Here is a 57,671-nt window from a genome sequence, read left to right on the forward strand (position 1 = left end):
TTCGTGCTGCGCAAGGCACTGGCGGCGCATCTGCCCGTCATCTTGGTGGTGAACAAGACCGACCGGCCCGATGCGCGCATCGCCGAGGTCGTCTCCGACAGCCACGACCTGTTGCTCGACGTCGCCTCCGACCTGGACGCAGAGGCGCAGACGGCCGCCGAGCACGCGCTCGGATTGCCGACGCTGTACGCGTCCGGGCGCGCGGGCATCGCCAGCACCACCCAACCCGCCAACGGCGAGAACCCCGACGGCGACAACCTCGACGTGCTGTTCGACGTGCTACTCGAGCACATCCCGCCGCCGCAGGGTGACCCCGAGGCGCCGCTGCAGGCGCTGGTGACCAACCTCGACGCCTCGGCCTTCCTCGGCAGACTCGCACTCATCCGCATCTACAAGGGCCGGATCCGCAAGGGTCAGCAGGTGGCCTGGATGCGCGAGGTGGACGGCCATCCGGTCATCACCAACGCCAAGATCACCGAGCTACTCGTCACCGAGGGCGTGGAACGGACATCCACCGACGAGGCGATCGCGGGTGACATCGTCGCCGTCGCAGGCATTCCGGAGATCATGATCGGCGACACGCTGGCCGACACCGAGCATGCGCACGCGCTGCCGCGGATCACGGTCGACGAGCCGGCGATCTCGGTGACGATCGGGACCAACACCTCGCCGTTGGCGGGCAAGGTGTCCGGACACAAGCTGACCGCCCGGATGGTGAAGTCGCGGCTGGACTCCGAACTGGTCGGCAATGTGTCGATCAAGGTCGTCGACATCGACCGGCCCGACGCCTGGGAGGTGCAGGGCCGTGGTGAGCTCGCGCTGGCGGTGCTCGTAGAGCAGATGCGCCGGGAGGGTTTCGAGCTCACTGTCGGCAAGCCGCAGGTGGTCACCAGGACGGTCGACGGCAAGCTGCACGAACCGTTCGAGGCGATGACGATCGACTGCCCCGAAGAATTCGTCGGCGCGATCACCCAGCTGATGGCGGGCCGCAAGGGTCGCATGGAGGAGATGACCAACCACGCCGCGGGCTGGGTCCGGATGGACTTCATCGTGCCCAGCCGCGGATTGATCGGCTTCCGCACCGACTTCCTCACTCTCACCCGCGGCACCGGCATCGCCAACGCCGTGTTCGACGGCTACCGGCCGTGGGCTGGTGAGATCCGGGCCCGCCACACCGGATCGCTGGTGTCCGACCGGACTGGCAAGATCACGCCATTTGCGTTGACCCAACTGGCCGATCGTGGGCAGTTCTTCGTCGAGCCGGGCGACGACACCTACGAGGGCCAGGTCGTCGGGATCAACCCGCGCGCCGAGGACCTCGACATCAATGCGACCCGTGAGAAGAAGCTCACCAATATGCGCTCGTCGACGGCCGACGTCTTCGAGACGCTCGCCCGTCCGCTGGAACTCGGCCTCGAGCAGGCGATGGAATTCTGCGCCGATGATGAATGCGTCGAGGTGACTCCGGAGATCGTCCGGGTCCGCAAGGCGGAGCTGGACGCCACCTCCCGTGCGCGCAGCAAGGCGCGAGCCAAGGCTCGGGGCTAGCTTGTTGTTGCCCTTCGCCCGCAGGATTCGCGCAGCCACCGGGCAGGCGGTCGATACCCTGATGGTCGTGCTGCACCGAGCCCGCCACATTTTGGTGATGGCCGGCGTGCTGCTCGCGGTGGTGGGCCTGACGCTGGCGGCTTGTACGGTGAGCCCGCCGCCGGCGCCGCAAAGCACGGATACGCCGCACAACACGCCGCCGCCGCCGCAGCGGATCACCCAGATCATCATGGGCATCGATTCGATCGGCGCCGGGTTCAACCCGCATCTGCTGTCCGATCTGTCGCCGGTGAACGCCGCGATCAGTGCCCTGGTGTTGCCCAGCGCATTTCGGCCGGTGCCCGACCCCAGCACGCCCACCGGTTCGCGGTGGGAGATGGACCCGACCCTGTTGGTGTCCGCCGAGGTAACCAACCAGAACCCGTTCACGGTGACCTACAAGATCCGGCCCGAGGCGCAGTGGACCGACAACGCCCCGATCGGCGCCGACGACTTCTGGTACCTGTGGCATCAGATGGTCACCCAACCCGGGGTGGTCGATCCGGCCGGTTATGACCTGATCACCGGCGTGCAGTCGCTCGAGGGCGGCAAGCAGGCCGTCGTCAGCTTCGCGCAGCCGTATCCGGCATGGAAGGAACTGTTCAGCGATCTGCTGCCGGCGCACATCGTCAAGGATGTGCCGGGCGGCTTCGCGGCCGGACTGGTCCGGTCGCTGACGGTCACCGGCGGGCAATTCCGGGTGGAGAACATCGACCCGCAGCGCGACGAGATCCTGATCGCCCGCAATGACCGCTATTGGGGACCGCCTGCCAAACCCGCTCTGATCCAGTTCCGACGGGCCGGTTCGCCGGCGGCGCTGGCCGACTCGGTACGCAACGGCGACACTCAGGTGGCCCAGGTGCACGGCGGCTCGGCGTCCTTCGCTCAGCTATCGGCCATCCCGGACGTGCGGACCGCCCGGATCATGACACCGCGCGTCATGCAGCTCACGCTGCGCGCCAACCAGCCCAAGCTGGCCGACGCACAGGTCCGAAAGGCGATTTTGGGATTGCTCGATGTCGACCTGCTCGCCTCCGTGGGCGCCGGCAGCGACAACACGATCTCGCTGGACCAGGCCCAGATCCGGGTACCCAGCGATCCCGGCTACGAACCGACCGCACCACCCGCGATCACCAAACAGGCTGCCCTGGCGTTGTTTTCAGCGGCCGGCTACCAGATCGAGAACGGCGCGACGGCGTCACCGACGCCCGATGCCACGACCACCCCGACGAGTACCGGGCCGCCGGAAGTGATCCGCGGCCGGATCAGCAAGGACGGCAAGCAGCTGTCGCTGGTGATCGGCGTGGCGTCGAACGATCCGACTTCGGTGGCGGTGGCCAACACCGCCGCCGACCAGTTGCGCAACGTCGGCATCGCAGCGTCGGTGTCGGCGCTGGATCCGGTGCTGCTGTATCGCGACGCGCTGAACAACAACCAAGTGGACGCCATTGTCGGCTGGCATCAGGCCGGAGGAAACCTGGCGACGCTGCTGGCATCGCGCTATGGCTGCCCCGCGCTGGAGGCGACGGCGGTACCGACCGCCACTGCGCCGTCCAGCGCTCCGGTTTCGACACCCGCCGGCTCGACCCCGCCGGCCGGGCCGGCCAGCACCTCGATGACGCCCACGCCGACGGCGCCCAGTCGTCCGCCCGAGCCCGGCGCGTTGGTGCAGGCACCGTCGAACCTCTCCGGGATCTGCGATCGCAGCCTCCAGTCCAACATCGATGCCGCCCTCAACGGCACCAAGAGCATCAACGACGTGATCACCGCGGTGGAACCGCGGCTGTGGAACATGTCGACCGTGCTGCCGATCCTGCAGGACACCACGATTGTCGGGGCGGGTCCGAGTGTGCAGAACGTGAGCCTCTCCGGCGCGGTGCCGGTAGGCATCGTCGGCGACGCCGGTCAATGGGTGAAAACCGGACCCTAGACCGGGCCGGCCGCTGTCCCTGAAGCTCGTGGCGGGATCACCGTGTCGACGATCAGGGCCAGTTCCCGCCGATTCGGCGGTTCCCCGGTCAGCAGGAAGTGGTGGTTGATCAACGCCGGTCCGATGCGTGCGGTCAGCGGGGTGATCGTGGCCGCGTCGATGTCGCCGTCGCCGATCGCGGTTTTCAGGATCGAGTCGACGATCTTCAAGCGCGGGGCCACCACGGCGTCGGCGAAGATGATGCGCATCTCGGGTTCGTGCAAGAGCTGATGGATGGTGTCGAGGCCGGGGAACAGGGTCTTGCCGGCCAACACGTCACGGTGCGAGATGAACAGCGTCAGCAGGGCATCCCTGGCCGATCGGCCCGAGCGCGGCTCGGGCACCGCGGGTAGCGCGAAAACCAGAGCGGCATGCACCAGGTCGTGCTTGCTCGCCCAGCGCCGGTACAGTGCCGCCTTGCCGGTCTGGGCGCGTGCCGCGATGCCTTCCATCGTCAGCCCGCCGTATCCGACCTGGGCCAGCTCGGCCAGCGTGGCCTCGTAGAGCGCGCGTTCGAGCACCTCGCCGCGCCGGCGGCTCCGGACGCCATTCGGCGCTGGTTGGGTGGCTTGCGGCATTGGTCGATAGTAGCCGTCGGCGTTCCTATTTGGGGCGCCTTGGTGCGACACAACGACCGAGATTACCCGGTCGGCTGCGGGTAGGGTGCGTCCATGCCTGAGACTCCGCGGCTGTTGTTCGTCCACGCACATCCCGACGACGAGAGCCTCAGCAACGGCGCCACGATCGCGTACTACGCCGCCCGCGGGGCACAGGTGAGTGTCGTGACCTGCACGCTCGGCGAGGAGGGCGAGGTCATCGGGGATCGCTGGGCCGAGCTCGCGGTCGATCGTGCGGACCAACTCGGCGGCTACCGCATCGGCGAACTCACCGCGGCGTTGCAGGCGCTGGGCATCGGCGCACCTCTCTACCTCGGCGGCGCGGGACGCTGGCGCGACTCGGGCATGGTGGGTACCGAGAAGCGGCGCCGTCAGCGATTCGTCGACGCGGACGAACGCGAGGCCGTCGGGGCGTTGGTCGCCATCATTCGCCGGCAGCGCCCGCACGTCGTCGTCACCTACGACCCCAACGGTGGATACGGGCACCCCGACCACATCCAGGCCCATACCGTCACCACCGCCGCGGTCGCGGCAGCCGGCCCTGGACTCGAAGGGGCCGACTATGCCGGCGAGCCGTGGGTGGTGCCGAAGTTTTACTGGACGGTTCTCGCAGTCGATGCGTTCATGGCGGGGTGGCACGCCCTGGATCCCGGCGATCTGCTGCCCGGGTGGACGATCCCCCCGCAAGAGGAATTCGACTTCGGGTATTCCGACGACGCAATCGACGCCGTCGTGCAGGCTCCACCGGAAGCCTTGGCGGCCAAGATTGCGGCGCTCGCGGCCCACGCCACCCAGGTGATCGTCGGCCCGACCGGGCGGACCTGCGCCCTGTCGAACAACATGGCGCTCCCGATACTCGGCGACGAGCATTACGTTCTCGTTGCCGGCTCCGCGGGGGAACGCGATGGGCGGGGCTGGGAAACGGATCTGCTCGCGGGACTCGATCTTGACGGGGTAGCGACGCGGTAGGCTGCGAAAGAGGCAGCCAGGGGAAGGAATTCGCATGGACCCGGACATGGACCCCAACATGCAGCACTGGCAGGACCGACTCGACAGCCTGCAGTGGGTCATCGGCTCGATTCTGTCGAACGTCGACAGCGTCCCGACCTGACCGAAACCAAGCCACGCGCCGCGTCCGTGGAGGACGCGAGCACGACAGACCCTGCCATTCGCGTCGTGGTGTTGGCACTCTTGGCCGTCGACGGGGTCCTATCCGCACTAGCCGGGGCCCTGCTGCTGCCGTTCTACATCGGCACGATTCCGTTTCCGATCAGCGGCTTGATCAGCGGTTTGGTCAACGCGGCCCTGGTCTGGGCCGCCGGCCGATGGACCGGGTCGGCGCGGGTGGCGGCGCTGCCGCTGTGGACGTGGTTGCTGACCGTGGCGGTGATCAGCATGGGAGGTCCCGCCGACGACATCATTTTGGGAGGTAGCGGCGTGATGGCCTACGGCGCTCTGGTGCTGATCGTGCTGGGGGTGACACCGCCGGTCCTGGTGATGTGGCGGCGCGGCCACCACTACGGCTGACGCGTACCGGCCTGGCGCTACTGTTGCGCATATGGCACAGCTATTGCTGCCGAAATTTAGATGTTGGGACGCGCGGATGAAATTCGATCGTGGGGAAGTTACACCAAGGTGCTGCTGACTCCGGGCGACGAGCCCACCGCTCTGCCGAATCCTGTCGTTTCGCCCAAGGCGAGCGCGTCCGCGCTGCGGCGCGTGCTGCGCCGGGCCCGCGACGGTGTCGCCCTCAATGTCGACGAGGCGGCCGTGGCGATGACCGCCCGCGGTACCGACCTGGTCGACTTGTGTTCGAGCGCGGCGCGGGTGCGCGATGCGGGTCTGGAGTCGGCCGAACGCCGGGGCGCGCGCGGACGGTTGGCGATCACCTACTCGCGCAAGGTGTTCATCCCCGTCACTCATCTGTGCCGGGACAGCTGCCATTACTGCACCTTTGTCACCGTGCCGGGCAAGTTGCGCGGCCAGGGCGCAGGCATGTATTTGGAGCCCGACGAGATCCTCGACATCGCCCGGCGTGGCGGCGAATTGGGTTGTAAGGAAGCACTATTCACCCTCGGTGACCGGCCGGAGGATCGCTGGCCCGAGGCGCGCGAATGGCTCGATGAGCGCGGCTACGATTCGACGCTGTCCTATGTGCGCGCGATGGCGATCCGGGTGCTGGAGGAAACCGGGTTGCTGCCGCACCTGAATCCGGGCGTGATGAGCTGGTCGGAGATGTCGCGGCTCAAGCCGGTGGCGCCGTCGATGGGCATGATGCTCGAGACGACGTCGCGACGGCTGTTCGAGACGAAAGGGCTTCCGCACTACGGCAGCCCGGACAAAGACCCGACGGTGCGGCTGCGAGTGCTCACCGACGCGGGGCGGTTGTCGATTCCGTTCACCACCGGTTTGCTGGTCGGGATCGGCGAGACGCTGGCCGAACGCGCGGATACCTTGCATGCGATTCGGAAGTCGCACAAGGAGTTCGGGCACGTCCAAGAAGTGATCGTGCAGAATTTCCGGGCCAAGCAACACACCGCGATGGCCGATGTTCCCGACGCCGGCCTCGAGGAATACCTGGCGACGGTGGCGGTTGCCCGGCTGGTACTCGGCCCCGGCATGCGTATCCAGGCGCCGCCGAATCTGGTGTCCCGCGAGGAGTGCCTGGCGCTGGTCGCCGCGGGAGTCGACGACTGGGGCGGTGTTTCACCGTTGACGCCCGATCACGTCAACCCGGAACGGCCGTGGCCCGCGTTGGACGAGCTGGACGCCGTGACGGCCGAAGCGGGATTCGACTTGGTCCAGCGGTTGACCGCGCAGCCCAAATACGTGCAGGCCGGTGCCGCGTGGATCGACCCACGCGTGCGGGGTCATGTTGTGGCGCTGGCTGATCCGGCGACGGGCCTGGCACGCGATGTCAACCCCACGGGCATGCCCTGGCAGGAACCCGACGACGCGCAGTCAACCGGGCGGGTCGATCTCAATTCCGAGATCGACACCCAGGGCCGCAACAGCGAGGCGCGCAGCGATCTCGACAGTGCTTTCGGCGACTGGGAATCGATCCGTGCGCACGTGCACGAGCTTGCCGCCGCGGCGCCAGAGCGTATCGACACCGACGTGCTCGCCGCGCTGCGTTCGGCCGAGCGCAACCCCGCCGCCTGCACCGACGACGAGTACTTGGCGTTGGCCACGGCAGACGGTCCGGCTCTGGAAGCGGTTGCCGCGCTGGCCGATGCGCTGCGCCGTGACGCGGTCGGTGACGACGTGACCTTCGTGGTGAACCGCAACATCAACTTCACCAATATCTGCTACACCGGATGCCGGTTCTGTGCGTTCGCGCAGCGCAAGGGCGACGCCGACGCGTTTTCGCTGTCCGCGCAGGAGGTCGCCGACCGTGCCTGGGAGGCGTACGTCGAAGGCGCGACCGAGGTGTGCATGCAGGGCGGGATCGACCCCGAGTTGCCGGTCACCGGCTACGCCGACCTGGTGCGCGCCGTCAAAGCCCGGGTTCCGTCGATGCATGTGCACGCGTTTTCCCCGATGGAGATCTCCAACGGCGTGACCAAGAGCGGGTTGAGTGTTCGCGAGTGGCTGATCAGCCTGCGCGAGGCCGGGCTGGGGAGCATCCCGGGCACCGCCGCCGAGATCCTGGACGACGAAGTGCGCTGGGTGCTCACCAAGGGCAAGTTGCCCAGCTCGATGTGGATCGACATCGTCACCACCGCGCACGAGGTGGGCCTGCGCTCGTCGTCGACGATGATGTACGGACACGTCGACAGTCCACGGCATTGGGTCGCCCATCTGAACGTGCTGCGCGAAATCCAGGACCGCACAGGCGGTTTCACCGAGTTCGTGCCGTTGCCGTTCGTGCATCAGAATTCGCCGCTGTATCTGGCCGGCGCGGCGCGTCCCGGGCCTACCCATCGCGACAACCGGGCGGTGCATGCCCTGGCGCGAATCATGTTGCACGGGCGTATCTCTCACATCCAGACCAGCTGGGTCAAGCTCGGCGTAGAGCGCACGCAGGTGATGCTCAACGGCGGCGCCAACGACCTGGGCGGCACGCTGATGGAGGAGACCATCTCGCGGATGGCCGGCTCCGAATACGGGTCGTCGAAGAGTGTGGCCGAGTTGTCCGCGATCGCCGAGGGTATCGGTCGCCCGGCGCGTCAGCGGACCACCACCTACAGCCCGCTGGCCGCGTAGTTGTCAGGGGCCCCGGGTATACCCGAGGCCGTGAAGCGAGTCATCGACACGGATCGATTCCCCGAGTGGCAGCCCTTCGTCGATGCGGTGCAGCAGCGTCGACCCGACACCGGTACCTGGTGTGAAGCCTGGACGGTTCGCGACATCGTCGTTCACCAAGCCGGAAATGCCGAGGAACTCGCCCGGGTACTGGGCGCGCATCTGGAAGGTGAACCCGTCGGCACCCGCGGCTTCGAGGAACGCGAGGGCCCCTTGCGCGACCTCAACGACGCGGACCTGTGGGACGCGCTCAGGGACCGGATGGCCACCCTGAACGACGTGGCCGTCGCGGCCGATGAGGTTCCCGAGGACACCGACGTCGCCTGGACCGGTCGCACCATGAAGGTCCCCTGGTTCGCCGAGCACATGCGCGAAGAGCTGGTTTTGCACGGTTGGGACATCACTGGTGACCCCGGTGTCCCGACGGCATTCCAGGCCGCGTTGGCCGAGCCGTGGATGACGACGCACAGCGTCGTTGCGGTCGGACGACCGCTGCTGGCCAAAGGAGTCAAGCAGCTGCGACCGGGGGAGCGGATCGAGGCGCGATTACGAGTTCCCGGTGCCGACGACGTCCTGATCGACGCCGAGAGCGACCGCACCACGATCGGGCTCGCCGAGCCCGACGGGCCGGCCACATTGGAAACCGATGCCGCCGCGCGGGTGTTGCTGCTGTGGGGTCGCCGGCCCGCCGATCCATCCCGGATCTGCAGCCGCGTCGGGCCCCAAACTCTGGGCCGACTACGGCAACTGCTCAGCGGCTACTGAGCGAGCTGCGCCGCTGGGGCTCAGTAGTTGTTACAGACGACCGCGACGTTCTGGATCGTGTTGAAGTATTTGGCGGCCATCGCGTTGCTCTGCATCTCCGCGGCCATCTGTGCGCGCTTGGGCGGCGGCGCGGCGAGGAATCGCTGGATATAGCTCTGCGCGAATGGCGAACTGTTTAGCTGTGCGGCGGTTGCCGGATCCGTCGCGTTGAGTGCCGCCATGACCTGCCCGTAATTGCAGGTGGTGTTGACGATCGGATCCAGCGGGTCCGCCGATGCCACCCCTGCGGCGGCGCTCAATGCGACTGCAGCACCACCGATCGCGGCTGCCAGTTTGCTTAACGACAGCGTCATCATGCTTGGACACCTTCCCCGATTTCATGCACCGCCCGACGGCGGTTACGTGGTCAGCCCGAGCGGCTGCCGTCTCGGACGAGGCTACCAGCCGCGGTGGGCGTTCTTTTATTTCACGGTTATTCGGAGACAACGCCCCGAATGTAACTATCTGCAGATCAACGTCGGCGTGATGTTCGTCACATGGGTGAAACCGTCAGGGGAATTCCCGCTCGGCGATCGCGGCAACGCGTTCGAATTGTGGGTATGGCGACCTGCGAGGCTGCGAGACTGACCGTATGAAACCGGGCAATCGGCGTGGCGTGCCAGTGGTTGACGTGTATGTGCAACGTCTAGTATCAGTAACCGAAAGCTTTGCTTGTGGCGGCCGGGAATCGCCGCGACGAGGCAAACAGCAGCCCATCACTGAGCATTACATCGAGAAAACGTTGAGGAGACGTCCGTGACGTACACGATCGCCGAACCCTGCGTCGACATCAAAGACAAGGCATGTATCGAGGAATGCCCGGTCGATTGCATTTATGAGGGCGCTCGGATGCTGTTCATCCACCCCGACGAATGCGTGGACTGTGGGGCCTGCGAGCCGGTTTGTCCGGTCGAAGCGATCTACTACGAAGACGATGTGCCTGAACAGTGGAACCAGTACACACAGATCAACGCCGACTTTTTCGTCGAGCTGGGGTCGCCCGGGGGCGCGGCGAAGGTCGGCATGACCGAGAACGACCCGCAAGTGGTCAAGGATCTGCCGCCGCAGGGCGAAGGAGACTGAGGGGGAGCAGTGCTGCAGGAGCCCAGGGGGGGCCGGCCGCCTGTGTCGGCATCCCTGCCGGAGTTTCCCTGGGACACCTTGGCCGACGCGAAGGCGTTGGCCGGGGCTCATCCGGGTGGCCTTGTCGACCTGTCCATCGGCACTCCGGTGGATCCCGTCGCGCCGGTGATCCAAGAGGCGCTGGCCGCCGCTAGTTCCGAGCCGGGGTATCCCGCCACCGCCGGCACTGCCCAGCTGCGTGAATCGGTGGTCGCGGCCCTGGGCCGCCGCTTCGGTATCACCGCGCTCGCCGAGGCCGCCGTGTTGCCCGTGATCGGCACCAAGGAACTCATCGCCTGGCTGCCGACCCTGCTGGGCCTTAGCCAAGCGGATGTGGTCGTCGTTCCCGAGCTGGCCTATCCCACCTATGACGTCGGTGCCCGGCTGGCCGGAGCACAGGTGGTACGCGCGGATTCGCTGACCCAACTCGGGCCGCAGTCCCCGGCACTGGTCTTCCTGAACTCGCCGAGCAATCCGACCGGACGCGTCCTGGGCCCTGAGCATCTGCGCAAGGTCATCGGATGGGCGCGGGAACGCGGCGTCGTGGTGGCTTCCGACGAGTGCTATCTGGGTCTGGGCTGGGAGGCGGAGCCGCTTTCGGTTTTGCATCCCGCTGTCTGCGACGGCGACCACACCGGATTGCTGGCCGTGCATTCGCTGTCGAAGAGTTCGTCGCTGGCGGGGTACCGGGCCGGTTTTGTCGCCGGTGACCCCGGCCTGGTCGCCGAGCTGCTGGCGGTGCGCAAACACGCCGGGATGATCGTGCCGACACCGGTGCAGGCCGCCATGGTGGCGGCTCTGGACGACGACGATCACGAAAAGGTGCAGCGCGAGTGCTACGCGCGGCGCCGGGCCGTCCTGGCGCCGGCACTGCGCGCAGCGGGTTTTACCATCGACGATTCCGAAGCCGGGCTGTACCTGTGGGCCACCCGCGGCGAGCCCTCTCGCGACAGCGTCGAGTGGTTGGCCGGCCGGGGCATCCTGGTGGCGCCCGGTGAGTTCTACGGCCCGCGCGGCGGGCAGCATGTGCGGGTTGCGTTGACCGCCACCGACGAGCGCATCGAAGCCGCGGTGCAGCGGCTCACCGCACCGTCCGCGTCCTGATTGCGGGAAATCCCACATCGGGTCTCCCGCAAATCGGACAACCGGCACAATGCATCGAAGGCATTACCCAATCGCTCCGCACTCGGGTAAGGAATGTTGTCGTGACAACTTCGGCTAGCAAACTGCGCATCCCGCTGTCGATCGAGGACATAGCCAAGCGCATCTTCCTGGGAAAGCCGCTGATTAGCGAGGACCTGGCAGACGAGAAGCTATCGAATCCGGTTGCGCTGGGCGCACTTTCGCCGGATGCGATCTCATCGACCGCCTACGGCACCGAGCAGATCCTGATCGAACTGCTGCCGGCGGCCGGGTTGGCGGCTTTTGCGCTGTTGCTGCCCATCACCGGCGTCATCTTGGTGATTCTGGTGTTGGTGACCGCGTCGTATCGGCAGGTCGTGATGACCTACACCCGCGCCGGCGGGTCCTACATCGTCGCTCGGGAGAACTTCGGGCCCCGGATCGCTCAGATCGCCGCCGCGGCCTTGCTGATCGACTACGTCGTTACGGTGGCGGTGCAGGCGGCTGCGGGAACGGTTGCGGTGGTGTCGGCAATCCCTGCATTGGGTCCGTACAGCCTGACAATCACGGTCGGCGTGGTAATCCTCATCTGTTATGCCAACCTGCGCGGATTGCGGGAAGCAGGGCGGCCATTTGCGGTGCCGACCTACTTCTTCGTCGCCATGATCACCGTAATGATCCTGACAGGTGTCATCCGCGAAATATTCGGGGATTTACCGGTATACGACCCCGCCCACATCGCCGGAGCGGTGCCGGTCCATCAGGGCAACGGCTTGGTGATGGGCGCGACGATCCTGGTGTTGCTCCGTGCGTTCGCCAACGGCGGTTCGTCGCTGACGGGAGTTGAGGCGATCTCCAATACCGTCACCGTTTTCCGGAAGCCGCAGGGCCTCAACGCGCGTCGGGTGCTCACCGCGATGGCGTGCATTCTCGCGTTCCTGCTCGCTGGTGTGGCCTACCTGGCCCATGTCACCCACGCCACCCCTTATGTCGCCGGCTATCCGTCGGTGTTGTCCGATGTGGCGCGTGCGGTCTTCGGCTCTGGGGTAGTGGGCAACGTCTTCTACATTCTCGTCCAGGTATCAACGGCTGCCATCCTTTTCACTGGTGCGAATACCAGTTTTAACGGATTCCCGGCGTTGGCCAGCTTCGTCGCCGAGGATCGCTTCCTGCCGCGGCAATTGATGAAACGCGGTCATCGCCTGGTGTTCTCGAACGGCATCATCGCGCTCACTGCGCTGTCGGTGGCGTTGCTGGTGATCACCGGCGGCTCGGTCAATGCGTTGGTTCCCTTCTACGCGATCGGCGTGTTCACCGGATTCTCGATGGCCGGCTACGGGATGACCAGACACCATCTGACGCGCCGGGAACCCGGCTGGCGGCGCCGACTGGCGATCAACCTGTCCGCGGGAATTCTGTCCACCGTCGTGGTCGGTATCTTCGCGGTCGCGAAGTTCACCGAGGGGGCATGGCTGGTAGTCGTTGTCTTTCCCGTGCTGGTGTTCGGCCTGATACGCCTGAACCGAGAATATCGAGCCGAGGCGGCCATTCTCGAGATGTTTCGTACCGACCGCCCGGATTTGGTGAAGTACGCGCGGCACAAGGTGTTTGTGTTCGTGAACTCGGTTGACCTCGCGGTGATCGAAGCGCTTCGCTACGGCAAAGGACTACGGGCCGACGAAATGATCGCGGTGCATTTCATGGTCGACGCGGCACTCGCGGGGCAAATCCGAAAGCGTTGGGATCACTTCGAACTCGACACCCGGCTGCGAGTCGTGGACTGTCCGGACCGGCGGATCATCCGGGCCGCGCAATTGTTTGTCGCCAAGGCGCGCGACGAACATCGGGATACCAATGTGACGGTGCTGCTGCCACGCCGAACTTTTGCGCCGCTGTTTGGGCGCCTGCTTCACGATCGCACGGCGGACAAGATCGCCCGGGCCGTCAGCATAATTCCGGATGCCGCGGCGACGATCGTTCCTTACGACGTCCAAACGCGAATCGAGGAGGCATACCCGGAACGCTTCGAGCAACGCATCGCGCGCGAACTCGAGAAATTTGGCGAACGGGTTGCCCGAAGCGAGGACGACGATCTGGAAGCCTACGAGCATCCCGACCCGTCGCGTTCGGTGATCACCGTCGCGGGGCTGATTCCGGGAAACCGCGCCACCTTCGAAGGACGGGTCAACGAAGTCGAGGACATCACCAGGGGCAAGCGCACCCTGCGGGCGATCGTCGTCGGCGATCACAGCGGCGAGATCGGCATTACGTTCCGCCCCGGCCACGGCGGCGCCGACATCCAGCCCGGTCAGCTGCTGCGGATCATCGGCAAGCCCAAGCAGACCGGCAACCGGCCGCTATCGATGCTGGACCCGGCCTATCACATCATCGAAGACCCGGCGGAGGCCGGCAGGCCCGGGGCATCGCACAGCGGCGACACGTAATCTTTGCGCAACGGAAAGGACAGCAGTGAAGCGATTCGGAGCCGTACTGGCATCCCTATTGAGTGTCGCGTTCACCGCCAATGGCTACCGGCCGTTGTCCAAGGGTGGATACGGCTCGGTGTTCGCATTCGCCTATGGCGTGTTCGCTTCGGAACTTCCACTCCAAGCCCTCGGCGTCCAGGTCACCGCGCTGGCGGCGCTGTCGCGCCGGCTGCCGCCACGGCTCCGCCGATTTAGTTGGCTGCTGACGGCGGTGTCCGGATTGGGGCTGCTCGGCCTGCGTCAACTCGGGCACCGGGCCAACGAACCGCTGACGGCCGCGCTGGATGCCGGCTTGGGTCCGGACCGCCGCACGGAATCGGGCGACCTGTGGAAGCGGCCCGCGCCCGACGGCGCGACCGCGAAGAAACCGGGCGCGGCACGCATGCTGCGGGTTTACCGCGACTACGCGCACGACGGCGACATCAGTTATGGAGAGTTCGGGTCGAGGAACCATCTCGACATCTGGCGGCGGCCCGACCTCGATCGCAACGGCCGGGCGCCGGTGTTGCTGCAGATTCCCGGCGGTGCCTGGATGACGGGAAACAAACGCGGACAGGCGCATCCGTTGATGAGCCATCTGGCCGAGCTGGGCTGGATCTGCGTCGCGATTAACTACCGGCTCAGCCCGCGGTCCACCTGGCCCGATCACATCGTCGACGTCAAACGTGCGATCGCCTGGACGAAGGAACACATCGCCGAGTACGGCGGTGATCCGGACTGGATCGCGATCACCGGCGGCTCGGCCGGCGGTCATCTGACTTCGCTGGCGGCACTGACCCCCAACGATCCACGGTTTCAGCCCGGCTTCGAGGACGCCGACACCCGGGTGGATGTGGCGGTGCCGTTCTACGGCGTCTACGACTTCACCGCAACCGGCAGCGCGATACAGCCGCTGATGGCACCGATGGTGGCCAAGAACGTCTTCAAGCTGAGTCGCGGTGACATCGCCGAGCCGTTTCGTCAGGCCTCGCCGATCAGCCACGTGCATCCAGACGCTCCACCGTTTTTCGTGCTGCACGGCACCAACGACTCGTTGGTTCCGGTCGAACAGGCCCGCAGCTTCACGGCCCGACTTCGCGAGGTCAGCCGCCAGCCCGTGGTCTATGCCGAGTTGCCGTGGGCGCAGCACGCTTTCGATATCTTCGGCTCTGCCCGCGCGGCACACGCCGCGGTCGCGGTCGAGCAGTTCCTCGCCGAAATGTATGTGCGCCGCGACCGGCAAGTGTCAACAGCGTCCGCTTAAAGACTTCGCATGCCGGCGAACATCAGGAGACACCCGGCGGCGGCCAGCAGGCTGGCGACCTCGACGCGCCGGCGCGACCGGATCCAGATTTGCAGCGCGACCATCCAGGCACGCGTCTGCTGGGGCGCCAGCACGTAGGCCAGGAGCGGGATCTCCACGAGCGCGAACGCCACGACGTGAAACATCAGTAACGCGCCGAACTGTGTCATGGCGGCAGTGCCGGAGGCCACGATGGCGGCCAGCGCCGCCAGATAGTCCACGGATGGCAGCGCGATCCCAAGACCGGCCACCCCTGCCACCCACAGCGAACGCCCGTGCAGTAGCCGCCGGGAGAACCTGCCCAAGCCGTGATGCTCGCGGAGGTCCGACTCGTCCGCGGCTCTGCGTTTGAAGCGGCCGACCTTGTCTCGGAGCGCGACCTGTGCACTCAGCACGACGGCGACAAGCAGCGCCATGCCGCCGATCAGGATTTGGAGTTTCGGCAACGTGATGTGCGACGAACTGAGCAGTCTGCGCTGAAGCCCGAACACGACGGCCAGCCCCACGGTCATGCCCATCGCGAAGCCGCCGCAGAGAAATGCGAACAGCTGCAGCATCGGCCTGGGGCGGTTCAGCATCAACACCGTCATGCCGATCCGGAACGGCTCGACGCTCATGGCGAAGGCCATTACCAGGATGGTGATCCACATATCAGGGTTGGGCGCAGGTCCGCTGATACTCCTGTGCCCAGCTCGGCGTCTCGGTGACATACGAGTTCTGCATGAGCGTTACGTTACCGTCTGGTGTGCGGACGGGCGTGTTCCGCCCCGGTGCGGCTAGGTGGTTACGCCCCAATGGAATACGCGTGACGTCAGCAGGACGATGCCCAGCGAGACCGACGCGACGACTGTGAGTCCTATCACAGCCACGACAAGCGGTCGCCATCCGGTGCGCGCGATTTGGCGGATATCGGTGTTGAGCCCGACGCCGGCGAAGGTGAGCAGAAACGCCCACTTCGACACGTTCGCCAGGTTGGCGGTTTGTCCCTTCGTCAGCCAGCCGGCGGTCGCGATCGCCGACACCGCCAGGAAGCCCAGCACGAACTTCGGAAACTTCTGCCAGATGAACGCTGCCTTGGCCTTTGCGCCCGGCGCGATTTCATCGGCCTCTCCACGCGCGGCCCAATACAGCGCGAAGCCGAGGACGACAAACCCGATCAGCGCGTTGCGGGTCGACTTGACCAGCACCGCGATCTTGCCGGCATGGTCGGAGAACAGGTAGCCGGTGGCGGTGGTCTCGGCGGTGTTGTCGACGGAAAGGCCCGCCCACAGACCGAATTCGTGGTCGGTGAGCCCGATTGCATGTCCCAACGGCGGCAACACAAACAGCGAGACCGCGCCCAATGCCAGGATTGCCGCAATGGCGTAGCTGACGTCGGAGTTGCGCGCACGGATCGCGCCCTTGGCCGCCACGATCGCCGACACCCCGCAAATAGATGTGCCGATCGCCAATAGCGAGCCCAGTTTGCCCGACAACCCGAAAGCCCGTGCAACGACGATGATGACGGTTCCCGCGATCGTCATGTCCACCAGAATCTGGACCAGGCTGACGGCGCCGAGCTTGGCGACATCGCCGAGCACAAAACGCGCTCCCAGCACCACGATCCCGACCTTGAGCCAGAACTCGTAGGTCTGCACACCCGGCCGAAATATCCGGTGCAGGCCGATGGTGTTGGTGATGAGCAGCCCAATCACGATGGCCCACAACACGTATTCGATATCGGGCACCCGCCAGTGTTCGTGCTTGGCCAAGGTGTTCCACCAGATCTGGGCGTATTTGCCCAGCAGGCCGACAGCGATCAGCAGCAGAACGCCGGGCACGTAGTCCAGCGGTTGCCTACTGGTGAAGGCCGCTTCGTCCAGTGTCTCTTCGGGCTCGATGCGAGTGGTACTCACGCGATCACCACGGAATTTTCGGAAGCGCATTGGCCACCGCCAACGCGGTGATCACACCGGCAACCAGCGTCGCCCACCAGTCCACCGTTATCGAGCCGACCCGCTCGCGCCAATCACTCACGCACGAATATTTGCGTGCCTGGCGCCGCAGACCAAGTGATTGGATCGTGGTGAATCTAGGTGACGGGCCGATATGGGCTGCGCTGGTTGAGCAACTCGATGACCTCGGCGGCGAGATCGTCGATGTTGGCGTTGGTGTTTTCGAGTACGAGGTCCGGGTTTTCGGGTGGCTCGTAGGGTGCGTCGACACCGGTCAGCCCCTTGAGCTCGCCCCTGCGGGCACGCGCGTAGAGGCCTTTGGGGTCACGCTTTTCGCATTCGGCGAGCGAGGTGGCGACGTGCACCTCGATGAACGGCAGCTTGGCGGCATCGTTGAGGGCGCGCGCGGTCTCGCGATCCGACCTGAGTGGTGACACCAGCGAGGCCAGCGCGACCACTCCCGCGTCGGCCAAAAGCCGAGTCAAATGGCCTACCCGCCTGATGTTTTCGGTTCGGTCGCCGGGGGAGAAGCCCAAGTCGTCGGACAGCCCGTGGCGTAAATTGTCACCGTCGAGCAGGTAGGCGGTCCGCCCCGATTCGACGAGCGCACGCTCCACAGCCACCGCGATCGTCGACTTGCCGGATGCGGGCAGGCCGGTAAACCAGATTGTCGCTCCCGACTGCCCGGTGGCCCGCCACCGGTGGCTACGGTCCAGCGCTGACGGATGCCAGCGGATGTCGGTGCGCGCGTGGGTACCCGGTTTGACCTCCCGCGCCTCGATGATGGTGCCGGCGCCGACGGTGTCGTTGGTGGTCTCGTCGATCAGGATGAATGCGCCACTGTCGCGATTGTCGGCGTAAGGGTCGGCGATGATGATCGAGCTCGTTCGCAGGGTCACGGTGCCGATGTCGTTGAGCGTCAGCTCAACCGGCTGATCGAGCTCATCGAGCGTCTCGGGATCCAGCCGCGAGTGCAGCTCCTGGACCGTCGTCCGCACGGTCCGGGTGGTCTGCTTGAGTGCCAGGCGGTCGCCGGCCCGCAGCGGGGTGTCGATGAACCAGCAGACGGTCGCGTCGAGTTCCCGGGCCAGCACCGGCGCAACCGCGTCCTCGGCGCCGCTGACGAAGACGTCGCCGCGACCCACGTCGATGTCATCGGCCAGTTCGATCGAAACCGACAGCGGCGCAACACCCGTCGTGCGCTCTTCGTCGAGGGTGTCCAGCACGGTCACCGTCGAGCGGGTGCCGGCGGGCAATGACACCACCGGGTCGCCGACGCTGAGCGTGCCCGCCGCGAGCCGCCCGGTGTAGCGGCGGCGCTGATCTTCGGTAAGCCGCGACACCCACTGCACCGGCAGCCGCAACCGCGACGCCTCGGCCTGTGGCGCGGCCAACTCGACGCCTTCCAGGTACTCGAGCAACGTGGGGCCGTCGTACCAGGGCGTGCGGTCGGAGCGGTGCACGACGTTGTCCCCGTGTTTGGCCGCAATCGGGATCACCGCGATGTCCACGTTGCCAAGGCGCGCCGCCAGCTGGCCCAGCTCGTCTTCTACTTTGGTGAACGCGGCCTCGTCGAAGTCGACCAAGTCGATCTTGTTGACCGTGGCGACAAAGTGCTTGATGCCCAACAACTTTGCGATCCGCGCATGCCTGCGTGTCTGGCGCAGCACTCCGGCGCGGGCATCGACCAGCAGGATCGCCACGTGTGCGTTGGACGCGCCGGTGAACATGTTGCGGGTGTAGCGCTCGTGGCCGGGGGTGTCGGCCAGGATGTAGCTGCGCGCCTCGGTGGAAAAGAACCGGTAGGCGACGTCGATCGTGATGCCCTGTTCGCGCTCGGCGCGCAGACCGTCGGACAGTGCCGCGAGGTCGGCGACGCCCTCGTCGTCAGTCACGGCTTCCAGGTGGTCCAGCGGCAGGCTGTCGGTGTCGTGCATCAACCGACCGATCAGGGTGCTCTTGCCGTCGTCCACCGAGCCCGCGGTGGTGATGCGCAGCAGCTGCCGCGTTATGCCCTTGGGGGGCAGGGTCTTTGCGGTGTCTTCCGTGGTGGTCATCAGAAGTAGCCCTCTCGCTTGCGGTCTTCCATTGCGGCGGCTGAGGTGCGGTCGTCGGCGCGCGTCTCGCCGCGCTCGGACACCGTCGCGGCCGAGATCTCGGTGATCACTCCGGCGATTTCGGTGGCGTTCGAGCGCACCGCACCGGTGATGGTCAGGTCGCCGACGGTGCGGTACCGCACCCATTCCGTTGCCGAGGTTTCGCCGTCTTGCGGACTGGCGTACTCCGACACCGCCAGCAGGATACCGTCGCGCTCGAACACCTCCCGCTCGTGGGCGAAGTAAATCGACGGTATTTCAAGGTCTTCCAGCTCGATGTAGCGCCACACGTCGATCTCGGTCCAGTTGCTCAGCGGGAAGACCCGCACCTGCTCACCCTTTTTGATCCGGCCGTTGTAAAGCGTCCACGGCTCTGGGCGCTGAGCCCGGGGATCCCACTGACCGAACTCGTCGCGAAAGCTCAGGATCCGCTCCTTGGCGCGGGCCCGCTCCTCGTCGCGGCGGGCACCGCCGAAGGCCGCGTCGAAGCCACCGGCCTCCAGCGCGTCGAGCAGCGTGCGGGTCTGCGCGCGGTTGCGCGACGCTCCTGCACCGGGATCGGGAACGCGGCCATTGTCGATGGACTCCTGCACCGACGCGACAATCAGTTTGTGCCCCTCACCGGTGACCCTGCGGTCGCGGAATTCGATCACCTCGTCAAAGTTGTGGTCGGTATCGACGTGCATCACCGGAAACGGCAGAGGCAGTGGACGAAATGCCTTCTCCGCCAGTCGAAGTAACACGATCGAGTCTTTGCCGGCCGAAAACAGCAGGACGGGTCGCTCCAGCTCGGCGACGACCTCCCGGATGATGTGCACCGCCTCGGCTTCCAGCAGCCGCAGTTCGTCGACACGCCGTTCTTCGGTGGGCGCGGTCACGGTCATGTGGGTAACCCCTCTCGTTCGGCGTCCGCCCGGTAGCGGTCCACCCACTCGTCGGAACGCTTGTCCGCTTGACGCTCGAGCACCGGCCGGGGCGCCAGCTGCGGGTCGAGCCCCAGCCCCTCGAGGACAGTGCCCACCACCTGAGTCAGATTGCGCCACAACACCGGATAGGGAACTTCCAGCGGTTTGACGTCTTCCTCGGCGAACCAGGCTTGCCAGCCCTTCTCCTGGTCGCGCAGCATCGTGACGACGTGCGCGATGGCCCCGGCGTGATAGGTGGCACGCGCGTCGCGGGCCGGCTCGGGCCTGCCCCGCCACACCCGCGTCTGCACCGCTCTCCAGAACGACACCGCCTGGGAGACCACATCGGGCCGGTGGATGTGAATGAGCAGTGGTTCCTCGCCGACGACATCTCGGATCGCGGACAGCAGGCCGGTGCCCGACCGATCGGGCAGACCGCTGGCCCGCTGCAACAGCAGCGGCGTCTGGTTCCACATCAGCTTGCCGCCCCAAACGCCGTTTGGTGTTCTGCCGACGGTGCGGATGTAGTCGCGCCAGATCTCGGCCGGCGCGAGGTCCGGCTTCCCTTCGTCCAGCGGATCGAGCAGGCTCAGAATCGAATCGTCCTCGAGGCCGGCGAACCACTCGCGCGGCTGTGGGGATTGGCTGGTGGTCGGCAGATACTGAAAGAACTCCTGAGGCTCGCCGGCCACGCCGGTCGCGCGCAGCGATTCGACGAGCAGGGTGCTGCCGCTGCGCTGGGAAGCCAGCACCAGATAGGACGACGGATTTTCTCCCACCAGCAAAGCCTAGCTGCCCGAAAATCGCTCGCAACATGGGAATTTGCATTCACGCTGAGGATAATTAGTGCGCGAATCTGAAGCCGCCGAGCCTTAAAACGGCGGCGGTTGATTGCGCTCGGCGACGTGGGCGGCGTTAAGCGCTCGTTGGGTGTCGATGCGGCGGACGCGGTCTTGCTGTCGGGTTCGCGGCGGATCGGCATCATAACGTTGCGATTGCCGAGCCACTGGTATTGGGTTGGCGCAGTGGCTGATTCGCCGGTACGCAGACACAGCGCGGGAAACAGCAGGCTCGGACGGGTGGTGTAGGTCTGCCCGGTCGGCGAGGTCCTGACAACAGTTCTGTCGGGCCGTTGTTCATCGTGCCAACCCGTCCAGAACGTCTTCAGAAGGTGATGTTTGCGAAATGCCGAAATAGCCTTCAGCCGCCGAACCCCGACGACGCACCGGATGGCGGAGAAAGCGATCCGCAAATGGTCGCGCGGCGGCACTGCGGCGGGCAATACATGACCAGGTCTGGTCGCTGGACCGTGGAAAGCGTTACCTTTGTAACACGTCGCCGTCGTTCGCCGAAGTTGTCTGTGACTCTTGGCAAATTGGAGGCATGGTCTGGGCAGGCGCCCTATCGACGTACGCGGCTTCACCTGCGCCCATCGCGGATCCGGTGGACGCGCGGCATGGATAGGCGGACCAGCCGGTGAAAAGTTGGAATAAATGTGGAAAACCCTCGATGTTGTGCCCGCATCGCAGTAATGTTCGACCCCGCCAATTCCTCGCTGGTCAGGGGAATTCCTCGCCAGGGCATGACGTATCGATGATGGCGTGTTGGGAACACGAGTGAAGGTAGTCAATGAATAAAATCTGGCTCGTTCCGATAATGGTATCTAACGCAATTTTTATTTTCCCGTCCCCGAGGGCCAATGCCGGTTTGTGTGATTATCCAGCTGTCCTCACCGGAGCAAACGCTTTCCTTGCCAACGGGGCTTACTGTGATTGGCCTACTGAAATCAATGGATCACATATGCACTGTGAGGGCGGTGGCGTGGGTGTTGACGTTGGCGGGGCTTTTGCCGGGGGTTCCACTCTCGGCCTGGGCGGGCTGGGTGTCGGCGGTGTCAGTTGCACATGGCGGTGCCCCGACAACAGCATGGCACCGGCACCAAATCCCCCTGGCGCTTGGAAATGGTATATGGTTGCTGTTCCGAATGCGTGCAAAGATCATATGGAACCGGCTGGATTTTCGAGTGCACCCGTTCTTCCCGGTGAAGGTTTGCCAGTCCCGGCGCCACCTCCCGCAGCGGTAGGAGGACCGGTTTCACCGCCGTTAGGACCAGAGACAGAGCGTCCTTAACCCATATTGGTCACGCCATTGACGAAGTCGAATTCGCAGTCGGGCGGATCGGGTAGGGCGGCTGTTTATTGTCTGGCCCGATGGCGGGGTCGACCTGGACGCTGAGCAAGCGGCGTCTCCGCGCCGGAATTTGACCTCTGGCCTGCGCGATCCACCTCAAGCGCAACCTAGGTTCAAGAAGCTTCAGGACACTTTGCTCTACGTCCCGGCGAGAAGCTTAGTGGCACCGCGCGAATTGGTTTTCGCAATACATTCCAACAGCATCCGAGCCCCCTGATGGCCCGCCTTCGTCTCTCGGATCCACAGACAGTGCCGGAGTCGACGTCACTAATTGATCGAGTAGCCCCGGCATCGGCGTCCCAAAACCGTCTGAATCCGCGTGCGCTACGCCGGTGCCGCCCGTAAGAACCATGACACTTACCGCTGCGACCAGAAGTCCCCGAGCGCACATATGAGTTTTCATCGTCGCCCTCTCTGGCGGTCGCCGGATCACTGGATTACCAACAGGGACAAATTCTACCGGTCTGGCAACGAAGTGAGTGCGGAATCTCTGGTCCACCCCGGTAGCGCCACCGGTCCCCCCCAGGATTCCGCACCCATATCCCATAACGGTTACGAACGCACAACGACTTTGGCGGGGCGACGAGCCAATTTCGCAACGGGAATCGGGTTGTACGTACGGTATCGCACGTGTGGCGGAGAGCCGTGGTCGTTCGTCGTGCTGGGATCCTCGCGTTCTGCGTGGTCATGTCAGCCACGATGGCGCCTCCAGCGGCTGCTGATCCCGACTCTGAAACTGCCGCTGCTGGTGCGGTGGCATCGGACGCCGGGCAGGTGCCCTCGGCCGATCCGGTAACCTTCACGACCCCCGAAGGCTGGACCCTGGACCTCGGGGCGAAGGACGAGTCGCAAGTTCCCGTGGCGCCGTTGACCACTGCGGTCTCTTCTCGCGAATACCTCTCCCGCGGGACATTCGCCGCTTCGGTGGATGGTCTGGAACAGCCTCGCGGCGTCCTCGAGGTGGGTTACGAGATCGGCTGCGGAATCGACATGAGCACGTCCAACGGCGTCACCCTCGCGGGCAGCGCCGGCATCAACCCCGGCCTCGGACTGTCGGGCCTGCTCACCGGTGTGCCGGGAATTGTGCCGTTGGTTACCACGCCGATCAACGGCGTGATCACCGTGGGCCTCAAGCCCGGCATCATCGTCGTGGTGCCGGTGGTCAGGAAAGAGTTCAAGGGTCCACATCCCCGGGTCATAATCACAGGCTTCCACGTCAAAATTGACGGATGCGTGGGTCAGTCGTTCATCCGCTCCTACGCGACTCTGACTCAAGTGACCGATGAATCCGATGTAGTGCTGTCCTACGTCGGTGTCACCAAATCCGTCTGAGGGCTCGCCCGACGTGTAGGAACAACACCACCGCCGGAGCTAGATGTGACCGGGCATACCGCCCATGTCCGATGGCATCGCGACCGGTGGCGGCGCAATCGGCTCTACCGGCGGTGCTATCGGAGGCGGCGCTATCGGTTCTACCGGCGGTGGCGCTATCGGAGGTGGAGCAATTGGCGGCGGAGCGATCGGTTCTACCGGAGGCGCAGGCGGGGCGATTGGCGGCGGCGGAGCGATCGGTGGCGCGGGCGGCAGGAACGGGCTTCCCACACACGCCGCATCCGCGGGATTGGACATGCACTGCGGATCGAGTGGGCCGGTGGGAGGTCCGGGGGGTGCGGGAGGTGCGGGCGGACCCACCCAATATGGACCGCCCTGACACGCGGCGTACCCGGGATTCTGCAAGCATCGGGGGTCATCCGGACCGGTGGGCAAATCGGCGGGGAAGAGCGCAACCGGCGTACCGAGCGCGCGGGTAACGCTGGGCGTCGCGTTGGCGGGTACTCCCGCGGGCGCTATTGCAATAATTGCCACGGCCACAGCCAGTTTCGTGTACCTGCTGCAGACACCCGAACGGTTCATCTGTCCCCCTCTTGAGTGCGGCCCCCCAGCCGATATCGCGTTACCGCTCATTGGACAATCGCACCCCGGTAAGCGCAGGTCAAGACCCAACACCGGCCAACAACCGGGCTATGTCCGTTCCAACACCCGCAGCCCCAGCGAAAACAGCAGTCGCACTTCGGGATCGGCCAGTGAGGTGGACAACAGCTTCTCGATCCGCCGCACCCGGTAGCGCACCGTGTTCGGATGGACTTGCAGTGACTGTGCGGCCGCCGCGACGTCGCCGAAGCTGTCCAGGTAGACCCGAAGAGTCGCGGCCAGCGCCGGGTCCTGCGCCCGCAGGTCGCGTATGCGCGGATCGACCAACCGCTCGTCGGTGCCGACCACCGTGACGATCTCGTCAAGCAAGACGGTGGTCCGCGCTTCTGCCAGCGATGTTACTTGTCCGATCGAAATCGGGTGTCGCTCAGCACTATCGAGCACGCGATCGACCTCGCTGCGCGCCGCCGCGACGCCGGTCAGGTCGGCGACCGGCGCGGCGATGGCGGCCCGCAGTTCGACGCCGAGTTCGGTGCGCAGTGCGCTGATCGTGCCGCGGACCCACGACGTCACCGACCGGGCCGTCGAGGTCTGCGGCAGCAGTACATAGATTCGCGAGCCGTGCGATGCGACCTGAGCGTCTCGGCGAAAAGCGCTGGCGCTCAATGCCAAAACGTCGCCCAGCCTCGGGTGACGGGGCCCGGTGTCGGCTGCGTCCCAGCCGATCAGCGCGGCACCACCGTCGGCGGCCAGGCCAAGCTCGCGGGCGATCCCGGCCACGTCGGCCGGTGCCGTGGTTGCGTCCGGGTCGGTCAGCCCGAGCAGTTGTTGCACCCGTCGCGCATGCGTTGACGGCCGGGCCGCCAGCCGGAACATGATCCGGGCGGCCAGCACCGCCGCACCTCGCAACATCTCCTCGGCGTCGTCGGCCAGCGGCGCCGATCCTTGCTGCACCCAGATGGTGCCGGCGAACACCGGCGGTCGCCGCGGTCCGGCCGGCGGCTGATAAATCCCGATCGCCAGCCGCGGACGCAGGCCCAACTCCGGACGCTCGTCAACGCGTACCACCTCGCCGCTGGCTCGCAGCGCGTCGAAAATGCCCCATTGTCCGATCCACTCCAGATGCTCGGGCGGCCCGGCCCGGCCCAGGATGGAAAGTCGGCGCAGCTCGTCGGCTTCGTCGTTGGAGGCCGAGTAGGCGAGCACGTGCGACTGAGCGTTTTCGATGCTGACCATGCCGTGAATGCGGTCGGCCAGCGACTGCGCCAAGCCGAACAGATCGGTGCCGGAGTCTTCCGTCGGGTCGGCGCGATCCCCGTGGTGCTCCAAGACGTGGTTGACCAATTGGTAGAGCCGCTCCCAGCGGGCCTGTGGCTCCACGGCCACCACCGCCGACCCGATCGCGACCGCCCTGGTCACCAGCTCGTTCGACGGCTCCTTGGCGAAGATCGCCACCGGGGCACGCTCGCGTGCCTGCTTGTCGATCCACTGCAGCGCCTCGTCGTCGCTGACGCCCAGCAGGAAGAAGACATCGGCGGAGCCCGCTGCCGCCGCCAGGCCCAGGCGGACGTCGTCGGAATCGATCAACGCTGCCGACCCCACCGGCAGGTCCAGGCCGCGCGGGGCGTCCACCAGGCTGACCAGCGTCGCATCCAGCGCGAGGAGCAGCTGGCCCAATCCAACCCCCGGCACCCGCATATTGTCGGATCTTACTATGACACCCGCTTCATCTTGTCCGATCAGCTAACAGAATGAGGGGCCGCGCCGAGGATCCTGGCACCATGGACGCGATCACCCAGGTGCCAATGCCGGTCAACGAGCCGATTCACGACTATGCGCCGCACTCGCCGGAACGTGCCCGGCTGCGTGCCGAACTGACCTCGCTGGCCGACCATCCGATCGACCTCCCGCATGTCATCGGCGGTAAACACCGAATGGGCGACGGTGAGCGCATCGATGTCGTCCAGCCGCACCGGCACGCCGCCACGCTGGGCACGTTGACCAACGCCGGGCACGCCGACGCGGCTTCGGCCATCGAGGCCGCGATGGCCGCGAAGAGCGAGTGGGCGGCCCTGCCGTTCGACGAGCGCGCCGCGGTATTCCTGCGGGCCGCCGACCTGCTCGCGGGTCCGTGGCGGGAGAAGATCGCCGCCGCGACGATGCTCGGCCAATCCAAGTCCGCCTACCAGGCCGAGATCGATTCCCCGTGCGAGCAGATCGACTTCTGGCGGTTCAACGTGGCCTTCGCCCGTCAGATCCTGGCGCAACAGCCGGTCAGCGGACCGGGGGAGTGGAACCGCAGCGAGTACCGTCCGCTGGACGGCTTTGTGTACGCGATCACGCCGTTCAACTTCACCTCGATTGCGGGCAACCTGCCGACGGCGCCCGCGCTGATGGGCAACACCGTGGTGTGGAAGCCGTCGGTCACCCAGACGCTGTCGGCGTATCTGACCATGCAGCTGCTCGAGGCGGCCGGATTGCCGCCCGGGGTGATCAACCTGGTCACCGGCGACGGCCTGGCGGTTTCCGATGTGGCACTGGCAGATCCGCGGCTGGCCGGCATTCACTTCACTGGATCGACGGCCACCTTCCAGCACCTGTGGCAGCAGGTGGGCACCAATATCAGCCGCTACCACAGCTATCCGCGGCTGGTCGGCGAGACCGGCGGCAAAGACTTCGTGGTCGCGCACGCCTCGGCACGCCCGGATGTGCTGTGCACGGCGCTGATTCGCGGGGCGTTCGACTACCAGGGCCAGAAATGCTCGGCGGCATCGAGGGCATTTATCCCGCATTCGGTGTGGCAGCACATGGGTGACGACTTCCTGGGCGCGACGGCCGAACTGAGCTACGGCGATATCACCGATCTGAGGAACTACGGCGGCGCACTGATCGACCGGCGGGCCTTCGCCAAGAACGTCAACGCCATCGAGCGGGCGAAGGGCGCGGCGGCTGTCACGATCGCGGTCGGGGGCGAATACGACGACAGTGTCGGCTATTTCGTCCGTCCGACCGTCCTGCTGTCCGACGACCCGACCGACGAAGCATTCTCGACCGAGTACTTCGGCCCGCTGCTGTCGGTGCACGTCTACCCCGACGATCAATACGAACGAATCCTCGACGTCATCGACTCCGGGTCGCGCTACGCGCTGACCGGCGCCGTCATCGCCGACGACCGCCAGGCCGTGCTCACCGCGCAGGACCGGTTGCGGTTCGCGGCCGGCAACTTCTACGTCAACGACAAGCCGACCGGGGCCGTCGTCGGGCGCCAGCCGTTCGGGGGTTCGCGGGGCTCGGGCACCAACGACAAGGCCGGCTCGGTGCTGAATCTGTTGCGCTGGACGTCGGCGCGCACCATCAAGGAGACGTTCGTCCCGGCTACCCAGCACACCTACCCGCACATGGGATCCGACTGATGGCCGGCGTATTCGCCAACACCCTTCGGCCGGCCATCATGGCCGCCAGCCGGCGGGAAGGGTTGCGCCGCGCTGCCGAGGGGCTGCCGGTCACCCGTCGGGTGGTGCACCGATTTGTTCCCGGCGAGACGATCGACTCTGCGCTGAATAGTGTTGCTGCGCTGCGTGAATCGACCCGACTGGTCAGCATCGACTATTTGGGCGAGGACGTCTGTAATGCCGGCGACGCCGACGCGGCCGTGCGGACCTACCTGGACCTGATCGAGAAGTTGGGCCGCCTCGGCGATCCCGCGGGCAACGCTATCCGGCCGCTGGAGGTCTCGGTCAAGTTGTCGGCGCTGGGGCAGTCGCTGGAGCGCGACGGATGCAAGATCGCCCGGGAGAACGCCTGGTCGATCTGCGATGCCGCGCAACGGGCCGGTGTGTGGGTGACGGTGGACGCCGAGAACCACACCACGACCGATTCGACGCTGTCCATCGTCCGTGACCTGCGGGTCGAATTCGGTTGGCTGGGCACGGTTTTGCAAGCCTATCTGCGGCGCACGCTGGGCGATTGCGAAGAATTCGCAGCTTCTGGTGCGCGGATCCGGCTCTGTAAGGGTGCCTACGACGAGCCGGCATCGGTGGCCTACCGAGGTCCAGACGAGGTCACCGATTCCTATCTGGCCTGCCTGCGGGTGCTGATGGCGGGGTCGGGGTATCCGATGGTGGCCTCGCACGACCCGGCGATCATCGATGCCGTCCCCGATATGGTGCGCGAATCAGGCCGTAGGGCCGGAGATTTCGAGTACCAGATGCTATACGGCATCCGCGACGATGAACAGCGGCGACTGGCCGACGCCGGTAACCAGGTGCGGGTGTACGTGCCGTTCGGCACGCAGTGGTACGGATACTTCATGCGCAGGCTCGCCGAACGCCCCGCCAACCTGACCTTCTTCCTGCGGGCGCTGGCGCAGCGCGGTCATTGAGCGTGCGTTGGCGGCGTCGAGTGTGCATTCACGGCGTCGGGTGTGCGCCCATGGTGGGAAAATCGGCCGAATCCCACCCTAGCGGCACACTGAAAGCCGCCAGCGCACACTGAAAGCCGCCAGCGCACAATGAAAGCCGCTGACTACGCGCGGCGGGGCCGCGGCCGATCGCTGGCGAATCCGCGCACCACATGGGCGCTGACGAACTCGGTGACGACGTCGGCATTGTCCATATCCCGGATCGGTGATGGTGTGCTGAACAACGAGAACAGGATGCGCGCGAACCATTCCCCGGCGGCTTCGATGTCGAGATCTTTGCGGACCTCACCGGTCAGCTTGGCCGCGGACAGATAGGGCGCGAGGAACTCCACACTTTCCCGCAGCAACACGGCCGCGTCCTTGGTGAGCAGCAGACTGACGGCGTCTTCGTCAAAGTACTTCTCCGAGGAGATGACCCGGCGCGCCTGAGTCACGAACACCGCGGCCGAACACAGCTTGTCCTCGAGGGTGCTGCCCCGGTCCATCGCTTTCGCCATCTCGCGATAGAACTGCTGCGAGGCGTGCTCGGCGCATGCTTCGAGAATGGCGGCCTTGTCACTGAAGTATTCGTAGATGGTGCTGCGAGATACCCCGGCCCGCTTGGCGATATCGACGATCGTTGCTTTCTGCAAGCCCTGCTTGCCGAAACACGCGAACGCGGACTCCACGATGAGTTCGCGGGTATCTGTTGCCTGGGGCAACGCAGAAGCCTGGGTCATGGCCCTCCCCTCTAGGACGCGCTTACCCGGCCGGCGCCAGAATCAGGCCACTGGTGGGCACTCCGGTGCCCGAGGTGACCAACAGGTGCTCGACGTTGTCGACCTGGTTGTACGAGGTTCCGCGGATCTGGCGCACGCCCTCGGTGATGCCGTTCATCCCGTGGATGTAGGCCTCGCCGAGCAGCCCGCCGTTGGTGTTGATCGGGAATTCCCCACCCAGCGACAGTCGTTCGACGGTGGCGAAGTCCTTGGCTTCGCCGCGCCCGCAGAACCCGAGTTCTTCGAGCTGGGTGAACACGAAGGGCGTGAAATGGTCGTAGATAAAGGCGGTTTGGATGTCTTGGGGCTTGAGGCCCGAGTCCCGCCACAGCCGGTCGGCGACCACACCCATCTCCGGGAGCCCGGTGATGTCGTTGCGGTAGTAGCTGGTCATCATTTCACCATTGGCGGCCGCACCCTGCGCGGCGGCGGCGATGATCGCCGGCGGTTGCTTCAGGTCGCGGGCGCGTTCGGCGCTGGTCACCACCAGCGCGACACCGCCGTCGCTTTCCTGACAGCAATCCAGCAGTCGCAGTACGGGTTCGACGATCCAGCGCGAATTCTGGTGGTCTTCCAGGGTGATCGGGCGCTGATAGAACCAGGCGTCGGGGTTGGTGGCCGCGTGGGTGCGGTCGACGACGGCGATCCGGCCGAAGTCCTCGTTGGTCACACCGTAGGTCGACATGTAGCGCTGGGCGTGCATCGCGACCCACGCTGCGGGAGTGAGCAATCCGAAGGGCGCGTAGTGCGCCATGAACAGCGGGGTCTCGGCCATGCTGCGCCCGCTTCCGCCGAACCGGAACCCGGAGCGTTCGTTGAAGGCGCGCCAGCACACCACCACATCGGCGACGCCCGTCGCGACCGCCATCGCCGCATGCACCACCGTGCCGGCCGCCGCGCCACCGCCGTGATGCACCCGGGAAAAGAAGCTCAGGTCGCCGATGCCCACATTTCGGGCGATGTCGATCTCGTCACTGGAGTCCATCGTGAAGGTGACCATGCCGTCGACGTCGCCGGGCGCCAGGCCGGCGTCGTCGAGCGCGGCGCTGACCGCCTCGCACGCCAATTGCAGTTCGCTGCGCCCGGATTCCTTGGAGAACTCGGTCTGGCCGATCCCAACGATGGCGCAGTTGCCGGGCAGCGAGCTACTCATGCGCCGGCCCCGTCGAGCAGGCTGAGGATCGCGGTGCCAAAGACATGATCGCCAAGGCTGTTGGAGCCCCTGAAGCTAACCTCGACGAAGTTCTCCCCGGCCGTCCCTTCGGTCTTGGCCGTCACGCTGCCGGTGAAGCGCAGCGGGTCATCGGGGAAGCACGGGACGCCGAGGCGAATCGACAGGTTCTTGACCATCGCTTCGGGGCCCGCCCAGTCGGTGAGGAAACGAACGCAATACCCGTTGGTCGTCAGGATGTTCATGAACAGGTTGGGCGAGCCCTGCTTCTTGGCGTAGTCGACATCGTGGTGCACCGGCATGAAGTCCCGTGAGGCGATCGCGCCGGCGACGATCATCGTTGTGGTGATCGGGATGTCGAGCGGGCTGACCTCGTCGCCGACGTTGATGTCGGCCCACTTCAAGGTGGTGGTGCGGTGTGCGGTCGTCGTCATCGGTTTCCTTCTCCATAGGTGCTGCCGATACCGGCCAGCTGCGCGGTGGCCGAACCAAGAGTGAGCTCGTTGTGCTTGGCCCAGAGGAAATAGCGGTGCAGGGGATAGGTGATGTCGATCCCGATGCCGCCGTGCACATGCTGAGTGGTGGCGGCCACGCGAGCACCGGCTTCGGCGGCCCAGAACTTCGCGATGCGCGCTGCCCGGTGTGCCTCTGTCAAGGGGCGTCCGTTCGCGATCAGCCAGGCCGCGTGCCAGGTGGTCCATCGGATCGCTTCGACATCGATGAAGGCGTCGGCAAGCCGCTGCTGCACCGCCTGAAAGCTGCCGATTGGACGACCGAATTGCTCACGCCCGGTGGTGTATTCCGCGGCGATCTTCAAGGCCCGGTCCACCACGCCCAGCTGGATCGCGCACAGCCCGACTAGCGCCCGGGTGTAGAGCGCGGAGATCGGGCCGTCGAGCCGGTCTTGCGCGGAAACGACTGCACCATCGAGGAATACGTCGGCGTGCGGCTGGTGGTCGGTGGTTGGTACCGGCCGGATCTCCACGCCGTGGGCATCACAGGGCAGCAGGAACAGGCTCACATCACCGTCGCCGGTGGTGGCGGGCACCACCACGGTGTCGGCGAGCTGGGCGGCCGGCACCAGCTCTTTGGCCCCGTCCAGCCGCCAGTTCGGCCCGTCGCGAAGGGCTTTGGTGGAGGGGTTCAGCGGGTCGGAGCGGCCAGGTTCCTGCAGTCCGGCGCTCAGGATGCGGGATCCGGCGATGACGCCGGGGAGGAACCGTTGCTGAAGCTCGCGACTTCCGTGCCGCGCGATCGGGTCTGCGCCCAGCACCAAGGTCGCGTAGGCCGGCACCGGAGCCACACTGAACCCCACCTCGGCCAGCAGCACCGCGAGTTCCACGAAGCCACCGCCATTCCCGCCCACCGATTCCGGCGATCCGGTGCCCAGCAGGTCGGCGGCCGCGAGCTCTTTCCAGAGCGCGGCGTCGTAGCCGGTCTCGCCGGCTTCGAGTTCGGTGAGTCGCTCGGGGGTGGCGCGGCGTTCCAGGAGTTCGCGCGCCAGCTTGCGGATGGTCTCTTGTTCTTCGGTGAAGGTGAAGTCCATGATTACCTAGGTGCCGGGCCGGAACTGGTGCAGCACAAGGTCGTTATCGAAAGTCTGGTAGAAGACCTCGACCGGCATCCCGACCGTGACGTCCGCCGGGTCGATCTCGCACAGGTTCGACACCAGCCGCACCCCTTCGGCGAGCTCCACCAGCACAACGACGTAGGGGTACTCGAAGAACGGAAACTTGGGTTCGTGCGGCATCACGTAGCTGTAAACGGTGCCGCGGCCCGAGGATTCGATGGCCTCCCAGTCCAGGGAACGGCAGTTGGGGCACATCGGCCGCGGCGGATTGCGCAGCGTCCCACATCCGTTGCAGCGCTGGATCAGCAGCTTGTGCTCGCGCAGCCCGTTCCAGAAGAACTCGGTGTCCGGACTGATCGCCGGTGCCAGTCGGCTGGTCATGAGTTCTCCGGCCTGAAGCGCAGCACCCGGAATCGCTGGCGGCCCAGCACTTCGCCGTTCTGGTCGGTGTAGGTGATCACCCAGGTCAGGAAGAAGCCGGATCCCTTCGCCGTCTTCTTCTCCTCGGAGACTTCCTCGAACACCGAGGTCGAGCTGATCACGTCGCCAAGGCGGGGATAGCGTTCGATCTCGAACTCCGAGTTGGTCGCCACCGTGCTGCTGTATCCGGCTTCGTCGAGGAATGCCGTGGGGTTGTCCTTGATCTCCATCGGCGCGCCGCCGCGCTCGCCAATCCCCTCCAACTTCGGCGACGGCATCGTCCAGGTTTGCAGCATGACCGGCGGGGACACGATGCCGCCGAACCGCGACGCGCCCGCGAACTCCGGATCGAGGTAGACCGGGTTCATGTCGTCGAGCGCGTAGGCCCAATGCCGGATCATCGGTTGGTTCACCGGATCCGGTGCAATGGTTGGTTTTCCGCTGCCCCCGGTGGGCTGGTCGACCAGGCCGCGCAGCTTGGCGCGGAACTCGGTATCTTGGTCGGTCACGTGCTGGATCCTCCTGACTTGTCTTGACCATCGTTTGGAGCCCGAAGGTCACGAGGTGCTCGCGGCATGCCCAATCCGGCCATGGCGATGATGTCACGCTGAATTTCGTTGGCGCCGCCGCCGAACGTGTTGATGACCGCAAACCGGTACGCCGATTCCAGGGCCCCGCGCAGTGGTGCGTCGATGCCCTTGCGTAATCCGTTGTGGCCGAGCACTTCCAGCAGTTGACGGGCGACCTGCTGGGTGAGTTCGGTGCCGAACACCTTCGCGGCCGAGGCTTCCCCCATATTGAGCACGCCCTTCACCATCGCCGCGTTGATCCGCATATTGACCAGTTTGTAGGCGGCGACCTGAGCTTCGACCCGGGCGAGTGTCAGCTGGACCCACGGCTGGTCGATGACGCGCCCCTCGTCGAGCTCGGTGGTGCGGGCCCAGTCCAACGTCTTCTCGAACAGCGGCTCGAGCGCAGCGAGATTGCCCAGGGCCGCGCGCTCGAAGTTCAACTGGGTGGTGATCAGCTGCCAGCCCTGGTTTTCCCCGCCCACCACCGCGCTCGCCGGCACTCGCACATCGTCATAGAACGTGTAGAAGGTCGAGATGCCCGGCATGGTGTGCAACGGTTGCCAGGAGAAGCCCGGCGACGAGGTCGGCACGATGAGGATGGAAATCCCCCTGTGCTTCTTCACGTTTGGATCGGTGCGTGCGGCGAGCCAGATGTAGTCGGCGTACGCGGCGCCGCTGGTGAACATCTTCTGCCCGTTGATCACGTAGTCGTCGCCGTCGCGCACCGCGGTCGTGCGCAGTGATGCCAAATCGCTTCCGGCCCCGGGCTCGGAATAGCCGATCGCGAACTCGATGCTGCCGTCGAGAATTGCCGGCAGAAACCTCTGCTTCTGTTCCTCGGTACCGCACTGCATGAGTGTCGGTCCGACCGTGTTGAGCGTCACCAGCGGGATCGGAGCGTTGACCCGGTGCGCCTCCTCGGAGAAGATGAATTGCTCCATCGCCGAGAAGCCGTGTCCGCCATACTCTTTGGGCCAGCCGACGCCGAGCAGGTCGGCGGCGGCTAGGGCGCGTACGCATTCCCGAACCTCCGGGCCGCCCTCGACGCGGTCGTTGATCGCATCGAGGCGCTCTTGTGTCATCACCTGTTCCAGCGTGTTGCGGATTTCGGCGCGCAGCTGCTCCTGCTCTTGGGTGTACTCGAGTCGCATTGTTCAGCTACCCGCCCCGAGTCGCACCGGCATGCGTTTCACCCCGGGCACCATGGTGGCCCGCATTCGGTTCACCTCGCCCACCAGCTCGATCGAGGGGAAGCGCCGCAGCAGTTCGTCGAACATGACCGTCGCCTCCAGGCGCGCCAGTTGCGCACCGATACAGGAATGTTCACCGCAACCGAACGCGATGTGCGGGTTCGGATGCCTGGTCACTTTGAATTCTTCTGAGTCGGAGCCGAATACGTCTTCATCCCGGTTGGCCGAGCCGTACAGCATCACGACCACCTCACCCTCCTTGATCCGCTGACCACGAATCACGACGTCGGTCGTGGCGGTGCGTGCCATATGGACCACCGGGCTATTCCACCGCAACATCTCTTCGACGGCAGCCGGGATCAACGCCGGGTCCTCGACCAGCAGGCGGCGTTGGTCGGGATGTGTGATCAGCGCGAGCGTGCCCAGCGCGATCAGATTGCGGGTGGTTTCATTTCCGGCGACCAGCAGCAGGAACGAGAAGTTGAGCAGGTCTTCGTCGGTGAGCCGTTGCTCGTCGATCTCGGCTTCGGCCAAGATCGACAGCAGGTCGTTGCGCGGCTCGGCCCGGCGGGCACCGATCAGTTTCTGGAAGTACTCGTAGAGCTGTCCCATCGCCACGAGGGAGTCGAGCTCGATCTCGGGGTCCGCGTTCCCGGTGGCCGCGTCCGACCAGGCCCGGAATTGCTCCCAGTCGTCGGGCGGGGCGCCGATCAGTTCGGCGATCATCCGGGTGGGCAGCGGCGCGGCGATCTCTTCGGCGAACTCGTGCACGGAGCCGGGTTCGATGCCGTCGAGGATCCCGCACACGATTTCGCGGATCTTCGTTTCGAGCATCGCCACCTGCCGCTTGGTGAAGCCCGAGTTGATCAGCTTGCGCAGCTGCCGGTGCCGGGGCGGGTCGGTGAAGATGAGGTTGCCCTCCTGCACCGGGTTTGGCGTCGCCGGATCGGGGATGGTGATGCCCTTCGTCGACGAGAACAGGGCCGGGTTGGTCGACACGAAGCGGACGTCTTCGTACTTCAGCAGCGCCCAGAAGTTGGTGACGTCGTTCCAGCAGACCGGCCGTGTCGCGCGCAACTCCCGGTATGCCGGGTAGGGATCGCCCGCATAAAAGTCGGGGGAGTGCAGGGGAAAAATAGTCTGCACAGCCAAGCCTCCCTAGAGATGAAGCAGGATCGACATCCGCCACCGATCCGACATTTTGTCGCAATGTGTCCTGCGAGGTTGTGTCTACTCTGGGCGGCCCAACCCTGTCAATACGCGCGCAACGCGCTGCAATGGCCCGGAATTCACGTGATTGGTGATTGACGGCATAGGTGCATGGGTGTACACCGGGTGTTTAGATGACCGACTTCGCGTGAGGATGCAGATGACCGAGCTACAAACTCCGGGAACTCTTGTCGACACCTACCAGCTCTACATCGACGGCAATTGGGTCGAGCCGGGCGACGGTCGCTACGACGACATCTCGCCGGCCAGTGAGCAGACCATCGCGACCGCACCCGACGCGAGCGTCGCCCAGGTCGGTGACGCGATCACCGCCGCGCGCCGTGCTTTCGACAGCGGACCGTGGGGCACGATGAGCGCCGAGCAGCGCGCCGGGTGTCTGAACCAGCTGGGTGACGCGCTGATGAAGCACGCTGACGATTTCTTCGCACTGTCCCAGCTGGAGTGGGGCTGCATCGCGAATGAGCGCATGATGCAGATCGACGGCGCCGGGTTCATGTCGATGCACGCCGCGCAGCTCACCACCCAACTGACCGAGCAAGAGGTTAGCGGGATGGGCGCTGGAAATACGTTGCTGCGCCATGAGCCGCTGGGTGTCGTGTCGGTATTGACGCCATGGAACTTTCCGCACTGTCTCAACGTCATGAAACTGAATCACGCCTTGGCCGCGGGCAATACCGTCGTGCTCAAGCCCTCCCCGTTGACACCGCTGGCCGGTCTGGCGCTGGCGCGACTCATCGACGAGCACACCGACATCCCGCCCGGGGTGGTCAATGTCGTCACACCCTCGGGAGTCGAGGCAGCGAAGCTGCTCACCACCGACCCGCGGATCGACATGGTGAGCTTCACCGGCAGCTCGGTTGTCGGTCGTCAGGTCATGTCCGCCGCGGGCGACACGATGAAGCGAATCTTGCTGGAATTGGGCGGCAAGTCGGCGAGCATCGTCCTCGACGGCACCGAGGTCACCGACGAAATGCTGCAGCAGATGCTGTTCCAGTCCTGTTCGATGCACGCCGGACAGGCGTGCATCCTGCACAGCCGGCTGCTGCTTCCCGATTCGCTGCACGACGACGTCGTGGAGCGGCTCGCGGCATTGGCCAGTGAGGTCAAGGTCGGCGATCCCGCCGATCCCGACGTACAGATGGGTCCGCTGATCAGCGCGGCGCAGCGGGAGCGGGTGGAAGCTCACGTCGCGGGCGCACTGAGCGACGGGGCGAGGCTGGTGACCGGTGGCGGTCGCCCGGCCGGATTGGACGTCGGCTTCTACTTCGAGCCAACGATTCTCGCCGATGTCGAGCCGAATTCGACTATCGCACAAGAGGAAGTGTTCGGTCCGGTGTTGACGGTGCTGCGCTACCGCGACGACGACCACGCGGTTGCGATCGCCAACAACTCCCAGTACGGCCTGTCCGGCGCGGTGTGGGGCGGCGACGTGGACCGTGCCGTCGGCGTCGCGCGCCGCATCCGTTCCGGCCAAGTCGCCGTCAACGGCGCTAGTCCGGGTGGCGCGCCGTTCGGCGGCTTCAAACTCAGCGGGCTGGGTCGCGAGGGCGGTGGAATCGGCGGGATACATCAGTACATGGAACCGATGGCCATCGGCCTTCCCGCGTGACGGGACCCCTTGCCGGGCTCCACGTCGTCGAAATCGCCGAAGAGATCCCGGGCCCTTACGCCGCAAAGCTTCTCGCGGACCTGGGCGCCGACGTCATCAAGATCGAGTCGCCCGCCGGAGATCCGCTGCGCTGGTGGGGCCCGTTCCCGGACGGCGTGCCCGACCCGCAACGCAGCGGCCTGTTCGAGTACCTCAACGCCGGTAAGCGCTGCGCCGCTATGACGGACGCGCGCGAGCTGATCGCGCAGGCCGACGTACTCGTCGAGAATTTTCCGCCCGGCACGCTGGAAGGCTGGGGATTCGACCTCGACAGCCTGACCAAGCTCAACCCGAACCTGGTGCTGCTCCGCATATCTCACTTCGGGCAGTCCGGCCCGTGGCGGGATCGGCACGCCACATCGCTGACGCTGCAGGCCGCGTCGGGCTGGATCAGCGCGCGGGATCCGGACCGCCCTCCGGTGCAGGTGGGCGCCCGCATCGCGGAGTACGTCGCGGGTGCCTATGGCGCGTTGGGGGCGCTGACGGCGCGGCGGCTCGCGGGCCGGCGTGGCGAAGTCGTCGAAGTCGATGTGTCCGAATTGGAGTCGCTGTTGTCGACATTGCCCTATCCCATGCTGATGGCGCAGCGGATGCTAAGTCTCGGCTTGCCCACCAACGCGCGGGGGGCGCCGATGTTGGGGGTCGTGCGGGCCGCCGACGGCTGGGTGGGGATCAACTGCCTGACGGGTCAACACTGGCTCGACGTGTGCGCGATGCTCGGCCTGCCGGAGTTCGCTGAGCAGCAGATCGCGATCATGTTGGGCGGCCCCGAGCGCGCCGAGTTCTACGCTCGGGCAGAGCCATTGCTCGCTGAGCAATCCGTCGCGGAGATCGTCGAGCTGAGCCAGGCGCTGCGCATTCCGGCCGCCCCCGTCAACGACGGCGCCACGGTGCTGGACTGCCCGCAATACGCCAAGCGGGGGTTCTTCGTCGGAGGCGGTGCTGCGGGCTGGTCGTTCCAGCGCCCGGGGCACGCGTTTCGGTTCACTAAAAGCACTGTTGCACAGCCGGATCCGGCGCCCCGCCGAGGAGTCGACGAATTGCCCTTCGCGGACCTGAAAGTGCTCGACCTGAGCACGTTTTGGGCCGGAGCGTATCTGACCTGCTACCTCGGTGCGTTCGGCGCCGACATCGTCAAGATCGAGTCCATCCAACGGCCCGACGGTTTTCGCTACTCCGGAGCGTTTCCCTTCGAGGATGACGACTGGTACGAGCGCAGCCCGCTATGGCAGGCCACCAACCTCAACAAGCGAGACCTCACCCTCGACCTGACCTCGCGGCGCGGCCTGGAGATCGCCCGGCGGCTGGCCGCGCAGGCCGACGTTGTCGTGGAGAACTTCTCACCACGAGTGGTCGAGCAGTTCGGCCTGGACTATGAGTCGCTGGTAGCGCTGAAGCCCGACGTGATCATGGTCCGGATGCCCGGTTTCGGACTGCACGGCCCCTGGCGCGATTACGTCGGCTGGGCGTTGAACTTCGAGCAGACCGCGGGCATGTCGGCGGTCACCGGCTATGCCGACGGGCCGCCGTGCAATCCGCAAGGTCCGGCCGATCCCGTCGTCGGTGTGCACGCCGGTGTCGCGCTGTTGGCCGCACTCGAGCACCGGCGCCGCACCGGGGAGGGGCAACTGATCGAGGTCGCCCAGATCGAGGTCGCCGCGTGCGTGACCGCCGAACCGGTGATCGAGTATTCGATGAACGGTGTCGTCTCGCCGCGGGCAGGTAACCGCCGGCGCGGTTACCTGCAGGGGGTATATCCGACGGCTGCGGAGGGTTCCTGGGTGGCGCTGTCGGTGCCCGACGACGGGTCGATCGACCACGACGTGTTCGACGAATTGGTCGCCGCCTGGACTCGGACCCAGCAGCCGGCCGCGATCGTGGAAAGCCTTCGGGCACAGGGCATTGCGGCTGAGCAGGTGATCACCGGCGAGCAGATGTATGACCCCGATCTCATCGGGGCCCAGCTCGACGCGCGCGGATACTACGAAAAGTTCGAGCATCCGATCACCGGCTCGCACCGCTACCCCGGCTGGCCGTTGCGGATCACCCCCGGGCCGCAGCGCCACCACCGCATGGCGCCGCCCACCCTCGGCCGGCACAACGACGAGGTCCTGGGAGGCCTGGGTGTTTCCGATGACGAGCTGGCGACCCTGCGTGACCAACGGGTGATCGGGGAGCGGGTGCTGCACGCTTAGGGCTGCCGAGCCTGTGAGCCTTTGGTAAACGGCTCGTCACATGCAAGGCTGCTGGGATGGTGCCAGCGATCGATCGCCCGAAGCTCGAAGGAAATATTGCGGTCGGCGAGAACCGCCAGATCAGCTTCGCAGAGTTCGGCGCGCCGCAGGGCCGACCGGTCTTCTGGCTGCACGGCACTCCCGGCGCCCGCCGCCAGATCCCGACCGAAGCACGCGTCTACAGCGAAGACCACAACATCCGCCTGATCGGCGTCGACCGACCCGGCATCGGCTCGTCGACACCGCATCGGTACCCGTGCATCTTGTCGTTCGCCGATGACCTGCGCACCATCGCGGACACGCTCGGCGTCGACAAGATGGCCGTCATCGGCCTGTCCGGTGGTGGCCCGTACGCGCTGGGCTGCGCGGCGGCAATGCCCGACCGCGTGGTGGTCGCCGGCATCCTGGGCGGCGTGGCGCCCACGCGCGGCCCCGAGGCGATCAGCGGGGGCGCGATGAACCTCGGGGTGCGGATTGCGCCACTGCTGAAGCTCGGGGGTGCTCCCCTGCGAGTGGGCGCGAGCATGCTGGTCCAGTCCATCCGGCCCGTCGCGTCTCCCGCGCTGTACGCGTACGCCGCGGTCTCGCCCCAAGCCGACCGTCACCTGCTGACCCGTCCCGAGTTCAAGGCGATGTTCCTCGACGACCTGCTCAACGGCAGTCGTAAGCAGCTGGACGCCCCGTTCAACGACGTCATCCTGTTCGCCCGGGACTGGGGATTCCGGCTCGACGAGGTCAAAGTCCCGGTTCGCTGGTGGCACGGCGACCACGACCACATCATCCCGTTCTCGCACGGGCAGCACATGGTTTCCCTGCTGCCCGACGCGGAGCTGTTCCGATTGCCCGAGGAAAGTCATCTGGCCGGGCTGGGCCGCGGCGAGGAGATCCTGTCCACGCTGATGAAGCTCTGGGACGAGCAGGCCTGATGCAGGGTCGCCGAGTTAGCTGAGCTTCGGCTCCGGGAGGCGGGCGCGGCGTGTCAGGGCCGACAGCGAGGCACGGTGACCCGAGCCGGTCGGTCGCTACCGTTGGGGCTATGGAGACCGCGGAGAGCCGAAGCACCCTCGGCGATCGGTTGCGGAAGGCGCGGATGGAGTCGTTCGTCGGCAGAGATGCCGAAAGGGCACTATTTCGTTCCGCGCTGGAGCACGACGAATACGGCTTCTCCGTGCTCTATATCCACGGTCCTGGTGGGGTGGGGAAAACGACGTTGTTGCGGGTTCTCGCCGACGACGCCCGCGCGACGGGCAGGTCCGTGGTCGAGGTGGACTTGCGGGTGACCGGCGCAACCCCAGCCGCATTCGAAGCCGCCTGCGGTGACGCACTGACAACAGACGGTGTGGTGCTGGTGGTCGACACCTTCGAACAGAGCCAGGCGCTGGAGACCTGGCTGCGCATCCGTTTCCTGCCGCGGCTGCCCATTGACGCACTCGTTGTCATCGCTGGGCGGGTGCCGCCGGACCCGGGCTGGAGCACCGAGCCCGGCTGGAACGACACCCTGCGGATCATCACCCTGCCCGACCTGAACACCGCGGACGCGCGCTCGTTGCTGGCGGCGCGGGGAGTGCCCGAGGAGCTGTACGAGCAACTGCTCACCTTCGCCGGCGGTCAGCCGCTGGCGCTGACCCTGGCAGCGGATCTGGCGGCCCGCGGGCCATCCGCGCCCAACGACTGGATACCTGACCAGGAAGTGATAAAGACGCTGCTGCACAGGCTGGTTGGCGACGTTCCCACACCAGCGCATCGTCGGGTTCTCGAGGTATCTGCCCACGTTGAGGTCACCACCGAGGAACTGCTGCGCAGCGCGATCGGGGACGGCGCCGCGGAGCTCTTCGAATGGCTACGCGGGCTGCCGTTCATCGAGTCCGGCCCGCATGGTGTGTACCCGCACGACGTCGTCCGCGAGGCGCTGACCCAGGATCTACGCTGGCGCGACCCGGAAGGCTACGGGTCGCTGCACCGCAAAATTCACGATCATCTGCTCGACCGCGTCCGCGGCGCTGCCGGCCCGGACGTGATCGAGACGACCCGCTCGCTGCTCTTCCTGTATCGCACTGCCAGCGCGGTTGCCGACTATGTCACCTGGACCGGCCGTGGCGAGGTCTACGAGGACAACTATCTGCCCGAGGACCGGGCGGCGGTGCTGCGGCTGACCTCCGAATACGACGGGGCCGAATCGGCACGAATTGCCGCCTTCTGGCTCGACCGCCAACCGGATGCCTTCCACCTGATACGCCTGGCCGAGACCGGCGAGGTGATCGCCTACTCCGCGTGGCTGCGGCTGCACAGTCCTCCCGAACCGGAAGAGATCGCCGCCGACCCGGTCGCCGCGGCCATATGGCGCCATTGCGACGCCCGTGGCCCCGTCCGCCCCGGCGATCACCTCGCCGTCTCGTGCTTGATCGTCGCCAAAACCTACGGAGACGTATCGCCGGCCGGCGACCTCATGTTCACGCGGGTGGTCGCTGAGTGGGTGCGCGCCGAACGGATGGCGTGGTCGTTTCTGGTCCGCCGGATAATCAAGCGCTGGGACACCCAGTCGAAGTCGGTGGAGCACCTGCCGATCCGCGAGCGTGTGGCGATCGACGGCAGAGAGCTGGTGGTGTACGCCCACGACTGGCGCACGGACCCGTTGCAGATGTGGCTGTCCCGTCATGACACCGAGGCCGTGTCCGGACGGCGGCCTGCCGCGGCGCCCGAGTCGTACCGCACTGTCCTCTCTCGCCCGCAGTTCGACGCCGCCGTGCGCGAGGCGCTGCGACACATCAGCCGTGACGCCGACCTCGACGCAAACCCGTTGTGCGGCACTCGATTGGCGGATCAGGGGCACGAACTGCGGACATTGCTGACTCGGGCTGTCCAGGCGCTCGCGGACGATCCCCGTGCAACTAAGCAATACCGCGCCGTGCACACGACCTTTTTCCTTCGAGTGCCCACGCAGGAGGCCGCGGCCGAACGGCTTGGTCTGCCCTTCAGCACCTACCGCCGGCACCTCACCGGCGGAATCGAGCGGATCTGCGAATCCCTGTGGGACCGCGAATAAGCACGTACGCGGGCTGATCCGAGAAGGCCACCGCGGGGGCCCGGTGAGCAGTACGGGCCCAACTTGGGCAATCGGTGAGCACTTAATGGCCTAGGAACTGAGCAACGGGCCGCCGCATGATCGTGGCGGCCACCCTCTGTTGCCCGATAACGCCTCAGAAGTGGTCAGCTGATTGGCGATTGGAGAGAAACATGAGCAGCAAGAACGTAATTGAGAACAGTGTGTCGAGCACGGGGGTGTTGGACACCGAGTTGACTCGGCGTGCGTTACGAGTGGTACTCGACAAAACCACCGAGATGGCCGATGACGTGCTGCGGGTACCCCTGCATTACTACCGGGATCCCAAGATCACCGAGATCGAGGAGTCGCAGATCCTCCGGCGCACCCCACTGGCCATCGCCTCCAGTGCGCAGGTAGCCGCACCGAACGATTACGTCGTGCGCTCGGTGCTGGGTGACTCGTTGCTGGTCACGCGTGACAAGGACGGTGAGAGTCACGTCTTCTTGAACTACTGCCGACACCGCGGCGCGATGCCTGCGTGTGGTTCAGGCAACGCCACCCGTTTCGTGTGCCCGTACCACGCATGGACGTACAAGAACGACGGGAAGCTGTTCACCGTCTCCGGTAGCGCGGGCTTCTCAGGCATGGACAAGGGCGACTACGGACTTGTCGAGTTGCCCAACCAAGAGCGCCATGGCTTCATCTGGGCGGTGCTGAACGCCGATGCGGACATCGATGTCGACGAACATCTCGGCGACCTCGGTCCGGACATGGAAGCGCTGGGCTATTCCTCTTTCGGCTATCACTCGCACCGTGAGTTTGAGTCGGAGGTGTCCTGGAAGTGTGCGTTAGAGGCGTTCGCGGAGAGCTACCACTTCCCGTTCGTCCACGGCCAGAGCATCATTGGCCAGAGTGCCTTGGCGAACACGTCCATCTACGACCGCTACGGCAAGCACCATCGTTTGGGTTTTCCATTCAACTGGATCACCAACCTGGAGAGTGACCCCAACGGTTCCTGGGACGTCCACGACAACATCGGGGTCATCTATTGGATCTATCCGAACTTGATTCTTGCGAACAGTTCGATGGGTGTGGAGGTCATCGACATCCTGCCCGCCGGGTCGCCGACCCGGTGCACCGTCCGCCACAGTTGGTTGGCACGCGTACCTGCCGCCGACGACGAAATGCGGGCCGGCTACGACATGATCTTCGACGCGGTTCACGCGGCCGTGCGCGATGAGGACTTCGCGTTGCTGCCACAATGCGGGGAGGGCCTCCGTCACAGCCAACACGACCATATGATCATCGGGCGCAACGAAATTGGTGTCCAACACATGATTCGCGTCTTCGCCCAGGAACTCGGCGTGGCGTTAGGCTGATCGCAGACCCAGGCTTCCCGGGTGAATCATGTCGCGGCCTGCGACGCCCTTGGCCGCGTCCGCCTCGGCGATCGGCCACCACTCGCGTGAGCATTGTGGTCATTCCCGGTATGCCCGACAATCGAGTTTTGCCGTGACGCCGAACTCGACGCAAACCCGTTGTGCGGCAATCGATGTGCAGATCAGGGGCACGAATTGCGGACGTTGCTGACCGAGGCCGTCCAGGCGCTCGCGGCCGCACGGCTTGGTCTGCCCTTCAGCACCTACCGCCGGCACTTCACCGGCGGAATCGAGCGGATCTGCGAATCCCGTGGAACCGCGAAGAAGCACGTCCGCGGGCTGATCCGAGACGGCCACCGCGGGGGCCCGGTGAGCAGTACGGGCCCAACTTGGGCAATCGGTGAGCACTTAATGGCCTAGGAACTGAGCAACGGGCCGCCGCATGATCGTGCCGATGACCGGACGAACTCAAGCGTTTGTGAGCGGCGCCGTAGCCGTGGCGGAGGGTCACCTTCTGTTGTCCGATGACGCCTCAGAAGTGTTCAGCTGATTGGTGATTGGGGAGAAACATGAGCAGCGAGAACGTAATTGAGCACGGTGTGTCGCGTTCCAGCAGGCACCGATCCACCAAGACCGTTGACGAACCGACGAATTGTTCTGAGGCGCCCACGGCGCCCGTTCATGTTCGGGCATTGATCATCGGGACTGGATTTTCTGGCCTCGGTATAGCGATTGCGTTGCAGAAGCAGGGTGTGGAGTTCGTCATTTTGGACAAGGCCGACGAGGTCGGCGGCACCTGGCGTGAGAACAGCTATCCCGGCGCGGGCTGCGACGTGCCCTCGCACCTGTATTCGTTCTCATTCGATCCGAACCCGGCATGGAAGCACCTGTTCTCGTTCCAGGGCGAAATCCTGGACTACCTCAGGGGTGTCACCGAGAAGCACGGACTGCGTCCCCACATCCGGTTCGGCTCGCGGGTCGATCGGGCGCACTGGGACGACGCCGAGTACCGCTGGCATGTCTTCACCGACTGCGGGCAGGAGTACGTCGCACAGTTCCTCATCTCGGGTGCGGGCCCACTGCACATCCCGTTCATACCCGACATCAAGGGTCTCAATGAATTCTCCGGGGAGGCATTTCACACCGCGCAGTGGGACCACGGCGTCGACCTCACCGGCAAACGTGTCGCGGTGATCGGCACCGGCGCCAGCGCCATCCAACTCGTGCCCCAAATCGTGGGCCAGATCGCTGAACTGCAGCTCTATCAGCGCACTCCGCCGTGGGTGTTCCCGCGTCCGAACTTCCGGATCCCGCAAAGCCTGCAGCACGTTTTCGCCTACGTTCCCGGCGCGCGGGCGGCGCTTCGCACCGGCATCTACTGGTTCCTCGAGGCCACGGCATACGCCATGACCCGGCGTCCGGGGCTGCTGCGGGGCTACGAGGTGCTCGCCAAATGGAACATCCGGCGCACTATCGCCGACAAGGAACTGCGCGCCAAGTTGACGCCACGCTATCGCGCCGGCTGCAAGCGAATCCTGTACTCCGCGAGGTATTACCAAGCGGTCGCCGATCCGAAGACCGAACTTGTCACCGAACGGATCGCCCGCATCACACCCGACGGCATCGTCACCGCCGACGGCGCCGAACGCGACGTGGACGTCATCATCTTCGCCACCGGCTTCCACGTAACCGACTCCTACACCTACCTCGATATCAAGGGGCCGCGCGGTGAAAGTCTGGTCGACCGGTGGAACCGGGAGGGGGTGCAGGCGCACCGCGGGATCACGGTCGCCGACATGCCGAACCTGTTCCTGCTCATGGGACCCAACACCGCCCTGGGGCACACGTCGGTGGTGTTCATGATCGAATCGCAGACCCGCTACATCGCCGATGCCATCGCTGCCGTGGACAAGCGGCACGCATCGGCGCTGGCACCCGACCGCGCCGCCCAGGACCGGTTTAACGAGAAATTGCAGCGCAAGCTGGCCGGCTCAGTGTGGAACAGCGGCGGCTGCCGCAGCTGGTACCTCGATGAGCATGGCAGCAACCGGACCCTGTGGGGCGGATTCACCTGGCAGTATCGGCTGGCCACCCGCTCACTCAAACCGGCTGAATACAGCTTCGTCGACCCAGCATCCGATGCACTGAAACCCGAAGGCGCGTAGCTGAATTCACCAATCCTGAGCGCACCATACCCAATCGTCAAGGACGCAACTCAACCAGCAGATCGGATTCCCATGAGTTTCTCCAGCCCGTATCACGATGTCGAAATCCCAGACACCAGCGTCCACGGTTACTTATTCGGCGGCATCGCCGAAAGCGAGATGGACCACGTCGCGCTGGTTGACGCCACCACGTGCGCGCAGACCACCTATCGCGAGTTACTCGCCCACATCGACTTGTTCGCCGGTGCACTGGCCGAGTGCGGGATCGGTGTCGGCGACGTGGTGGGCCTGTTGTCACCCAACAGCTCCGCGTTCGCGGTCGCGTTTCACGGAATCCTGCGGGCAGGCGCGACGGCCACCACGATCAATGGCCTGGCGACGGCCAACGAGATAGCCAAGCAGGTGTCCGACTCGCATGCCCGGATGCTGATCACCGTCGCACCGCTGGTCGAGCGCGCCGAGAAGGCCGCCGCCGTGGTCGGCCTGTCCGATGCCGACGTCGTCGTCCTCGACGGCGCGGGCCTTCGAGGGGGCGGCGCCACGGGCGGGCACCCCAACGGTGCGGACTTGCTCGGGGCGGGTCGGCAGGCGCCACAGGTCAGCTTCGATCCGGCGACGCACGTGGCTGTCCTGCCGTACAGCTCAGGAACCACCGGGAACCCCAAGGGCGTGATGCTGACCCATCGCAACTTGGTGGCCAATGTTGCGCAGATCCAGCCGATGCTGCCTATGACGGTCGACGACAACGTTCTTGCGGTGCTGCCGTTCTTCCACATCTATGGGATGACCGTGCTCAACGGGGCGCTGCGGACCAGGAGCCGGCTGATCGTGATGGCTGCGTTCGATCTCGACAAGTTCCTGGCCAATATCCAGTACCACCGCTGCACCATAGTGTTCATCGCGCCGCCAATCGCGTTGGCGCTGGCCAAGAATCGTCGGGCTAATTCGCATGACCTGTCTTCGCTTCGGACTGTGGTGTCGGCTGCGGCACCACTGGATGAGAACCTCGGCCATCTGGTCGAGGAGCTGATTGGGTGCCAGGTGGTGCAGGCCTACGGCATGAGCGAGCTCAGCCCGGTTAGCCATTTCATTCCGGCCCATGGCAGCGAGCATCCCTTCGGGAAGATCGCCCCGCTGAGCTCCTGCGGGTGGACGGTGCCCAACGCAGAATGCAAGATCGTCGACCCCGAAACGGGCACGGAGATTGGCGTTCCGAACGAGGGTCGTAGCGCCACCGGAGAATTGTGGTTCAGGGGCCCCAATGTGATGGCGGGCTACCTGGGTAACGAGCAGGCCACCGCGGAGACCATCGACGACGAGAGGTTTTTGCACACAGGTGATCTCGCCTGCGTGGACTCCGACGGCTGCGTCTACATCGTCGACCGGCTCAAAGAGCTGATCAAGTACAAGGGCCACCAGGTTCCGCCTGCTGAACTGGAGGCGTTGTTGTTGACCCACCCTGCGATTGCCGATGCCGCAGTGGTCGGAGTGGTCGACGACTCGGGGCAGGAGATCCCAAAGGCGTTCGTGGTCAGGCAATCCGGGACAGAATTAAGCGAAGCCGAGGTGACAGACTTCGTCGCTGGAGAAGTGGCGCCGTACAAAAAGGTCCGGCAGGTCGAGTTCATCGACGCCATCCCCAAGTCGGCCGCGGGCAAGATCCTGCGCAAGGACCTGAGGGCACGCGTTGATTGACGTCCCTGGGTCGAGTCGACCCGTCCAGCACGAGTTCAAGCTGATGAAGTCCAAGACGGTTCCAAGAATTTCGAAAGTTGTTCCAGTAGAAGGTCGTTGGCCTCTTAGGCACGCACAACAGGAGCGGAGACAGATTGTGAACGATGACAGCATCAACGTCGGACGCGGACCCGTCGGGCGACGGCGTTCACCGCATGCAGCGGTCCAGCGGTTGGCCACCCGGATGGCGCCCACGGTCTTGCCGGCGCTGCCCGACGTGGTCAAGCGGCTGCTATCGGGTGGACGGCGGATCACCATCGACGGCAACACCCTCGATCTCACCACCCAGGCGCTGCTGGCGGCCCGGCGCGCCATCGGCGCGGAGGGCGTGGTCGTCGGGGATGACGTGGCCGCCACCCGCACACAGATGCGGGAGGCCTGCCTGGCACTCGCCGCCGCGGTGCCGCCCGTGGAGGTCAGAGATCTGGCGATTCCGGGCCCGGCGGGCCCGATCCCCGCGCGGCATTACCGGCAGTCGGACGTCGGGCCGGTGCCATTGCTGGTTTTCTACCACGGCGGCGGCTTCGTGTTCGGCGACCTGGACTCCTACCACGACCTATGCCATCGGATATGCCGCGATGGCGACGTGGCGGTGCTCTCGGTCGACTATCGGCTGGCGCCCGAGCACAAGGCGCCAGCCGCGGTTGACGACGCCTATGCCGCGTACCGGTGGGCCGCCGAGCGTGCGCTGGACCTGGGCGCGATACCCGGTCGTATCGCGGTGGGCGGTGACAGCGCCGGGGGCACGCTGGCGGCGGTCGTCGCGCAGCTGGCCCGCAATGACGGTGGCCCGTTGCCCGCTCTGCAGTGGCTCATCTGCCCGCTCACCGATGCGAGTGCGCCGACCCGCTCGAGGACCGTGTTCGCGGACGGATTCCTGCTCACGCAGCATGACCAGGACTGGTTCCATCTGCAGTACCTGGACGGATCGGATGTTGCGGATACCGACCCGCGGGTCGCTCCGCTGCGGGCCGAGAACCTGTCGGGGCTGCCCCCTGCGCTGGTGATCACTGCGGGGTTCGATCCGCTGCGCGATGAGGGTCGCGACTACGCCGCTGCGCTGCGGGCGGCAGGTGTTGCGGTGGACCTGCGCGAGATGGGATCACTCACGCACGCCTTCATCAATTTCGGTGGCCTCGGCGGCGCTGTCGGGCTGGCGATCGAAGAGAGTATTGCCGCGCTCCGGGCACACCTCAGCGGCGAGTATCGCCATAGTCCCGTCCGTCGCTGACGAACCCGGCGATCAGGCAGACAACGATGGAACAGCGTCAACCGAAAGTTTGGTTTATCACCGGTGCGGCAAGGGGTTTCGGCAGGCAGTGGACAACGGCCGCACTCCGGCGCGGTGACAAGGTCGCCGCAACAGCGCGGGACATCGGCACGCTGGACGATCTGCAGGATGAATTCGCCGACCTGCTATTTCGTATCCGGCTTGACGTTACTGATCGGTCTGAGGCCTTCGGCGCGGTGCGTACGGCGCACGAGCACTTCGGGCAGCTTGACGTCGTCGTCAACAACGCGGGATATGGTCAGTTCGGGTTCGTTGAAGAGTTGACCGAATCCGAGGTCCGTGGCCAACTAGAGACCAACTTCTTTGGCGCACTGTGGGTTACCCAGGCTGCATTGCCGATCATGCGCGCCCAACACAGCGGCCACATCATCCAGGTCTCCTCCGTAGCGGGTGTCGCGTCCTTCCCGAATCTGGGTATTTACCACGCGTCGAAGTGGGCGCTGGAGGGCCTTTCTGAAGCGTTGGCCCACGAGGTCGCCTCGCATGGGATCCACGTACCCTCGTGGAGCCAGCTTGGTTCAAGACCGACTGGGCTGGCTCATCAGCGAAACACGCTCGGGTGAACGAGGCTTACGCAGAGGCGTACCGCGCCTACGATGAGACTCGCCAAAAGATGCAATCCGAGGCGGGCGATCCGCACAGGTCGGCGGCTGCCCTTCTGCGACTTGTTGACACAGCAAAGCCCCCGATGCGTGCGTTCTTTGGAAAATTAGCGCTGCCAACAGTCAAAGAGATCTACCGCCAACGCATCAAAAACTGGGAACGTTGGCAACAGCTGGCGATCGACGCACAGGGATGACTGGGAAGGCGATTCTTGATCGAGTCGACTCCTCGACGCGGAGCGGAGATCCTGCCCATCCTGATGAAGCTCTGAGAGGAGCAGCCCTGACGCAGGTTTGCCAGCTTGTCTCGGTAACCTGCTGAAGTGCTGCTGGCATCCCTGAACCCCGCTGCCGTTACCGCCACCGACATCCCCGATGCGGTCAAGATCGATGGCGCCGTCCTGAGCCGCAGTGACCTGCTCGGTGGCGCGACGTCGGTGGCCGAACGCGTCGGTGGCGCGGACCGGGTCGCGGTCCTGGCCACCCCGTCCGTGTCGACCGTGCTGGCGATCACGGGCTGCCTGATGGCCGGCGTCCCGTTCGTCCCGGTGCCCTCCGATGCCGGCGGAGCCGAACGCCGGCACATGCTGACCGACTCCGGAGTGAAGGCTTGGTTGGGCCCGGAGCCTGACGAGCTCGGTGGGCTGTCGCACATCCCGGTGCGATTGCACGCCCGCTCCTGGCATCGCTATCCCGAGCCGGCACCCGAGGCCACCGCCATGGTCATCTACACCTCGGGCACCACGGGGTTGCCCAAGGGCGTGGTGGTGAGCCGCCGGGCGATCGCCGCCGACCTGGACGCGCTGGCGCAGGCCTGGCAGTGGACACCCGACGACGTGCTGGTGCATGGACTGCCGCTGTTCCACATACACGGGTTGGTGCTGGGTCTGCTTGGGTCGTTGCGGGTCGGAAATCGCTTCGTGCACACCGGAAAACCGACCCCGGCGGGCTATGCGCAGGCCAGTTCGGAATCCGGCGGCACCCTGTTTTTCGCGGTGCCGACGGTGTGGTCGCGCGTGGTGGCCGATCAGGCCGCCGCCGAGGCACTGCGACCGGCACGGCTATTGGTGTCCGGAAGCGCGGCGCTGCCGGTGCCGGTGTTCGACCGGATGGAACAGCTGACCGGGCACCGGCCCATCGAACGGTACGGCGCCTCGGAGTCGTTGATCACGGTGTCGACGCGAGCCGACGGTGAGCGCCGACCGGGCTGGGTGGGCCTGCCGGTGGCCGGAGTCGAGACCAGATTGCTCGACGACGCCGGCGACCCCGTTCCGCACGACGGGGAAACCGTCGGAAAGCTCCAGGTTCGCGGCTCGACGCTGTTCGACGGGTACTTGAATCGGCCGGAGGCCACCGCCGAGGCCTTCGATGCCGACGGTTGGTACCGCACCGGCGACGTCGCGGTCGTCGACGAGCAGGGCATGCACCGCATCGTGGGCCGCGAGTCGGTTGACTTGATCAAATCGGGTGGATTCCGCATCGGCGCAGGCGAAATCGAAACGTCGCTGCTCGGGCATCCGGGTGTGCAGGAAGCGGCCGTTGTCGGCATGCCCGACGAGGACTTGGGCCAGCGGATTGTCGCATTCGTCGTCGGTTCGTCCGATCTCAACAGTGACGAACTGATTAACTTTGTCGCCCAAGACCTTTCGATACACAAGAGGCCGCGTGAGGTGCGGCTGGTGGACGCCTTGCCGCGCAACGCGATGGGCAAGGTCGTCAAGAAGCAGCTGCTGTCCGAGGGATGAGAGCCCGAGCAGTTTCTGGTATGCAGGTTTGAGGGCCGTCATACCGGTCGGGTAACCAACAGGTCACAACTTGGGTTGTCAGCTGGAACTTTAAGCGACACGCAGGATATTGCCAGGTCTTCCGACGGGCGAGAGTTCACCGGTTCGCCTACTTTCGTTTTGTGGGCATGCAGGCAAACACACACCAAGGGGACAGTTAGGGATGTGCCGTGGGTGAGTCAATCCGCACCGCGGAGTCGGCCGCGACGATGGCGGCCGCGCCGCGCACCACGCCGTTAGCCAGGGTCGCGGCCTCTTGCCTGGTGGGCTCGGCAATCGAGTTCTACGACTTCCTGATCTACGGCACCGCGGCTGCGCTGGTGTTTCCCGCGGTGTTCTTTCCGAACCTCAGTCCCGCGGTCGCCATGGTCGCCTCGATGGGAACATTCGCGACGGCCTTCCTGTCCCGGCCCATCGGTGCGGCCGTCTTCGGCTACTTCGGGGACCGGCTGGGCCGCAAGAAGACGCTGATCTCCACGCTGCTGATCATGGCCTTTTCCACGATGGGCGTGGGCCTCGTCCCGACCACCGAATCCATCGGGATGGCCGCGCCATTGATCCTGATGGCACTTCGGCTCATGCAGGGGTTTGCCGTCGGCGGCGAATTCGCCGGGTCGGCCCTGCTCAGCGCCGAGTACGCCCCCGCGAACAAACGCGGCCTGTACGGCATGTTCACCCTGCTAGGGGGCGGGGTTGCCGGCGTGCTGAGCAACCTGACCTTCCTCGGGGTGAATGTCACGATTGGCGAATACAGCCCCGAATTCCTGCAGTGGGGATGGCGCGTGCCGTTCCTGATCAGCGGAGTGTTGATCGCGCTTGCCCTGTACGTGCGGCTCAATATCGACGAAACCCCGGTGTTCGTCGAGGAAAAGGCCCGCGACCTGGTGCCCAAGGCGCCGGTGACCGAGGCGCTGCGGCTGCAGGGTCGCGAGATCGTCCTGGCCGGAGGCAGCATCCTGGGCTCGATGGCCCTGGTCTACATGGGCAACACCTACTTCGCCATGTACGCCCGCACCCACCTGAATTACTCGCGCGAGTTCATCTGGACGGTCGGGGCGCTGAGCGGTCTGGTGAGCATCGTCTCCGTGGTGATCTCGGCGAGCCTGTGTGATCGAGTCGGGCGCCGCCGAATGATGCTGGTGGGCTGGACAGGCTGTCTGCTGTGGTCGTTTGCGGTGATCCCGCTGATCGACACCGGCAAACCGGCGTTGTACGCGGTCGCGATCGTCGGCATCTTCGCCATCAACGGTATTGGCAGCGGACCCACCGGGGCGTTCATTCCCGAACTGTTCGCCACCCGGTATCGCTACAGCGGATCGGCGCTGTCGGTAAACCTGGCCGGGGTGATCGGTGGGGCCCTGCCCCCGCTGATCGCCGGAACGCTGCTGGCAACCTACGGCAGCTGGTCGATCGGTGTCATGCTGGGCACCCTCGCGTTGGCCAGCCTGGTCTCCACCTACCTGCTGCCGGAGACCCGCGGAACAAAGCTGTAGCCGTTTAGTTCAGTTGGCGTGCAGGTCCTCGTTGAGGGCGATGCCCTGACCGCCGCGAGCCACCACTTCCACGGCCCCGCTCACCGAATTGCGGCGGAACAACAGGTTGTGGCCGCCGGACAATTCGCGAGCCTTGATGGTTTTGCCCTCGGGTGTGACGACCTTGGTGCCCGCGGTGACATACAGGCCGGCTTCGACGACGCAGTCGTCGCCCAACGAGATGCCCAGGCCCGCGTTGGCGCCGAGCAGACACCGCTTGCCTATCGAAATGACTTCTGTGCCACCGCCGGACAGCGTGCCCATGATCGATGCGCCGCCGCCGATGTCTGAGCCGTCGCCTACCACCACACCGGCCGAGATGCGGCCCTCCACCATCGACGCGCCCAGCGTGCCGGCGTTGTAGTTGACGAAGCCTTCGTGCATCACGGTGGTGCCGGACGCCAGGTGCGCGCCCAGCCGCACGCGGTCGGCGTCGGCGATGCGGACGCCGGTGGGCACGACGTAGTCGACCATCCGGGGGAACTTGTCGACGCCGTAGACGGTCACCGGTGCCTTGCGGCGCAGCCGCGCGCGGACCACCTCGAAACCGTCGATCGCGCACGGCCCGTGATTAGTCCACACCACATTGGTCAATACCCCGAACAAGCCGCCGGCGTTCAGCCCGTGCGGCGCGACCAGGCGGTGAGACAGTAAATGCAGCCGCAGGTAGGCGTCGTAGGCGTCGGCGGCCACATCGTCGAGTGAGCCGATGACCGTACGGACGGCGACGGTGTCGGTATTGCGGTCGTCGTCTCGTCCAACCAGCGCGGCCAGCTCCGGCGGAACATCAGACAGCGCGAGGCGCGACGTGGCGCTGGTGTCCGATTCCGTCAGTTCCGGTGAGGGAAACCAAGTGTCGAGGATCGATCCGTCCGAGGCCAGCGTCGCCAACCCGATACCTGCAGCTCCAGTCACGGCGGTCAGGTTACTGCCCTCGCCTTGCCAACTAGGATTGGCCCCGTGCTGGACTTGCATGGGGATCCGATCGAGTTGACCGCGGCGCTGGTCGACATCCCGAGCGAGTCGAGAGATGAAACGCGCATCGCCGACGAGGTAGAGGCCGCGCTGCGCGCTCAGACCTCCGGCTTCGAGATCGTGCGCAACGGCAACGCCGTGCTGGCGCGCACGCGGCGAAACCTGCCGTCGCGGGTGCTGCTCGCCGGTCATCTCGACACCGTCCCGGCGGCCGAAAACCTGCCCAGCCGCCGCAGCACCGACGACGAGGGCGACGTGTTGCACGGCTGCGGCACCGCGGACATGAAATCCGGTGACGCCGTCTTTCTGCATCTGGCCGCCACGGTGGCCGAACCGGCGCACGACCTGACGCTGGTGCTTTACGACTGCGAGGAAATCGACGCGGCCGCAAACGGTTTGGGCCGCATCGAGCGTGAACTGCCGGACTGGTTGTCCGCCGACGTCGCTATCTTGGGCGAGCCCACCGCGGGCTACATCGAGGCCGGCTGTCAGGGCACGCTGCGAGTCGTGGTCAGCGCCACCGGGACACGGGCGCATTCGGCGCGTTCTTGGCTGGGCGACAACGCAATTCACAAACTGGGTGCGGTGCTGGATCGGTTGACCCGATATCAGGCACGCACCGTCGACATCGACGGGTGTGAGTACCGCGAGGGCATGTCCGCCGTCCGCGTCGACGGCGGGGTGGCCGGCAACGTCATCCCCGACGCCGCCTCGGTCACGGTCAATTACCGCTTTGCGCCCGACCGGTCCCCGGCGCAGGCGCTGCAACACGTGCACGACGTGTTCGACGGGATCGACGTGGGCATCGAGCAGACCGACGGCGCGGCGGGCGCGCTACCGGGCCTGGCGCAGCCGGCCGCCAAGGCTCTGGTCGAGGCCGCCGGCGGACAGGTCCGGGCGAAGTACGGCTGGACCGACGTGTCCCGGTTCGCCGCTTTGGGCATACCGGCGGTCAACTTCGGACCCGGCGACCCCAACCTGGCGCACCGGCGCGACGAGCGGGTGCCCGTCGCCGCGATCACCGCCGCGGTGACCATGCTGCGGCCCTACTTGGGCGGCTGAGCGCACTGCTGCGCCTGCGCGGCGGCACTGGTGGCCGCCGCGTGCAGACCGACCGCCGACAGTTCCTCGGCCACCGCGCGCAGCGCCGCCTCGTCGCTTGTCGCCAGCCCTTTCGCGTGAGCCAGGGCCAGCTGTCCCAGCGTGCAGTCGACGTCGCCGCACAGTCGGGCCAACGGGTCCACCGCGCGGATGTCCCCGAGACGGACGGCCTCGTGCCAGGCGCGCAGCGCCACGGCCGACTGCCCGCGGCGTTCGGCCATCCGGGCCGCGTCACGGGCTGCGGCCACCGCGCCGTGCGAGTCGCGTTCAGACGCCAGCCGCCAGGCCCGCGCCACACCCAGCTCGGGGCTGAACAGAGCCGACTTGGTTCCGTGTCGAGATTCCGCTCTGCTCAAGGCTTTTGCCGCACCGGCGATGTCGCCCTGCTGGGCCAGCGCGGTGGCCAGCAGCATTAGCGACAGCGGCCCCCAGGAGTAGCCGGTGCGTTCCAGGGCGGCGGCCGCCGGGCCGAGCAGTGCTACGGCATCGCCGAATCTGCCGGCGGCGATCAGTACATGCGCGAGGAGCACCTCGCCGATCGCGCGGCCCGGCTGCTGCAATTCGGCGAAATCGGTGAACTGCTGCGCCAGTTCGGTCGCCGCGTCGAGCCGGCCCGCCATCACCAGGGTCGTCGTCTCGCCCAGGCCGACCGTGAACCGCAGCAGCCCGGGGTGCTCGGCGCCCAGGGCGCGCCGCGCCAGCGGCTCGACGTCGGCGAACCGGCCCTGCCGCGCCGAACACAGCGTGGCCGCGCTCGCCGCCCAGGCCACCGCCTGGTCGTCGGCCGCCGGTGAGGCCAGCACCGTGTGCGCGATCTCGACGGCATGCCCGATGTTGCCCGCGTTCATCGCGAAGGTTGCGCTCAGCGCGTCGAGGGTGATGCGCGGGCCGATGTCGGGGACGCGATTGCGGATGGTCTGCAGGAATGCGGTGGCCCGCTCCGGCTCGCTGAGCATGAAGAACTGATTGGCCGCCCGCAGCAGGGTCCACGTCATCAGCTCCGGTTCGGACAGTGCGGCGGAGTCGACCGCGGCCAGCAGCGCCTCGGTCTCCCGGCCACGGCCCTGAAACGCCAGGGCATTGGCCAGCGGCAGCCGCGCCGCGAGTGCCTCGGCATCTGAGGAGCGCTCCAGCGCGGAGCGGGCCAGTCGCTCGCCGAGCGTGAGATCACCGAGCCGCAGCGCCTGCTGCGCCGCATCGACGACCTCGGCTACCGGCTGCGGGGCATCGCTGTCCAGCGCCAGGGACGCCAGCCGCAGCCGGTCGCTGAGGTGGTGCATCGGGTGCTGGGAACGCAGCGTGACCACCTCGGTGCGCCGCTGCCGGGCACCCTCGGCGCCCAGTGCGGCCAGCGCTCGTTCGGAGAACAGCGGGTGGGCGGTGTACACCACCGGATTGTCGGCATCCTCGTTACGCACCCGGGTTTCCGCCGCGCCCCAGTCCTGCGCCTCGCTGACCGCGCCGTCGCCGGCCAGCACGGTGAGATCGGCAAGCGACAGCGGTTCCTCGACGGCGAGATAGTCGAGCACCGCGCGCGCTGCGGCGGGTAATTCGGCGATGAAGGTGTCGACCTCGGCGGGGCTGGTGGCCTCGCCGGGCGCGTCGACGTCGATGCGGTCCAGCAGGCCGTCGGTCCACAGCGCCGCGATGGCCTCGGGCGCCGCGTCCGCACGGGCGGTGACGATCATCCGGGCGGTGCCGGCCAGCGCCAACTGGTAGACGAGGGTGGCCGACAGGATGTCCAGGTCGTGGGCGTCGTCGACGATCAGCAGCAGATCGCCCTGCTGGTCACGGCTCAGCGAGGCCCGCGCCGCTCGCAACAGCGCGGCCGGCTTCCCCATGTCGGCGATATCCACCACGTGGCTGAAGGCGCCGAACGGGACCACGCGTTCGGTCGGGGTGCCGGTGACCCAGCGGATGAAAGTGCTCGGGTGCCCGCTGGAGAAGTGCTCGGCGGCCAACCGCGCCAGGGTGGACTTGCCGACACCGTCGGGTCCGAGCACCACCGCGCCGCGCTGCGCCCCGTCACTCAGGGCCGCATCCAGCTGTTCCAACGTGGACGCGTGTTGCGGGACGTTCCATCGAATCGGCACCGAAGGGAGTTTATTGCCGCGCGGTGTCCCGCCGGTGACTAGCTGGCGCGAAGGCCCCATATGTGTACGGTCCGGTGGGCTTTGGTCTACCTTGGCGGTTATGCGCCCCGACGGCGATTCCTCAGGTGAATGGGCAGTATGTGTGTACTGCGCGTCCGGACCGACGCATCCCGAATTGCTTGACGTGGCTGGCGAACTCGGCGAAGCGATCGCAGACCGCGGCTGGACGTTGGTGTGGGGCGGCGGGAATGTTTCGGCGATGGGAGCGGTGGCCAGTGCGGCGCGCGCCCGCGGCGGCCGGACCGTCGGCGTGATCCCCGAACAGCTGGTGCGGCGCGAGCTCGCCGACAAAGAAGCCGACGAGCTGATCGTGACCGACACCATGCGTGAGCGGAAACGGATCATGGAAGACCGCTCCAATGCGTTCATCGTGTTGCCGGGCGGAGTCGGCACGCTCGACGAGCTGTT

44 protein-coding genes and 1 pseudogene (2 of these 45 running past the window's edge) are annotated in these 57,671 nt (G+C 65.9%); 27 read left to right on the plus strand and 18 right to left on the minus strand.

The annotated features are described in order from the left end of the window. A protein-coding gene (gene typA / locus ACTXG5_RS12600; protein ID WP_445163959.1) for a translational GTPase TypA crosses the window boundary here: on the plus strand, positions 1-1,548 show its 3' portion. It extends 342 nt beyond the left edge of the window; only the last 1,548 of its 1,890 coding nucleotides appear in the window; its start codon lies beyond the left edge, outside the window; it ends in the stop codon at positions 1,546-1,548. 97 nt (positions 1,549-1,645) lie between these two features. Then, positions 1,646-3,517, plus strand: a complete 1,872-nt coding sequence (locus ACTXG5_RS12605) for an ABC transporter substrate-binding protein (protein WP_445164391.1) — start codon at positions 1,646-1,648, stop codon at positions 3,515-3,517. Here the strand turns inward: ACTXG5_RS12605 and ACTXG5_RS12610 are convergent. Beyond that, positions 3,514-4,134: a TetR/AcrR family transcriptional regulator gene (locus ACTXG5_RS12610; protein ID WP_445163960.1), complete on the minus strand. Its 621-nt coding sequence runs from the start codon at positions 4,132-4,134 to the stop codon at positions 3,514-3,516. The two genes, ACTXG5_RS12605 and ACTXG5_RS12610, sit on opposite strands and share 4 nt — an antisense overlap. A 93-nt stretch (positions 4,135-4,227) precedes the next feature. Here ACTXG5_RS12610 and mshB point away from each other — a divergent pair, with 93 nt between their 5' ends. From mshB to ACTXG5_RS12630, 4 genes are all read left to right on the plus strand, one after another. Then, positions 4,228-5,142, plus strand: a complete 915-nt coding sequence (gene mshB, locus ACTXG5_RS12615; RefSeq protein ID WP_445163961.1) for an N-acetyl-1-D-myo-inositol-2-amino-2-deoxy-alpha-D-glucopyranoside deacetylase — start codon at positions 4,228-4,230, stop codon at positions 5,140-5,142. A gap of 93 nt (positions 5,143-5,235) precedes the next feature. After that, positions 5,236-5,700: a hypothetical protein gene (locus ACTXG5_RS12620; RefSeq protein WP_445163962.1), complete on the plus strand. Its 465-nt coding sequence runs from the start codon at positions 5,236-5,238 to the stop codon at positions 5,698-5,700. Between the two features lie 60 nt (positions 5,701-5,760). Continuing rightward, a complete protein-coding gene (locus tag ACTXG5_RS12625) occupies positions 5,761-8,379 on the plus strand; it encodes a bifunctional FO biosynthesis protein CofGH (RefSeq protein WP_445163963.1) in 2,619 nt (872 codons plus the stop codon). Positions 8,380-8,409: 30 nt separating this feature from the next. After that, complete coding sequence (locus ACTXG5_RS12630; RefSeq protein WP_445163964.1) at positions 8,410-9,183, plus strand: maleylpyruvate isomerase N-terminal domain-containing protein; 774 nt, start codon at positions 8,410-8,412, stop codon at positions 9,181-9,183. A 20-nt stretch (positions 9,184-9,203) separates the two neighbouring features. On the opposite strand, the gene ACTXG5_RS12635 is transcribed toward ACTXG5_RS12630, so the two are convergent. Beyond that, a complete protein-coding gene (locus tag ACTXG5_RS12635) occupies positions 9,204-9,536 on the minus strand; it encodes a hemophore-related protein (RefSeq protein ID WP_445164392.1) in 333 nt (110 codons plus the stop codon). Between the two features lie 442 nt (positions 9,537-9,978). Here ACTXG5_RS12635 and fdxA point away from each other — a divergent pair, with 442 nt between their 5' ends. From fdxA to ACTXG5_RS12655, 4 genes are all read left to right on the plus strand, one after another. Beyond that, positions 9,979-10,305, plus strand: a complete 327-nt coding sequence (gene fdxA / locus ACTXG5_RS12640; RefSeq protein ID WP_445163965.1) for a ferredoxin — start codon at positions 9,979-9,981, stop codon at positions 10,303-10,305. Positions 10,306-10,347: 42 nt separating this feature from the next. After that, the gene (gene dapC, locus ACTXG5_RS12645) at positions 10,348-11,448 is read left to right on the plus strand and encodes a succinyldiaminopimelate transaminase (protein ID WP_445163966.1); all 1,101 of its coding nucleotides are present in this window, start codon (positions 10,348-10,350) and stop codon (positions 11,446-11,448) included. Between the two features lie 101 nt (positions 11,449-11,549). Beyond that, positions 11,550-13,910: an amino acid permease gene (locus tag ACTXG5_RS12650; RefSeq protein WP_445163967.1), complete on the plus strand. Its 2,361-nt coding sequence runs from the start codon at positions 11,550-11,552 to the stop codon at positions 13,908-13,910. Positions 13,911-13,935: 25 nt separating this feature from the next. Further along, positions 13,936-15,195: an alpha/beta hydrolase fold domain-containing protein gene (locus tag ACTXG5_RS12655; protein ID WP_445163968.1), complete on the plus strand. Its 1,260-nt coding sequence runs from the start codon at positions 13,936-13,938 to the stop codon at positions 15,193-15,195. Here ACTXG5_RS12655 and ACTXG5_RS12660 read toward each other — a convergent pair. The 5 genes from ACTXG5_RS12660 to stf0 all read right to left on the minus strand — a co-directional run bounded on the left by ACTXG5_RS12660 (position 15,192) and on the right by stf0 (position 20,948). Continuing rightward, the gene (locus ACTXG5_RS12660; protein ID WP_445163969.1) at positions 15,192-15,884 is read right to left on the minus strand and encodes a GAP family protein; all 693 of its coding nucleotides are present in this window, start codon (positions 15,882-15,884) and stop codon (positions 15,192-15,194) included. The two genes, ACTXG5_RS12655 and ACTXG5_RS12660, sit on opposite strands and share 4 nt — an antisense overlap. 126 nt (positions 15,885-16,010) lie before the next feature. Then, the gene (locus ACTXG5_RS12665) at positions 16,011-17,159 is read right to left on the minus strand and encodes a YeiH family protein (RefSeq protein WP_445163970.1); all 1,149 of its coding nucleotides are present in this window, start codon (positions 17,157-17,159) and stop codon (positions 16,011-16,013) included. 146 nt (positions 17,160-17,305) lie between these two features. After that, a complete protein-coding gene (gene cysC, locus ACTXG5_RS12670; RefSeq protein ID WP_445163971.1) occupies positions 17,306-19,225 on the minus strand; it encodes an adenylyl-sulfate kinase in 1,920 nt (639 codons plus the stop codon). Next, the gene (gene cysD / locus ACTXG5_RS12675) at positions 19,225-20,148 is read right to left on the minus strand and encodes a sulfate adenylyltransferase subunit CysD (protein WP_445163972.1); all 924 of its coding nucleotides are present in this window, start codon (positions 20,146-20,148) and stop codon (positions 19,225-19,227) included. Before cysD ends, cysC begins: the two co-directional genes overlap by 1 nt. Then, the gene (gene stf0 / locus ACTXG5_RS12680; RefSeq protein WP_445163973.1) at positions 20,145-20,948 is read right to left on the minus strand and encodes a trehalose 2-sulfotransferase; all 804 of its coding nucleotides are present in this window, start codon (positions 20,946-20,948) and stop codon (positions 20,145-20,147) included. Before stf0 ends, cysD begins: the two co-directional genes overlap by 4 nt. Positions 20,949-23,004: 2,056 nt before the next feature. Between stf0 and ACTXG5_RS12685 the strand changes: the two genes are divergently transcribed. After that, entirely contained in the window at positions 23,005-23,691 is a 687-nt protein-coding gene (locus ACTXG5_RS12685) for an MspA family porin (RefSeq protein WP_445164393.1), read from the plus strand. 690 nt (positions 23,692-24,381) lie between these two features. Here the strand turns inward: ACTXG5_RS12685 and ACTXG5_RS12690 are convergent. Continuing rightward, a complete protein-coding gene (locus ACTXG5_RS12690) occupies positions 24,382-25,989 on the minus strand; it encodes a PucR family transcriptional regulator (protein ID WP_445163974.1) in 1,608 nt (535 codons plus the stop codon). Positions 25,990-26,072: 83 nt separating this feature from the next. On the opposite strand from ACTXG5_RS12690, the gene pruA reads away from it, so the two are divergent. Beyond that, positions 26,073-27,704, plus strand: coding sequence for an L-glutamate gamma-semialdehyde dehydrogenase (gene pruA, locus ACTXG5_RS12695; RefSeq protein WP_445163975.1), 1,632 nt, complete (start codon positions 26,073-26,075; stop codon positions 27,702-27,704). Further along, entirely contained in the window at positions 27,704-28,672 is a 969-nt protein-coding gene (locus tag ACTXG5_RS12700; protein ID WP_445163976.1) for a proline dehydrogenase family protein, read from the plus strand. Before pruA ends, ACTXG5_RS12700 begins: the two co-directional genes overlap by 1 nt. Positions 28,673-28,815: 143 nt before the next feature. Here ACTXG5_RS12700 and ACTXG5_RS12705 read toward each other — a convergent pair whose 3' ends face one another. From ACTXG5_RS12705 to ACTXG5_RS12740, 8 genes are read right to left on the minus strand one after another with little or no spacing between them, the layout of a single operon-like run. Further along, complete coding sequence (locus ACTXG5_RS12705; RefSeq protein ID WP_445163977.1) at positions 28,816-29,430, minus strand: TetR/AcrR family transcriptional regulator; 615 nt, start codon at positions 29,428-29,430, stop codon at positions 28,816-28,818. A 22-nt stretch (positions 29,431-29,452) separates the two neighbouring features. Further along, the gene (locus ACTXG5_RS12710; protein ID WP_445163978.1) at positions 29,453-30,622 is read right to left on the minus strand and encodes a lipid-transfer protein; all 1,170 of its coding nucleotides are present in this window, start codon (positions 30,620-30,622) and stop codon (positions 29,453-29,455) included. After that, the gene (locus ACTXG5_RS12715) at positions 30,619-31,074 is read right to left on the minus strand and encodes a MaoC family dehydratase (protein WP_445163979.1); all 456 of its coding nucleotides are present in this window, start codon (positions 31,072-31,074) and stop codon (positions 30,619-30,621) included. Before ACTXG5_RS12715 ends, ACTXG5_RS12710 begins: the two co-directional genes overlap by 4 nt. Next, entirely contained in the window at positions 31,071-32,186 is a 1,116-nt protein-coding gene (locus tag ACTXG5_RS12720; protein WP_445163980.1) for an acyl-CoA dehydrogenase family protein, read from the minus strand. The genes ACTXG5_RS12715 and ACTXG5_RS12720 overlap by 4 nt, the downstream gene beginning before the upstream one ends. A gap of 6 nt (positions 32,187-32,192) precedes the next feature. Continuing rightward, positions 32,193-32,591: a Zn-ribbon domain-containing OB-fold protein gene (locus tag ACTXG5_RS12725; RefSeq protein ID WP_445163981.1), complete on the minus strand. Its 399-nt coding sequence runs from the start codon at positions 32,589-32,591 to the stop codon at positions 32,193-32,195. Further along, complete coding sequence (locus tag ACTXG5_RS12730) at positions 32,588-33,139, minus strand: FAS1-like dehydratase domain-containing protein (RefSeq protein WP_445163982.1); 552 nt, start codon at positions 33,137-33,139, stop codon at positions 32,588-32,590. The genes ACTXG5_RS12725 and ACTXG5_RS12730 overlap by 4 nt, the downstream gene beginning before the upstream one ends. After that, positions 33,136-34,353: an acyl-CoA dehydrogenase family protein gene (locus ACTXG5_RS12735; RefSeq protein ID WP_445163983.1), complete on the minus strand. Its 1,218-nt coding sequence runs from the start codon at positions 34,351-34,353 to the stop codon at positions 33,136-33,138. The genes ACTXG5_RS12730 and ACTXG5_RS12735 overlap by 4 nt, the downstream gene beginning before the upstream one ends. Positions 34,354-34,356: 3 nt before the next feature. Continuing rightward, a complete protein-coding gene (locus ACTXG5_RS12740) occupies positions 34,357-35,538 on the minus strand; it encodes a cytochrome P450 (RefSeq protein ID WP_445163984.1) in 1,182 nt (393 codons plus the stop codon). Positions 35,539-35,761: 223 nt separating this feature from the next. Between ACTXG5_RS12740 and ACTXG5_RS12745 the strand changes: the two genes are divergently transcribed. The 12 genes and pseudogenes from ACTXG5_RS12745 (at position 35,762) to ACTXG5_RS12800 (ending at position 52,995) form a co-directional block, all read left to right on the plus strand. Continuing rightward, positions 35,762-37,231: an aldehyde dehydrogenase family protein gene (locus ACTXG5_RS12745; protein ID WP_445163985.1), complete on the plus strand. Its 1,470-nt coding sequence runs from the start codon at positions 35,762-35,764 to the stop codon at positions 37,229-37,231. Further along, positions 37,228-39,465: a CaiB/BaiF CoA transferase family protein gene (locus ACTXG5_RS12750; RefSeq protein WP_445163986.1), complete on the plus strand. Its 2,238-nt coding sequence runs from the start codon at positions 37,228-37,230 to the stop codon at positions 39,463-39,465. The genes ACTXG5_RS12745 and ACTXG5_RS12750 overlap by 4 nt, the downstream gene beginning before the upstream one ends. Positions 39,466-39,521: 56 nt before the next feature. Continuing rightward, positions 39,522-40,430 carry an alpha/beta fold hydrolase gene (locus ACTXG5_RS12755; RefSeq protein ID WP_445163987.1) on the plus strand — a complete coding sequence of 303 codons (909 nt, stop codon included), beginning with the start codon at positions 39,522-39,524 and terminating at the stop codon, positions 40,428-40,430. Positions 40,431-40,540: 110 nt separating this feature from the next. Continuing rightward, positions 40,541-42,547, plus strand: a complete 2,007-nt coding sequence (locus ACTXG5_RS12760) for an AAA family ATPase (protein ID WP_445163988.1) — start codon at positions 40,541-40,543, stop codon at positions 42,545-42,547. 191 nt (positions 42,548-42,738) lie between these two features. Next, on the plus strand, positions 42,739-43,926 hold the full coding sequence (locus ACTXG5_RS12765; protein ID WP_445163989.1) for an aromatic ring-hydroxylating oxygenase subunit alpha: 1,188 nt from the start codon (positions 42,739-42,741) through the stop codon (positions 43,924-43,926). Positions 43,927-44,121: 195 nt separating this feature from the next. Next, positions 44,122-44,346, plus strand: a complete 225-nt coding sequence (locus ACTXG5_RS12770) for a hypothetical protein (protein WP_445163990.1) — start codon at positions 44,122-44,124, stop codon at positions 44,344-44,346. A gap of 149 nt (positions 44,347-44,495) precedes the next feature. Then, complete coding sequence (locus ACTXG5_RS12775) at positions 44,496-46,091, plus strand: flavin-containing monooxygenase (RefSeq protein ID WP_445163991.1); 1,596 nt, start codon at positions 44,496-44,498, stop codon at positions 46,089-46,091. A 72-nt stretch (positions 46,092-46,163) separates the two neighbouring features. Further along, complete coding sequence (locus tag ACTXG5_RS12780; RefSeq protein WP_445163992.1) at positions 46,164-47,786, plus strand: AMP-binding protein; 1,623 nt, start codon at positions 46,164-46,166, stop codon at positions 47,784-47,786. A 136-nt stretch (positions 47,787-47,922) separates the two neighbouring features. Beyond that, positions 47,923-49,056, plus strand: coding sequence for an alpha/beta hydrolase (locus ACTXG5_RS12785; protein ID WP_445163993.1), 1,134 nt, complete (start codon positions 47,923-47,925; stop codon positions 49,054-49,056). A gap of 26 nt (positions 49,057-49,082) precedes the next feature. After that, positions 49,083-49,915 (plus strand): annotated as a pseudogene (locus ACTXG5_RS12790) (SDR family NAD(P)-dependent oxidoreductase). A 126-nt stretch (positions 49,916-50,041) separates the two neighbouring features. Beyond that, on the plus strand, positions 50,042-51,463 hold the full coding sequence (locus tag ACTXG5_RS12795) for an acyl-CoA synthetase (RefSeq protein WP_445163994.1): 1,422 nt from the start codon (positions 50,042-50,044) through the stop codon (positions 51,461-51,463). A 248-nt stretch (positions 51,464-51,711) separates the two neighbouring features. Beyond that, on the plus strand, positions 51,712-52,995 hold the full coding sequence (locus ACTXG5_RS12800; RefSeq protein ID WP_445164394.1) for an MFS transporter: 1,284 nt from the start codon (positions 51,712-51,714) through the stop codon (positions 52,993-52,995). 9 nt (positions 52,996-53,004) lie between these two features. On the opposite strand, the gene dapD is transcribed toward ACTXG5_RS12800, so the two are convergent. Further along, positions 53,005-53,958 (minus strand): 2,3,4,5-tetrahydropyridine-2,6-dicarboxylate N-succinyltransferase, encoded by a 954-nt coding sequence (gene dapD / locus ACTXG5_RS12805; protein WP_445164395.1) that lies wholly within the window; start codon positions 53,956-53,958, stop codon positions 53,005-53,007. A 36-nt stretch (positions 53,959-53,994) separates the two neighbouring features. Here dapD and dapE point away from each other — a divergent pair, with 36 nt between their 5' ends. Continuing rightward, the gene (dapE, locus tag ACTXG5_RS12810; RefSeq protein ID WP_445163995.1) at positions 53,995-55,071 is read left to right on the plus strand and encodes a succinyl-diaminopimelate desuccinylase; all 1,077 of its coding nucleotides are present in this window, start codon (positions 53,995-53,997) and stop codon (positions 55,069-55,071) included. On the opposite strand, the gene ACTXG5_RS12815 is transcribed toward dapE, so the two are convergent. Then, entirely contained in the window at positions 55,056-57,203 is a 2,148-nt protein-coding gene (locus ACTXG5_RS12815) for an AAA family ATPase (RefSeq protein ID WP_445163996.1), read from the minus strand. The two genes, dapE and ACTXG5_RS12815, sit on opposite strands and share 16 nt — an antisense overlap. 100 nt (positions 57,204-57,303) lie before the next feature. Here ACTXG5_RS12815 and ACTXG5_RS12820 point away from each other — a divergent pair, with 100 nt between their 5' ends. After that, positions 57,304-57,671: the 5' portion of a TIGR00730 family Rossman fold protein gene (locus ACTXG5_RS12820; protein WP_445163997.1), read on the plus strand. Its footprint extends 196 nt past the window's final position; 368 of the gene's 564 nt are visible here — the first part of the coding sequence; its start codon is at positions 57,304-57,306; its stop codon lies off the right edge, out of view.

The sequence above is a fragment of the Mycobacterium sp. Dal123C01 genome (genome assembly GCF_052566995.1).

Excerpts from the sequence above, each read along its gene's own strand:
- ACTXG5_RS12605 (WP_445164391.1), top strand. The coding sequence starts at position 1,646 with ATGGCCGGCGTGCTGCTCGCGGTGGTGGGCCTGACGCTGGCGGCTTGT.
- ACTXG5_RS12610 (WP_445163960.1), bottom strand. The coding sequence starts at position 4,134 with ATGCCGCAAGCCACCCAACCAGCGCCGAATGGCGTCCGGAGCCGCCGG.
- mshB (WP_445163961.1), top strand. The coding sequence starts at position 4,228 with ATGCCTGAGACTCCGCGGCTGTTGTTCGTCCACGCACATCCCGACGAC.
- ACTXG5_RS12625 (WP_445163963.1), top strand. The coding sequence starts at position 5,761 with ATGTTGGGACGCGCGGATGAAATTCGATCGTGGGGAAGTTACACCAAG.
- ACTXG5_RS12635 (WP_445164392.1), bottom strand. The coding sequence starts at position 9,536 with ATGACGCTGTCGTTAAGCAAACTGGCAGCCGCGATCGGTGGTGCTGCA.
- ACTXG5_RS12660 (WP_445163969.1), bottom strand. The coding sequence starts at position 15,884 with ATGTGGATCACCATCCTGGTAATGGCCTTCGCCATGAGCGTCGAGCCG.
- ACTXG5_RS12665 (WP_445163970.1), bottom strand. The coding sequence starts at position 17,159 with ATGCGCTTCCGAAAATTCCGTGGTGATCGCGTGAGTACCACTCGCATC.
- cysC (WP_445163971.1), bottom strand. The coding sequence starts at position 19,225 with ATGACCACCACGGAAGACACCGCAAAGACCCTGCCCCCCAAGGGCATA.
- cysD (WP_445163972.1), bottom strand. The coding sequence starts at position 20,148 with ATGACCGTGACCGCGCCCACCGAAGAACGGCGTGTCGACGAACTGCGG.
- ACTXG5_RS12690 (WP_445163974.1), bottom strand. The coding sequence starts at position 25,989 with ATGCGGGTGCCGGGGGTTGGATTGGGCCAGCTGCTCCTCGCGCTGGAT.
- pruA (WP_445163975.1), top strand. The coding sequence starts at position 26,073 with ATGGACGCGATCACCCAGGTGCCAATGCCGGTCAACGAGCCGATTCAC.
- ACTXG5_RS12700 (WP_445163976.1), top strand. The coding sequence starts at position 27,704 with ATGGCCGGCGTATTCGCCAACACCCTTCGGCCGGCCATCATGGCCGCC.
- ACTXG5_RS12705 (WP_445163977.1), bottom strand. The coding sequence starts at position 29,430 with ATGACCCAGGCTTCTGCGTTGCCCCAGGCAACAGATACCCGCGAACTC.
- ACTXG5_RS12710 (WP_445163978.1), bottom strand. The coding sequence starts at position 30,622 with ATGAGTAGCTCGCTGCCCGGCAACTGCGCCATCGTTGGGATCGGCCAG.
- ACTXG5_RS12715 (WP_445163979.1), bottom strand. The coding sequence starts at position 31,074 with ATGACGACGACCGCACACCGCACCACCACCTTGAAGTGGGCCGACATC.
- ACTXG5_RS12720 (WP_445163980.1), bottom strand. The coding sequence starts at position 32,186 with ATGGACTTCACCTTCACCGAAGAACAAGAGACCATCCGCAAGCTGGCG.
- ACTXG5_RS12725 (WP_445163981.1), bottom strand. The coding sequence starts at position 32,591 with ATGACCAGCCGACTGGCACCGGCGATCAGTCCGGACACCGAGTTCTTC.
- ACTXG5_RS12735 (WP_445163983.1), bottom strand. The coding sequence starts at position 34,353 with ATGCGACTCGAGTACACCCAAGAGCAGGAGCAGCTGCGCGCCGAAATC.
- ACTXG5_RS12745 (WP_445163985.1), top strand. The coding sequence starts at position 35,762 with ATGACCGAGCTACAAACTCCGGGAACTCTTGTCGACACCTACCAGCTC.
- ACTXG5_RS12755 (WP_445163987.1), top strand. The coding sequence starts at position 39,522 with ATGGTGCCAGCGATCGATCGCCCGAAGCTCGAAGGAAATATTGCGGTC.
- ACTXG5_RS12760 (WP_445163988.1), top strand. The coding sequence starts at position 40,541 with ATGGAGACCGCGGAGAGCCGAAGCACCCTCGGCGATCGGTTGCGGAAG.
- ACTXG5_RS12765 (WP_445163989.1), top strand. The coding sequence starts at position 42,739 with ATGAGCAGCAAGAACGTAATTGAGAACAGTGTGTCGAGCACGGGGGTG.
- ACTXG5_RS12775 (WP_445163991.1), top strand. The coding sequence starts at position 44,496 with ATGAGCAGCGAGAACGTAATTGAGCACGGTGTGTCGCGTTCCAGCAGG.
- ACTXG5_RS12780 (WP_445163992.1), top strand. The coding sequence starts at position 46,164 with ATGAGTTTCTCCAGCCCGTATCACGATGTCGAAATCCCAGACACCAGC.
- ACTXG5_RS12800 (WP_445164394.1), top strand. The coding sequence starts at position 51,712 with ATGGCGGCCGCGCCGCGCACCACGCCGTTAGCCAGGGTCGCGGCCTCT.